Source organism: Pseudomonas entomophila L48, from assembly GCF_000026105.1.
GTDB classification, from domain to species: Bacteria; Pseudomonadota; Gammaproteobacteria; order Pseudomonadales; family Pseudomonadaceae; genus Aquipseudomonas; species Aquipseudomonas entomophila.
In genome coordinates, this window is sequence record NC_008027.1 from 1 (window position 1) to 55,198 (window position 55,198).

53 protein-coding genes (1 of these 53 cut by a window edge) are annotated in these 55,198 nt (G+C 63.6%); 29 read left to right on the plus strand and 24 right to left on the minus strand.

The genetic code is table 11. From position 1 onward, the window contains the following. Nucleotides 1-551 precede the first annotated feature (551 nt). Genes dnaA through gyrB form a run of 4 tightly spaced genes read left to right on the plus strand, consistent with a single transcriptional unit; the run spans nt 552 to nt 6,766 of the window. The gene (gene dnaA, locus PSEEN_RS00005; RefSeq protein WP_011531459.1) at nt 552-2,078 is read left to right on the plus strand and encodes a chromosomal replication initiator protein DnaA; all 1,527 of its coding nucleotides are present in this window, start codon (nt 552-554) and stop codon (nt 2,076-2,078) included. Between the two features lie 40 nt (nt 2,079-2,118). Continuing rightward, on the plus strand, nt 2,119-3,222 hold the full coding sequence (gene dnaN, locus PSEEN_RS00010) for a DNA polymerase III subunit beta (protein ID WP_011531460.1): 1,104 nt from the start codon (nt 2,119-2,121) through the stop codon (nt 3,220-3,222). Between the two features lie 15 nt (nt 3,223-3,237). Next, nucleotides 3,238-4,341 (plus strand): DNA replication/repair protein RecF, encoded by a 1,104-nt coding sequence (gene recF, locus PSEEN_RS00015; protein ID WP_011531461.1) that lies wholly within the window; start codon nt 3,238-3,240, stop codon nt 4,339-4,341. A gap of 4 nt (nt 4,342-4,345) precedes the next feature. Further along, nucleotides 4,346-6,766, plus strand: a complete 2,421-nt coding sequence (gene gyrB / locus PSEEN_RS00020) for a DNA topoisomerase (ATP-hydrolyzing) subunit B (RefSeq protein ID WP_011531462.1) — start codon at nt 4,346-4,348, stop codon at nt 6,764-6,766. Nucleotides 6,767-6,839: 73 nt separating this feature from the next. Here the strand turns inward: gyrB and PSEEN_RS00025 are convergent, their stop codons facing one another. Next, the gene (locus tag PSEEN_RS00025) at nt 6,840-8,141 is read right to left on the minus strand and encodes a sigma-54 interaction domain-containing protein (protein ID WP_011531463.1); all 1,302 of its coding nucleotides are present in this window, start codon (nt 8,139-8,141) and stop codon (nt 6,840-6,842) included. 246 nt (nt 8,142-8,387) lie between these two features. Between PSEEN_RS00025 and PSEEN_RS00030 the strand changes: the two genes are divergently transcribed. Genes PSEEN_RS00030 through PSEEN_RS00040 form a run of 3 tightly spaced genes read left to right on the plus strand, consistent with a single transcriptional unit; the run spans nt 8,388 to nt 11,409 of the window. After that, complete coding sequence (locus tag PSEEN_RS00030) at nt 8,388-9,272, plus strand: MBL fold metallo-hydrolase (protein WP_011531464.1); 885 nt, start codon at nt 8,388-8,390, stop codon at nt 9,270-9,272. A gap of 41 nt (nt 9,273-9,313) precedes the next feature. Continuing rightward, nucleotides 9,314-10,594 carry an NAD(P)/FAD-dependent oxidoreductase gene (locus PSEEN_RS00035; protein WP_011531465.1) on the plus strand — a complete coding sequence of 427 codons (1,281 nt, stop codon included), beginning with the start codon at nt 9,314-9,316 and terminating at the stop codon, nt 10,592-10,594. Beyond that, nucleotides 10,591-11,409 (plus strand): sulfite exporter TauE/SafE family protein, encoded by an 819-nt coding sequence (locus PSEEN_RS00040; protein WP_011531466.1) that lies wholly within the window; start codon nt 10,591-10,593, stop codon nt 11,407-11,409. Before PSEEN_RS00035 ends, PSEEN_RS00040 begins: the two co-directional genes overlap by 4 nt. Here the strand turns inward: PSEEN_RS00040 and PSEEN_RS00045 are convergent. After that, on the minus strand, nt 11,398-12,285 hold the full coding sequence (locus PSEEN_RS00045) for a LysR family transcriptional regulator (protein ID WP_011531467.1): 888 nt from the start codon (nt 12,283-12,285) through the stop codon (nt 11,398-11,400). The two genes, PSEEN_RS00040 and PSEEN_RS00045, sit on opposite strands and share 12 nt — an antisense overlap. Before the next feature lie 252 nt (nt 12,286-12,537). Here PSEEN_RS00045 and PSEEN_RS00050 point away from each other — a divergent pair, with 252 nt between their 5' ends. Both PSEEN_RS00050 and PSEEN_RS00055 read left to right on the plus strand, forming a co-directional pair. Further along, nucleotides 12,538-14,187, plus strand: coding sequence for a GMC family oxidoreductase (locus PSEEN_RS00050; protein WP_011531468.1), 1,650 nt, complete (start codon nt 12,538-12,540; stop codon nt 14,185-14,187). Nucleotides 14,188-14,284: 97 nt separating this feature from the next. Then, on the plus strand, nt 14,285-15,904 hold the full coding sequence (locus PSEEN_RS00055; protein ID WP_011531469.1) for an MFS transporter: 1,620 nt from the start codon (nt 14,285-14,287) through the stop codon (nt 15,902-15,904). 221 nt (nt 15,905-16,125) lie between these two features. On the opposite strand, the gene PSEEN_RS00060 is transcribed toward PSEEN_RS00055, so the two are convergent. From PSEEN_RS00060 to glyQ, 4 genes are all read right to left on the minus strand, one after another. Next, nucleotides 16,126-16,896: a lysophospholipid acyltransferase family protein gene (locus tag PSEEN_RS00060; protein WP_011531470.1), complete on the minus strand. Its 771-nt coding sequence runs from the start codon at nt 16,894-16,896 to the stop codon at nt 16,126-16,128. 65 nt (nt 16,897-16,961) lie between these two features. Further along, nucleotides 16,962-17,489: a D-glycero-beta-D-manno-heptose 1,7-bisphosphate 7-phosphatase gene (gene gmhB, locus PSEEN_RS00065; RefSeq protein ID WP_011531471.1), complete on the minus strand. Its 528-nt coding sequence runs from the start codon at nt 17,487-17,489 to the stop codon at nt 16,962-16,964. Between the two features lie 4 nt (nt 17,490-17,493). After that, nucleotides 17,494-19,548: a glycine--tRNA ligase subunit beta gene (glyS, locus tag PSEEN_RS00070; protein ID WP_011531472.1), complete on the minus strand. Its 2,055-nt coding sequence runs from the start codon at nt 19,546-19,548 to the stop codon at nt 17,494-17,496. After that, nucleotides 19,545-20,492, minus strand: coding sequence for a glycine--tRNA ligase subunit alpha (gene glyQ, locus PSEEN_RS00075; RefSeq protein ID WP_011531473.1), 948 nt, complete (start codon nt 20,490-20,492; stop codon nt 19,545-19,547). Before glyQ ends, glyS begins: the two co-directional genes overlap by 4 nt. 84 nt (nt 20,493-20,576) lie before the next feature. Between glyQ and PSEEN_RS00080 the strand changes: the two genes are divergently transcribed. Both PSEEN_RS00080 and PSEEN_RS00085 read left to right on the plus strand, forming a co-directional pair. After that, on the plus strand, nt 20,577-21,128 hold the full coding sequence (locus PSEEN_RS00080) for a DNA-3-methyladenine glycosylase I (RefSeq protein WP_011531474.1): 552 nt from the start codon (nt 20,577-20,579) through the stop codon (nt 21,126-21,128). A 41-nt stretch (nt 21,129-21,169) separates the two neighbouring features. Then, on the plus strand, nt 21,170-22,057 hold the full coding sequence (locus PSEEN_RS00085; RefSeq protein ID WP_011531475.1) for a lysophospholipid acyltransferase: 888 nt from the start codon (nt 21,170-21,172) through the stop codon (nt 22,055-22,057). A gap of 123 nt (nt 22,058-22,180) precedes the next feature. On the opposite strand, the gene PSEEN_RS00090 is transcribed toward PSEEN_RS00085, so the two are convergent. From PSEEN_RS00090 to def, 5 genes are all read right to left on the minus strand, one after another. Continuing rightward, nucleotides 22,181-22,489, minus strand: a complete 309-nt coding sequence (locus tag PSEEN_RS00090; RefSeq protein WP_011531476.1) for a tetratricopeptide repeat protein — start codon at nt 22,487-22,489, stop codon at nt 22,181-22,183. An 11-nt stretch (nt 22,490-22,500) separates the two neighbouring features. Then, nucleotides 22,501-23,874 carry a Trk system potassium transporter TrkA gene (gene trkA / locus PSEEN_RS00095; RefSeq protein WP_011531477.1) on the minus strand — a complete coding sequence of 458 codons (1,374 nt, stop codon included), beginning with the start codon at nt 23,872-23,874 and terminating at the stop codon, nt 22,501-22,503. Between the two features lie 25 nt (nt 23,875-23,899). Next, on the minus strand, nt 23,900-25,210 hold the full coding sequence (rsmB, locus tag PSEEN_RS00100; protein ID WP_011531478.1) for a 16S rRNA (cytosine(967)-C(5))-methyltransferase RsmB: 1,311 nt from the start codon (nt 25,208-25,210) through the stop codon (nt 23,900-23,902). After that, a complete protein-coding gene (gene fmt, locus PSEEN_RS00105) occupies nt 25,207-26,139 on the minus strand; it encodes a methionyl-tRNA formyltransferase (RefSeq protein WP_011531479.1) in 933 nt (310 codons plus the stop codon). The genes rsmB and fmt overlap by 4 nt, the downstream gene beginning before the upstream one ends. Nucleotides 26,140-26,202: 63 nt before the next feature. Beyond that, nucleotides 26,203-26,709: a peptide deformylase gene (gene def, locus PSEEN_RS00110; RefSeq protein ID WP_011531480.1), complete on the minus strand. Its 507-nt coding sequence runs from the start codon at nt 26,707-26,709 to the stop codon at nt 26,203-26,205. Between the two features lie 207 nt (nt 26,710-26,916). Between def and dprA the strand changes: the two genes are divergently transcribed. From dprA to PSEEN_RS00125, 3 genes are all read left to right on the plus strand, one after another. Then, nucleotides 26,917-28,014 carry a DNA-processing protein DprA gene (dprA, locus tag PSEEN_RS00115; RefSeq protein ID WP_011531481.1) on the plus strand — a complete coding sequence of 366 codons (1,098 nt, stop codon included), beginning with the start codon at nt 26,917-26,919 and terminating at the stop codon, nt 28,012-28,014. A 39-nt stretch (nt 28,015-28,053) separates the two neighbouring features. After that, complete coding sequence (gene tsaC / locus PSEEN_RS00120) at nt 28,054-28,611, plus strand: L-threonylcarbamoyladenylate synthase type 1 TsaC (RefSeq protein WP_011531482.1); 558 nt, start codon at nt 28,054-28,056, stop codon at nt 28,609-28,611. Between the two features lie 456 nt (nt 28,612-29,067). Next, nucleotides 29,068-29,379 carry a hypothetical protein gene (locus PSEEN_RS00125; protein ID WP_011531483.1) on the plus strand — a complete coding sequence of 104 codons (312 nt, stop codon included), beginning with the start codon at nt 29,068-29,070 and terminating at the stop codon, nt 29,377-29,379. Nucleotides 29,380-29,476: 97 nt separating this feature from the next. Here the strand turns inward: PSEEN_RS00125 and PSEEN_RS00130 are convergent, their stop codons facing one another. After that, a complete protein-coding gene (locus PSEEN_RS00130; protein ID WP_011531484.1) occupies nt 29,477-30,454 on the minus strand; it encodes an NADPH:quinone reductase in 978 nt (325 codons plus the stop codon). 132 nt (nt 30,455-30,586) lie between these two features. On the opposite strand from PSEEN_RS00130, the gene hemF reads away from it, so the two are divergent. Both hemF and aroE read left to right on the plus strand, forming a co-directional pair. Further along, nucleotides 30,587-31,498, plus strand: a complete 912-nt coding sequence (gene hemF / locus PSEEN_RS00135) for an oxygen-dependent coproporphyrinogen oxidase (protein WP_011531485.1) — start codon at nt 30,587-30,589, stop codon at nt 31,496-31,498. A 25-nt stretch (nt 31,499-31,523) separates the two neighbouring features. After that, the gene (gene aroE / locus PSEEN_RS00140) at nt 31,524-32,348 is read left to right on the plus strand and encodes a shikimate dehydrogenase (RefSeq protein ID WP_044487548.1); all 825 of its coding nucleotides are present in this window, start codon (nt 31,524-31,526) and stop codon (nt 32,346-32,348) included. A 318-nt stretch (nt 32,349-32,666) separates the two neighbouring features. On the opposite strand, the gene PSEEN_RS00145 is transcribed toward aroE, so the two are convergent. The 3 genes from PSEEN_RS00145 to betC form a co-directional block, all read right to left on the minus strand. After that, entirely contained in the window at nt 32,667-34,232 is a 1,566-nt protein-coding gene (locus PSEEN_RS00145; protein ID WP_011531487.1) for a SulP family inorganic anion transporter, read from the minus strand. 150 nt (nt 34,233-34,382) lie between these two features. Further along, on the minus strand, nt 34,383-35,306 hold the full coding sequence (choX, locus tag PSEEN_RS00150) for a choline ABC transporter substrate-binding protein (RefSeq protein ID WP_011531488.1): 924 nt from the start codon (nt 35,304-35,306) through the stop codon (nt 34,383-34,385). A 14-nt stretch (nt 35,307-35,320) separates the two neighbouring features. Then, complete coding sequence (gene betC / locus PSEEN_RS00155) at nt 35,321-36,838, minus strand: choline-sulfatase (protein WP_011531489.1); 1,518 nt, start codon at nt 36,836-36,838, stop codon at nt 35,321-35,323. A 109-nt stretch (nt 36,839-36,947) separates the two neighbouring features. Here betC and PSEEN_RS00160 point away from each other — a divergent pair, with 109 nt between their 5' ends. After that, complete coding sequence (locus PSEEN_RS00160; RefSeq protein ID WP_011531490.1) at nt 36,948-37,844, plus strand: choline sulfate utilization transcriptional regulator; 897 nt, start codon at nt 36,948-36,950, stop codon at nt 37,842-37,844. A gap of 130 nt (nt 37,845-37,974) precedes the next feature. Further along, the gene (locus tag PSEEN_RS00165) at nt 37,975-38,307 is read left to right on the plus strand and encodes a DOPA 4,5-dioxygenase family protein (protein ID WP_011531491.1); all 333 of its coding nucleotides are present in this window, start codon (nt 37,975-37,977) and stop codon (nt 38,305-38,307) included. 100 nt (nt 38,308-38,407) lie between these two features. Here PSEEN_RS00165 and trpA read toward each other — a convergent pair whose 3' ends face one another. Both trpA and trpB read right to left on the minus strand, forming a co-directional pair. Further along, nucleotides 38,408-39,217 (minus strand): tryptophan synthase subunit alpha, encoded by an 810-nt coding sequence (gene trpA, locus PSEEN_RS00170; protein WP_011531492.1) that lies wholly within the window; start codon nt 39,215-39,217, stop codon nt 38,408-38,410. Further along, the gene (trpB, locus tag PSEEN_RS00175) at nt 39,214-40,431 is read right to left on the minus strand and encodes a tryptophan synthase subunit beta (RefSeq protein WP_011531493.1); all 1,218 of its coding nucleotides are present in this window, start codon (nt 40,429-40,431) and stop codon (nt 39,214-39,216) included. Before trpB ends, trpA begins: the two co-directional genes overlap by 4 nt. Nucleotides 40,432-40,542: 111 nt before the next feature. Between trpB and PSEEN_RS00180 the strand changes: the two genes are divergently transcribed. Continuing rightward, nucleotides 40,543-41,439 carry a LysR family transcriptional regulator gene (locus PSEEN_RS00180; RefSeq protein ID WP_011531494.1) on the plus strand — a complete coding sequence of 299 codons (897 nt, stop codon included), beginning with the start codon at nt 40,543-40,545 and terminating at the stop codon, nt 41,437-41,439. Here the strand turns inward: PSEEN_RS00180 and PSEEN_RS00185 are convergent. After that, the gene (locus PSEEN_RS00185; protein WP_011531495.1) at nt 41,436-41,759 is read right to left on the minus strand and encodes an ElaB/YgaM/YqjD family protein; all 324 of its coding nucleotides are present in this window, start codon (nt 41,757-41,759) and stop codon (nt 41,436-41,438) included. The genes PSEEN_RS00180 and PSEEN_RS00185 overlap by 4 nt on opposite strands. Before the next feature lie 117 nt (nt 41,760-41,876). On the opposite strand from PSEEN_RS00185, the gene PSEEN_RS00190 reads away from it, so the two are divergent. Both PSEEN_RS00190 and PSEEN_RS00195 read left to right on the plus strand, forming a co-directional pair. Beyond that, on the plus strand, nt 41,877-42,092 hold the full coding sequence (locus tag PSEEN_RS00190; protein ID WP_011531496.1) for a dodecin: 216 nt from the start codon (nt 41,877-41,879) through the stop codon (nt 42,090-42,092). A 93-nt stretch (nt 42,093-42,185) separates the two neighbouring features. Continuing rightward, on the plus strand, nt 42,186-42,407 hold the full coding sequence (locus PSEEN_RS00195) for a DUF1161 domain-containing protein (protein ID WP_011531497.1): 222 nt from the start codon (nt 42,186-42,188) through the stop codon (nt 42,405-42,407). Nucleotides 42,408-42,528: 121 nt separating this feature from the next. Here PSEEN_RS00195 and PSEEN_RS00200 read toward each other — a convergent pair whose 3' ends face one another. Beyond that, complete coding sequence (locus tag PSEEN_RS00200) at nt 42,529-43,524, minus strand: LLM class flavin-dependent oxidoreductase (protein WP_011531498.1); 996 nt, start codon at nt 43,522-43,524, stop codon at nt 42,529-42,531. A 163-nt stretch (nt 43,525-43,687) separates the two neighbouring features. On the opposite strand from PSEEN_RS00200, the gene PSEEN_RS00205 reads away from it, so the two are divergent. Continuing rightward, the gene (locus PSEEN_RS00205; RefSeq protein ID WP_011531499.1) at nt 43,688-43,921 is read left to right on the plus strand and encodes a DUF1161 domain-containing protein; all 234 of its coding nucleotides are present in this window, start codon (nt 43,688-43,690) and stop codon (nt 43,919-43,921) included. A gap of 74 nt (nt 43,922-43,995) precedes the next feature. Here PSEEN_RS00205 and PSEEN_RS00210 read toward each other — a convergent pair whose 3' ends face one another. Next, nucleotides 43,996-44,409 carry a PA0061/PA0062 family lipoprotein gene (locus PSEEN_RS00210; RefSeq protein WP_011531500.1) on the minus strand — a complete coding sequence of 138 codons (414 nt, stop codon included), beginning with the start codon at nt 44,407-44,409 and terminating at the stop codon, nt 43,996-43,998. A gap of 55 nt (nt 44,410-44,464) precedes the next feature. Continuing rightward, nucleotides 44,465-44,878: a PA0061/PA0062 family lipoprotein gene (locus tag PSEEN_RS00215; protein ID WP_011531501.1), complete on the minus strand. Its 414-nt coding sequence runs from the start codon at nt 44,876-44,878 to the stop codon at nt 44,465-44,467. Between the two features lie 88 nt (nt 44,879-44,966). Between PSEEN_RS00215 and PSEEN_RS00220 the strand changes: the two genes are divergently transcribed. Next, nucleotides 44,967-46,085: an aminopeptidase gene (locus PSEEN_RS00220; protein ID WP_011531502.1), complete on the plus strand. Its 1,119-nt coding sequence runs from the start codon at nt 44,967-44,969 to the stop codon at nt 46,083-46,085. A gap of 6 nt (nt 46,086-46,091) precedes the next feature. Here the strand turns inward: PSEEN_RS00220 and PSEEN_RS00225 are convergent, their stop codons facing one another. Then, a complete protein-coding gene (locus tag PSEEN_RS00225; protein WP_011531503.1) occupies nt 46,092-46,742 on the minus strand; it encodes an HAD family hydrolase in 651 nt (216 codons plus the stop codon). Nucleotides 46,743-46,798: 56 nt separating this feature from the next. Further along, nucleotides 46,799-47,347 carry a gamma carbonic anhydrase family protein gene (locus PSEEN_RS00230; RefSeq protein ID WP_011531504.1) on the minus strand — a complete coding sequence of 183 codons (549 nt, stop codon included), beginning with the start codon at nt 47,345-47,347 and terminating at the stop codon, nt 46,799-46,801. Between the two features lie 66 nt (nt 47,348-47,413). Here PSEEN_RS00230 and prlC point away from each other — a divergent pair, with 66 nt between their 5' ends. The 5 genes from prlC to PSEEN_RS00255 all read left to right on the plus strand — a co-directional run bounded on the left by prlC (nt 47,414) and on the right by PSEEN_RS00255 (nt 53,866). Further along, entirely contained in the window at nt 47,414-49,501 is a 2,088-nt protein-coding gene (gene prlC, locus PSEEN_RS00235) for an oligopeptidase A (protein ID WP_083789141.1), read from the plus strand. Further along, nucleotides 49,498-49,776: a YheV family putative zinc ribbon protein gene (locus tag PSEEN_RS00240; protein WP_011531506.1), complete on the plus strand. Its 279-nt coding sequence runs from the start codon at nt 49,498-49,500 to the stop codon at nt 49,774-49,776. Before prlC ends, PSEEN_RS00240 begins: the two co-directional genes overlap by 4 nt. 201 nt (nt 49,777-49,977) lie before the next feature. Next, nucleotides 49,978-51,033: a PA0069 family radical SAM protein gene (locus tag PSEEN_RS00245; RefSeq protein ID WP_011531507.1), complete on the plus strand. Its 1,056-nt coding sequence runs from the start codon at nt 49,978-49,980 to the stop codon at nt 51,031-51,033. 388 nt (nt 51,034-51,421) lie between these two features. After that, nucleotides 51,422-52,141, plus strand: a complete 720-nt coding sequence (locus PSEEN_RS00250) for a carbonic anhydrase (protein ID WP_011531508.1) — start codon at nt 51,422-51,424, stop codon at nt 52,139-52,141. Between the two features lie 189 nt (nt 52,142-52,330). After that, complete coding sequence (locus PSEEN_RS00255; RefSeq protein WP_011531509.1) at nt 52,331-53,866, plus strand: SulP family inorganic anion transporter; 1,536 nt, start codon at nt 52,331-52,333, stop codon at nt 53,864-53,866. 75 nt (nt 53,867-53,941) lie between these two features. Here PSEEN_RS00255 and PSEEN_RS00260 read toward each other — a convergent pair whose 3' ends face one another. Next, nucleotides 53,942-54,583 (minus strand): hypothetical protein, encoded by a 642-nt coding sequence (locus tag PSEEN_RS00260; RefSeq protein WP_011531510.1) that lies wholly within the window; start codon nt 54,581-54,583, stop codon nt 53,942-53,944. Nucleotides 54,584-54,962: 379 nt separating this feature from the next. On the opposite strand from PSEEN_RS00260, the gene coxB reads away from it, so the two are divergent. Beyond that, nucleotides 54,963-55,198, plus strand: the start of a protein-coding gene (coxB, locus tag PSEEN_RS00265) for a cytochrome c oxidase subunit II (protein WP_011531511.1). Its footprint extends 892 nt past the window's final position; 236 of the gene's 1,128 nt are visible here — the first part of the coding sequence; the start codon lies at nt 54,963-54,965; its stop codon lies off the right edge, out of view.

Consider the following 55,198-nt stretch of genomic DNA (forward strand, 5'->3'; position numbering starts at 1 on the left):
CGGATGGGCCCCCTTTTTAAGAGATCGGCGATTCTAGAGAAAGCAAGCCGATAGGTCAATTTCCAACCAGCCTTTCCTTATGGAAGGTCATTGCGGATCTGTTGCCGGGTTTTGCTTGAAGGCACGGGCAAGAGACACCAACATGAAAAAAAGAAAGAGGCATATAAAAAGCTTTTCTGAAGAACTTATAGAGCTTATGTGGACAACCTTCTGTGGATAACCATCGCAAGGCCACAAATATCGCCATGTACAGAGATTCACAACCTTGTCGGTAACAGGTGCTCTGCTTGTGCCGGTCATGGGTAAAACCTGTGCAGCAAAAGCTAGTTTATCCACAGGCGAATTATCCACAGACCAGAACCCAGGGTTGTGCATAGACCTCAATGGCGTTTATCCACAGGGCTTATTCACAGTGCTGGGGTGCCATTTCTGTCTTTTTTTGGCGTGTCAGCCCCTGTGTCTAGTGCCGCCACGTGTGGATAACTGCTCGCCCGCCCGGTACAATGGCGGTTTGTTTTTGCCTCATCCGGCTTTCAACTCAGGGGATATCCGTGTCAGTGGAACTTTGGCAGCAGTGCGTGGAGCTTCTGCGCGATGAACTGCCTGCCCAGCAATTCAACACCTGGATCCGTCCGCTACAGGTCGAAGCCGAAGGCGACGAGTTGCGCGTCTATGCGCCCAACCGCTTCGTGCTCGACTGGGTTAATGAAAAGTACCTGGGTCGTCTGCTCGAGCTGCTGGGCGAACACGGCAATGGCCTTGCGCCCGCTCTGTCTCTATTAATAGGCAGCCGTCGCAGCTCGGCACCGCGCGCCGCCCCCAACGCGCCAGTCAGCGCAGCGGTCGCCGCGACCATGGCGCAGCAAACACAACAGGCTGCGCAGGTCGTGGTGCCGAGCGAACCCATCGTCGTGCCGGTGGCTGAGCCTGTGCTGAGTGAGGTAGAAGAGCCGTCCAGCCGGGACAGCTTCGACAGCATGAGCGATTCGGGTTCGGTGCCAGCGGCCAGCGGCCGTACCGAACAGCGCACCGTGCAGGTCGAAGGGGCGCTCAAGCACACCAGCTACCTGAACCGCACCTTCACCTTCGAAACCTTCGTGGAAGGCAAGTCGAACCAACTGGCGCGCGCCGCCGCCTGGCAGGTCGCCGACAACCCCAAGCACGGCTACAACCCGCTCTTCCTTTATGGCGGTGTCGGCTTGGGTAAGACGCACTTGATGCACGCTGTGGGTAACCACCTGCTCAAGAAGAACCCGAATGCCAAGGTGGTCTACCTGCATTCCGAGCGTTTCGTCGCCGACATGGTCAAGGCGCTGCAACTCAACGCCATCAACGAGTTCAAGCGCTTCTACCGTTCGGTCGACGCGCTGCTCATCGATGACATCCAGTTCTTCGCCCGCAAGGAGCGTTCGCAGGAGGAGTTTTTCCACACCTTCAACGCCCTGCTCGAAGGTGGCCAGCAGGTGATCCTCACCAGCGACCGCTACCCGAAGGAAATCGAAGGCCTGGAAGAGCGCCTGAAGTCGCGTTTCGGCTGGGGGCTGACGGTGGCCGTCGAGCCGCCGGAGCTGGAAACCCGCGTGGCGATCTTGATGAAGAAGGCCGACCAGGCCAAGGTCGAGCTGCCGCATGACGCCGCGTTCTTCATCGCCCAGCGCATCCGCTCCAACGTGCGTGAACTCGAAGGTGCCCTGAAGCGGGTAATTGCCCACTCGCACTTCATGGGCCGCGATATCACCATCGAGCTGATCCGTGAATCGCTCAAGGATCTGCTGGCGCTGCAGGACAAGCTGGTCAGTGTGGATAACATCCAGCGCACCGTGGCCGAGTACTACAAGATCAAGATCTCCGATCTGCTGTCCAAGCGCCGGTCGCGCTCCGTTGCGCGTCCACGCCAGGTGGCCATGGCGTTGTCGAAAGAGCTGACCAACCACAGTCTGCCGGAGATCGGCGACATGTTTGGCGGCCGCGACCACACCACCGTGCTGCACGCTTGCCGCAAGATCAACGAATTGAAGGAATCCGACGCGGACATCCGCGAGGACTACAAGAACCTGCTGCGCACGCTGACGACCTGATGGCCGTCTGCGCAGCTAATTGAAGGCAAGGGACTAGACCATGCATTTCACCATTCAACGCGAAGCCCTGTTGAAACCCCTGCAACTGGTCGCCGGCGTCGTCGAGCGCCGCCAGACCTTGCCGGTCCTGTCCAACGTCCTGCTGGTCGTGCAAGGCCAGCAGCTGTCGTTGACCGGTACCGACCTGGAAGTCGAACTGGTTGGCCGCGTTCAACTGGAAGAGCCTGCGGAGCCGGGCGAGATTACTGTCCCGGCGCGCAAGCTGATGGACATCTGCAAGAGCCTGCCCAGCGATGCGCTGATCGATATCAAGGTCGATGAGCAGAAGTTGCTGGTCAAGGCCGGTCGCAGCCGTTTCACCTTGTCCACCCTGCCGGCCAATGACTTCCCGACTGTCGAAGAAGGTCCTGGCTCGCTGACCTGCCAGCTGGAGCAGAGCAAACTGCGCCGCCTGATCGAGCGCACCAGCTTCGCCATGGCCCAGCAAGACGTGCGCTACTACCTCAACGGCATGTTGCTGGAAGTGTCCCCCGGCACCCTGCGTGCCGTGGCCACCGACGGTCACCGTTTGGCGTTGTGTGCCATGCAGGCACCGATCGACCAAGCTGATCGCCACCAGGTCATCGTGCCACGCAAAGGTATCCTCGAGCTGGCGCGCCTGCTCACCGATCCGGAAGGTACAGTCAGCATCGTCCTGGGCCAGCACCACATTCGCGCCACCACCGGTGAGTTCACCTTCACCTCCAAGCTGGTCGATGGCAAATTCCCGGACTACGAGCGCGTCCTGCCCAAGGGCGGTGACAAGCTGGTGATCGGCGATCGTCAGGCGCTTCGTGAAGCGTTTAGCCGTACCGCGATCCTGTCCAACGAGAAGTACCGCGGTATCCGCCTGCAACTGGCCGCCGGCCAGCTGAAAATCCAGGCCAACAACCCGGAGCAGGAAGAAGCGGAAGAAGAAATCAGCGTCGACTACAACGGCAGTTCGCTGGAGATTGGTTTCAACGTCAGCTACCTGCTGGACGTGCTGGGCGTCATGACCACTGAACAGGTTCGCCTGATTCTGTCGGATTCCAACAGCAGTGCCCTGCTGCAGGAAGCTGGCAATGACGACTCGTCCTACGTTGTCATGCCGATGCGTCTGTAACCCATAGCTGGCGACATGTCCCTTCGACGTCTTTCGGTCACCGCGGTGCGCAACTTGCACCCGGTGACCCTCTCACCCTCCCCCCGCATCAACATCCTTTACGGCGCCAATGGCAGCGGCAAGACCAGCGTGCTCGAAGCCGTGCACCTGCTGGGTCTTGCTCGATCGTTTCGTAGCACCCGCTTGAACCCGGTCATCCAGTACGAGCAGCAAACCTGCACGGTGTTTGGCCAGGTCGAGTTGGCTGAGGGTGGTACCAGCAATCTCGGGGTATCCCGGGAGCGTCAGGGGGAGTTCACTATCCGCATCGACGGGCAGAATGCGCGCAGCGCCGCGCAGCTGGCCGAAATGCTGCCTCTGCAGTTGATCAACCCGGACAGTTTCCGCCTGCTCGAGGGCGCCCCCAAAGTACGCCGGCAGTTCCTCGATTGGGGCGTGTTCCACGTGGAACCACGTTTCATGGCAACCTGGCAGCGCCTGCAGAAGGCCCTGCGGCAGCGGAACTCATGGCTGCGGCATGGTACACTTGACGCCGTTTCGCAAGCCGCCTGGGATCGGGAGTTATGCCTCGCCAGTGCGGAGATAGATGAATACCGTCGCAATTACATCAAGGCCTTGAAGCCTGTCTTCGAGCGAACCCTGAGCGAGCTGGTCGAACTGGACGGGCTGACCCTGAGCTACTACCGAGGCTGGGACAAGGACCGGGAACTTAACGAAGTCCTGGCGACCTCTCTCCTCCGTGACCAGCAGATGGGCCATACCCAAGCCGGGCCACAGCGTGCTGACCTGCGCCTTCGATTGGGTGCGAACAACGCGGCTGACATTCTCTCGCGGGGCCAGCAGAAGCTGGTGGTGTGCGCCCTGCGGATCGCCCAAGGGCACCTGGTCAGCCAGGTCCGCCGCGGTCAGTGTATTTATCTGGTGGATGACTTGCCGTCCGAGTTGGACGAACAGCATCGCCGCGCCCTGTGCCGCTTGCTTGAAGAATTGAACTGCCAGGTGTTCATCACCTGTGTAGACCACGAATTTCTGAGGGAAGGCTGGCAGACGGAAACGCCAGTCGCTTTGTTCCACGTGGAACAGGGCCGTATCACCCAGACCCACGACCATCGGGAGTGAAGGCATGAGCGAAAATCAAACGTACGACTCCTCCAGCATCAAGGTGCTGAAAGGGCTGGATGCCGTACGCAAGCGTCCCGGCATGTACATTGGCGACACCGATGACGGCAGCGGCCTGCACCACATGGTGTTCGAGGTGGTCGACAACTCGATCGACGAAGCCCTGGCCGGGCACTGCGATGACATCACCGTCATCATTCACACCGACGAATCCATCAGCGTCCGTGACAACGGTCGTGGCATTCCGGTCGACGTGCATAAAGAAGAAGGCGTATCCGCAGCCGAGGTCATCATGACCGTGCTGCACGCCGGCGGTAAGTTCGACGACAACTCCTACAAGGTTTCCGGCGGTCTGCACGGTGTAGGTGTTTCGGTGGTAAACGCTCTATCCGAAAAGCTGGTGCTCACCGTTCGCCGCAGCGGCAAGATCTGGGAACAGACGTATGTCCACGGTGTTCCACAGGCACCGATGGCCGTGGTGGGTGAAAGCGAAACCACCGGTACCCACATTCACTTCAAGCCTTCGGCTGAAACCTTCAAGAACATTCACTTCAGCTGGGATATCCTCGCCAAGCGTATCCGCGAGCTGTCGTTCCTGAACTCCGGTGTCGGTATCCTGCTGAAGGATGAGCGCAGCGGCAAGGAAGAGTTCTTCAAGTATGAAGGCGGCCTGCGTGCTTTCGTTGAATACCTGAACACCAACAAGACCCCGGTCAACTCCCAGGTCTTCCACTTCAACGTCCAGCGTGACGATGGCGTGGGTGTCGAAGTCGCCCTGCAATGGAACGACAGCTTCAACGAAAACCTGCTGTGCTTCACCAACAACATTCCCCAGCGCGACGGTGGTACTCACCTGGTCGGCTTCCGCTCTTCGCTCACCCGTAGCCTGAACAGCTACATCGAGCAGGAAGGCCTGGCGAAGAAGAACAAGGTTGCTACCACCGGTGACGACGCCCGTGAAGGCCTGACCGCGATCATTTCGGTCAAGGTGCCGGACCCCAAGTTCAGCTCGCAGACCAAGGACAAGCTGGTTTCCTCGGAGGTGAAGACCGCCGTGGAACAGGAGATGAACAAGTACTTCGCCGACTTCCTGTTGGAGAACCCCAACGAAGCCAAGGCCGTGGTCGGCAAGATGATCGACGCCGCCCGTGCCCGTGAAGCGGCACGTAAAGCGCGTGAGATGACCCGCCGTAAAGGTGCCCTGGACATCGCCGGCCTGCCGGGCAAACTGGCCGACTGCCAGGAGAAGGACCCTGCCCTTTCCGAACTGTACCTGGTGGAGGGTGACTCCGCAGGTGGTTCGGCCAAGCAAGGTCGCAACCGCCGCACTCAGGCAATCCTGCCGCTCAAGGGCAAGATCCTCAACGTCGAGAAGGCACGCTTTGACAAGATGATCTCTTCGCAGGAGGTCGGCACGCTGATCACCGCGCTGGGCTGTGGTATCGGCCGCGAAGAGTACAACATCGACAAGCTGCGTTATCACAACATCATCATCATGACCGATGCTGACGTCGACGGTTCGCACATCCGTACCCTGCTGCTGACGTTCTTCTTCCGCCAGTTGCCGGAGCTGGTCGAGCGTGGCTACATCTATATCGCCCAGCCGCCGCTGTACAAGGTGAAAAAGGGCAAGCAGGAGCAGTACATCAAGGACGACGAGGCCATGGAAGAATACATGACCCAGTCGGCCCTGGAAGATGCCAGCCTGCACCTGGACGAGTCGGCGCCAGCCGTTTCGGGCGTGCAGCTCGAGGCGTTGGTGAACGAATTCCGCACCGTGATGAAGACCCTGAAGCGTCTGTCGCGTCTGTACCCGGAAGAGCTCACCGAACACTTCATCTACCTGCCGGAAGTCACCCTGGAGCAACTGGCCAACCATGCCACCATGCAGGGCTGGCTGAGCAAGTTCCAGGAGCGCCTGAACAACAGCCAGAAGTCCGGCCTCAGCTATGTGGCCAGCCTGCGCGAAGACAAGGAGCGCAACATCTGGCTGCCTGAAGTGGAAATCACTTCCCACGGCCTGGCCAGCTACGTCACCTTCAACCGTGAGTTCTTCGGTAGCAACGACTACCGCTCGGTGGTCAACCTGGGCGCCAAGCTCGGTACGTTGCTCGGCGAGGGTGCCTACGTTCAGCGTGGCGAGCGCCGCAAAGCGGTCACCGAGTTCAAGGAAGGCCTGGATTGGCTGATGAACGAAAGCACCAAGCGCCACACCATCCAGCGATATAAAGGGCTGGGTGAGATGAACCCGGACCAGCTGTGGGAAACCACCATGGACCCGACCGTGCGCCGCATGCTCAAGGTGACTATCGAGGACGCAATCGCTGCCGACCAGCTGTTCAACACCCTGATGGGTGATGCAGTCGAGCCGCGCCGTGACTTCATTGAAAGCAACGCGTTGTCGGTGTCCAACCTGGACTTCTGATTAGCGGGCAGTACAAAAAAGCCAATCCTTAGGGATTGGCTTTTTTTTGCTTACGCAAATGTTCCACGTGGAACTATGAAATGCCCAGCGCCTTCAGCCGACGGTACAACGTGCGTTCGCTCATCCCCAGATGATCGGCCAACTCGCTACGGGAGCCATTGAAGGTTTCCAAGGCATGGGCCAGGTCGGCCATTTCATTCCTGCCCCGCCCTCGTGAACATGCCGGCTTTGCGGCCGGGTACATATCTTCTGGAAGATGCTCAGGGCGGATCAGACCGTCATCCGTGAACAGCCGGGCGCGTTCCAGAATATTCCTGAGTTCACGGATGTTGCCTGGGAAGGTGTGCAGGTTCAGCTGCTCGAGCGCCTCAGCCGTAACTTTTGGCGATTGCTTGCCGGCCATTCGTTGCAGCAGACTTTCACAGAGCAGTGGCAAGTCTTCGACCCGTTCGCGCAGTGATGGCAAGCGGATCGGGAATCCACTGATGCGGTAATAGAGGTCTTCGCGGAACGTCCCTTCAGTGGCCATCTCTTTCAGTGGTTTGTGCGTGGCCGAGACCAGGCGAAAATCTGAGTGGACCGTGCGTGTGCTGCCGACCGGGCGGAAGCTGCCGGACTCGATCAGGCGCAGCAGCTTTACCTGCATGGCCAGCGGTACCTCACCGATCTCATCGAGGAACAGGGTGCCACCGTGAGCGGCTTCGGCCAGGCCGATCTTGCGTTGAGTCGCGCCGGTGAAGGCGCCCTTCTCATAGCCGAACAATTCACTCTCGAACAACGACTCGGTCAACCCGGTGCAGTCCACCACCACCAGGGGGCCATTGGCGCGTGGGCTACCCAGGTGCAAGGCACGGGCGAACAGTTCCTTGCCAGTGCCGGACTCACCCTGAAGCAATACCGGAATCTGTGCAGGCGCCGCGCGCTGCAAACTGGCCACGGCGGCCTTGAACGCGGGTGCTCGGCCAACCAGCCCTTGCTGTTGAGGTTGAGCCGATGCCAGGGTGACGCTGGTCAGGCGCTCGACGAAGGCTACTACCCTACCCTCGTCATCGAGGATCGGGCGCAGTTCCACATCCACATGTTCAGGCCCGCGTGGGGTGTGATGGATGTGGAGAACGCGCTCGGGCACCTTGCTGTCCAGTGACTTGCGCAGCGGACAATGTTCCCCGGCCTGGTCGCAAGGGACGGCATAGTGGTGCGAGACTCGATGGCACTTTTCGCCGATGGGCGCGTGCTCCTCGGTGCCAAACTGGCGACGGTACGCCGCGTTGGCTGCCAGGATGTTGTAGTCAGTATCCAGCACGATGCTGGGCAGCACATCGTGTTCGAGGTAGGACACCAGCGCGAAGATCGCAGGATGGGAAGCGGCTAGCATGACAGCACCAGATGAAGGACCTGGCGAGGGTAGCAAGGACTGCCAAACACTGCCATCGGCTGACAGTCGACTGCCAGGAACTGTCACCTTTGGCTGTCAGTGTGGGGGCCGCTGCGCTGCCCATCGCGGCACAAGGCCGCTCCCACAGGGGGCCGCGGTCGTCGAAAAGGTATGGCATGCATCTTGATAAAGCACCCTTCACTGCCTATGCCTTCAAGGAGGCCTGGTGGATTACTGGAGAGTGTAATGATCATCGGCAACAACCTTCACGTTGAAGCGTTCTTCGACAAAGCGACCTGGACCATCAGCTACCTGGTCATGGATGGCGAGACCCGCCAATGCGCGCTGATCGACAGCGTGCTGGACTACGATCCAAAGTCCGGACGTACCTGCACCCATTCGGCGGACCAGATGATTGCCCGCGTCGAGGCGCTGGGTGCCAAGGTGCAATGGCTGCTCGATACCCATGTGCACGCCGACCATCTGTCTGCGGCGGCCTATCTCAAGCAGAAGCTTGGCGGCAGCATCGCCATTGGTGCGCAGATCACCCAGGTGCAGAAAGTCTTCGGGACTTTGTTCAATGCCGAGCCTGGCTTTGCCCGGGACGGCAGCCAGTTTGATGTCCTGTTCGTGGATGAAGAGGGTTTCCGCATCGGCAACCTGCATGCGCGCGCACTGCACACCCCTGGTCATACACCGGCTTGCATGAGCTACATGGTCGAGGACGCAGGCGAGATCGCCGTGTTCGTCGGCGACACCTTGTTCACGCCCGACTATGGCACCGCCCGTTGCGACTTCCCAGGCGCCAGCGCGAGAACCCTGTACCAGTCGATCCGTCGGCTGCTTGCCTTCCCTGACCAGACCCGCCTGTTCATGTGCCATGACTACCTTCCCGGTGGCCGTGAACTGCGCTACGTCACCACCGTGGCCGAGCAACGCGCCGACAACATTCATATCCATGAAGGTGTCAGTGAAGAGAGCTTCGTCGAGATGCGCGAAGCCCGCGACAAGACCCTCGACATGCCGGTGCTGATCCTGCCCTCGGTGCAGATCAACATGCGCAGCGGGCAGTTCCCCGAACCCGAAGCGAACGGTGTGAGCTACCTGAAGATCCCGCTGAACAAGCTGTAAGCCACGTTGCACCTATAACGAAGATTCAAAGGAACACCGCCATGCCTGCCTTGCTGTCCCCTGCCGATACCTCCCGTGCCGACCACCATAAGGTGGTGATCGTCGGCGCTGGTGCCGCCGGCATCGCCACCGCCTCCAGCCTGATCGCCCGTGATCCGTCGCTGGATATCGCCTTGATCGACCCCGCCGAAGTCCACTACTACCAGCCCGGCTGGACCATGGTCGGCGCGGGTGTGTTCAAGGCACCAAGCACCGCCCACACCATGGCCGCGACCCTGCCCCGTGGCGTGCGCTGGATCAAGGCGCGGGTCGAAGGTTTCGACCCCCAGGGGCAACTGGTGATGCTTGATGATGGCCGTGCCGTCAGCTATGAACAGCTGGTGGTCTGCCCAGGGCTCAAGCTTGATTGGAATGCCATCGAAGGCTTGAGCGAAACGCTGGGGCGTAACGGCGTCACCTCCAATTATCGCTACGACCTGGCGCCCTACACGTGGCAACTGGTGCAGAAGCTGAAGCACGGACGCGCCCTCTTCACCCAACCACCGATGCCGATCAAGTGCGCGGGAGCACCACAGAAAGCGCTGTACCTGTCCTGCGACTACTGGTTACGCAATGGCCACCTTGGCAATGTCAGGGCCAGCTTCTTCAATGCCGGTGCTGTGCTGTTCGGGGTCGTGGACTATGTCCCGGCCCTGATGAGCTACATCGACAAGTACGCGGTCGACCTCAATTACCAGCATCGCCTGGTGGCTGTGGACGGCCCGAACAAGCGCGCCACCTTCATGCGCACTCTTCCCGATGGCAGCACCGAGACCCGCGTCGAAGCGTTCGACATGCTGCATGTGGTACCGCCGCAAGTGGCGCCGGACTTCATCCGCCAGAGCCCACTGGCCGACGCCGGCGGCTGGGTGGACGTCGACCCGCACACCCTGCGCCATCGCCAGTTCGGCAATGTCCATGCCCTGGGTGACGTGGCCAACACCACCAACGCCAAGACTGCGGCCGCCGCACGCAAGCAGGCGCCGGTGGTGGCCAACAATGTGCTGGTGGCGCTCGGTCGCTTGTCGACCCTGGCGCAGTACGACGGCTACGGCTCATGCCCATTGACGGTGGAGCGCGGCAAGATCGTCCTCGCTGAGTTCACCTACGGGGGCAAGGTGGCGCCGAGCTTCCCGCGCTGGCTGCTCGACGGACGCAAGCCGACCCGCCTCGCCTGGCTGCTCAAGGCGCGGATCCTGCCACCGCTGTACTGGAAGGCGATGCTCAAGGGGCGTGAATGGCTGGCACGGCCGAAACCGCTGGTAGCCGAGGCGCAACAGTGATCGAGCATCAATTGCTGGGGGCTGGGCTCGGCGCGATCATTGGGGCGGTACTGGCCCTGACCGGTGCTGGCGGTGGCATCCTCGCGGTGCCGTTGCTGGTCTTCGGGCTTGGGCTGAGCATGGTCGAGGCGGCGCCGATCGGTCTGCTGGCCGTGGGGTTGGCGGCGGCGGTCGGTGGTGTGTTGGGTTTGCGCCAGGGCCTGGTGCGCTACCGGGCGGCCTTGTTCATTGCCGTGATCGGTATCGCTTGCGCACCGTTCGGCCTGATGCTCGCGCACCGTTTGCCCAACGCACCGCTGGCGCTGGTGTTCGCCGGGGTGCTGGTCTATGCCTGCCTGCGCATCTGGCGTAAAGCTACCCGCGAGTTGCGCGGTGAATCGCCCTGCGATGATCGGCAGATCATGCCCTGCGTGCTCAATCCGCTGCAGGGGCGGCTGCGCTGGACCCTGCCCTGCGCCCGGGCTTTGGCGTTCACCGGTATGTTGTCGGGGCTGCTGTCCGGCCTGTTGGGTGTCGGTGGCGGCTTCGTGATCATCCCGGCGTTGAACCGCTACACCAACCTGAACATGAAGAGCATCGTTGCCACCTCGCTGGCGGTGATCGCCCTGGTGTCCACCGGCAGTGTGGTCAGCGCCAGCGTGGCGGGCGTGATGCACTGGCGGGTCGGGGCACCGTTTGCCGTGGGGGCGGTACTGGGCTTGCTGCTGGCGAGGCCACTGGCGGGCAAGCTGGCCGGCCCGCGCCTGCAACAGCTGTTCGCCGTGGTGGGGTGTGGCGCCGCGGTGCTGCTGGCCGGCAAGGCGCTACTCGGCTAGCAATTCGTCCTGCTCGGCGGCGCACAGCGCCAGCAGATAGTCCCACACCACCCGCAGGCGTACCGACTTGTGCAGTTCGCGGCGGGTGCAGATCCAATAGCTGCGCTGGATGGTCTCGCTGGGCAGCACGCGCACCAGCTTCGGGTCGTGGCGGGCCATGTAGTTGGGCAGCACGGCGATACCCAGCCCGGCCTGGGCGGCGTGCTGCTGGGCGATCACGCTGGTGCTGCGGAACACCACGTTGGGTGTTCGGCAGAAGCTGTTGAGGAACAGCAGCTCTTGGCTGAACAGCAGGTCGTCGACGTAACCAATCCAGCTGTGCCGGGCCAGGTCCTCGCGGCTTTGCAGCGGTGGTGCGCGGTCCAGGTAGTCTTGGCTGGCGTAGAGTGCCAGGCGGTAGTCGGTGAGCTTGCGGGTGATCAGCAGGTCGGCGTTGGGGCGTTCCAGGTGGATGCTGATCTCGGCTTCGCGGTTGAGGATGCTGACGAAGCGCGGCACGGCCACCAATTCCACTTCGAGCCCCGGGTAGCGCTGGAACAAGGCGTTCATGCGCGGGGTGAAGAACATGATGCCGATACCCTCGGTCACCCCCAGGCGAATCTTGCCCAGCGGCGTGATGGCCTGGGTGATTTCTTCCTGCGCCAGCAGGGCAACGTTTTCCATCGCTTCGGCGTGCTTGAGCAGGGCCTGGCCGGAGGGGGTGAGTTCGTAGCCCTGGGCATGCTGGACGAACAGCGCGGTGCCCAGGTGCTTTTCGATGCTCTCGATATGCCGGGCCACGGTGCTGTGGGTGGTGTTGAGGCGCTTGGCGGCGGTGAGCAGACGGCCGCTGCGCTGCAACTCGAGGAAAAACCGCAGATCGTTCCAGTCGAACATGCTGATCCTTTTGCCGTTCATGGGGACCCTTTCGCTGTAGGAGCGGCTTTAGCCGCGATCATCCGCGAAGCGGATGCCAGACAACGCGGTGCCTGCATCGCGGCTGAAGCCGCTCCTACAGGATTCGCGTCGATCATGGGGACGGCGCTGTGCTAAAACGCACAACGGCTGCGCGAAATCTCGTGTTTCCTCGGCGAAATTAATCAATAAGATGGTGCGGGACAAGAATAATAATCAGGCGCGAGGTTGCACATGCCATCAGCCGATTCTGTCTACGACTACGTGGTCGTGGGTGCCGGGCCCGCCGGGTGCCTGCTGGCCAATCGTTTGTCCGCTGACCCTTCGTGTCGCGTATTGCTGCTCGAGGCGGGTGGTCGTGACAACTATCCCTGGATACACATCCCTGTCGGTTACCTCTACTGCATTGGCAATCCACGCACCGACTGGTGCTTCAAGACCGAGTCCCAACCTGGCCTTAACGGGCGCAGCCTTGGTTATCCACGGGGCAAGGTGCTGGGGGGCTGTTCATCGATCAACGGCATGATCTACATGCGTGGACAGGCCGCCGACTACGACCGCTGGGCCGAGCAAGGCAACGACGGCTGGGCGTGGAAAGATGTGCTGCCGTTGTTCAAGGCCAGCGAGAACCACTTCGCCGGCGCCAGTGACAGCCACGGCGCCGAGGGGGAATGGCGGGTCGAACAGCAGCGCTACAGCTGGCCGATTCTTGATGCCTTCCGCGATGCCGCCGAGCAGAGTGGCATCGCCAAGGTGGCCGACTTCAACACAGGCGACAACGCAGGCTGTGGATACTTTCAGGTGAACCAGCGCAGCGGTGTGCGCTGGAACTCAGCCAAGGCGTTTCTCAGGCCTGTCCTCAAGCGGCCGAACCTCACCGTCTTGACCGGTGTGCAGGTCGACCAGGTGCTGCTCGACAACACGCGCGCCCGAGCGGTGAAGGCCTTGTGGCAAGGCGCTTGGCATGAGTTCGCCGCCCGTCGCGAGATCATCCTTTGTGCGGGCTCCGTCGGCTCGCCCGGCATTCTCCAGCGCTCCGGCATCGGCCCGCGCAAACTGCTGGAGGATCTGGGTATCGGTGTGCGCCACGACATGCCGGGTGTCGGCGGCAACCTGCAGGACCATTTGCAATTGCGCCTGATCTACCAGATCAACAACACCCGAACCCTCAACCAGATGGCCAACAGCCTGTGGGGCAAGCTGGGGATGGGCCTTCGTTATGCCTATGACCGCAGCGGCCCATTGGCCATGGCGCCCAGCCAGTTGGGTGCCTTCGCGCGATCAGGCCCTGAGCAGGCAACGGCCAACCTGCAATATCACGTGCAGCCGTTGTCGCTGGACCGCTTCGGTGAACCGCTGCATCGGTTCCCGGCCTTCACCGCCTCGGTATGCAACCTGCGCCCGGCCAGCCGCGGGCGAATCGATATCCGATCGGCGGACATGAATACCGCGCCGCTGATCGATCCCAACTACCTTAGCGCCCCTGAGGACCTGCGCGTCGCCGCCGACGCCATCCGCCTCACCCGGAAGATTGTCCAGGCCCCTGCCCTCGCCGCTTTCGCACCTCGCGAATACCTGCCCGGCCCTGCCCTGCAGAACGAGGAGGACTTGCACCAGGCCGCCGGCCAGATCGGCACCACCATCTTCCACCCGGTCGGCACCTGCCGCATGGGCAGCGGGCCGCTGGACGTTGTGGATAACCAGCTGCGCGTTCACGGCATCCCTGGCCTGCGCGTGGCCGACGCCTCGATCATGCCGCAGATCGTCTCCGGCAATACCTGTTCACCCACGTTGATGATTGCCGAAAAGGCGGCACAACTGATCCTCAAGGGGGCCAATACCCAGACCAACCTCAGCGACGCCAGCGCGATACCGACGCCCTGACCTGGGTGTTTGCAACAGCGGCGGCTTGTAATCGGAAGTCGCCGGCAGTGGAACAACAAGAATAATCACTGTGGCCCGCGGGCCGAGGACAGCAACGATGTCGGATTACATCCAGGAACAGGGGGCGGCGGCGAGCAGCCCCAGCCGCCGTGAAGAGCGCAAGATCATTTTCGCGTCATCCCTCGGGACGGTGTTCGAGTGGTATGACTTTTTTCTCTATGGCGCGCTGGCCGCAGTCATCAGCAAGCAGTTCTTTGCCGGCGTCAACGACACCACTGCCTTCATCTTTGCCTTGATGGCCTTCGCGGCCGGTTTCCTGGTGCGCCCGTTCGGGGCGCTGGTGTTCGGCCGGCTGGGTGACATGATTGGACGCAAATACACCTTCCTGGTGACCATTGTGCTGATGGGCCTGTCCACCTTCGCGGTGGGCCTGCTACCGACCTATGCCAGCATCGGCATCGCTGCCCCGATCATTCTGGTTGTGCTGCGCATGCTCCAGGGCCTGGCGCTGGGCGGTGAGTACGGTGGTGCGGCTACCTATGTCGCCGAGCACGCGCCCCATGGCAAGCGTGGTTTCCACACCGGCTTCATCCAGTCCACCGCCACGCTGGGCCTGCTGTTGTCGCTGACCGTGGTCCTGGCCAGCCGCTATATCAGCGGTGACCAGTTTGAAACCTGGGGCTGGCGCCTGCCGTTCCTGCTGTCGATCGTACTGCTGGCGATCTCCACCTGGATCCGCATGAGCATGCATGAGTCGCCGGCCTTCGTGAAAATGAAGGCCCAGGGCAAGGTGAGCAAATCGCCGATTCGTGAGTCGTTCACCTCCTGGCCCAACCTCAAGGTGGTGCTCACCGCGCTGTTCAGTATCAACGCCGGGCAGGCGGTGACCTTCTACACCGCACAGTTCTACGTGCTGTTCTTCATGACCCAGATGCTCAAGATGGACCCCGCCCAGGCCAACACGCTGCTGATCATCAGCGTGGTGATCGGCGCGCCGTTCTTCGTATTCTTCGGCTGGCTGTCGGACCGTGTTGGGCGCAAGCCGATCCTGATGCTTGGCCTGTTGCTGGCGACGGTGCTGTACTTCCCGTTGTTCAAGGCCCTGAGCCACTACGCCAACCCGCAGATCGATGCCGCCAGCCGCCAGGCACCGATTGTCGTCACCGCCGACCCCAAAGGCTGCACCTTCCAGTTCGACCCGGTGGGCAAGGCGCGCTTCGACAGCCCGTGCGACAAGGTCAAGACGTTCCTGGTCAAACAGGGCCTGCCCTATAGCTCGGTGAATGTCGGCGGCAGCGAGGTGATCGTCAGCATCGGTGACAAGACCATCAATGGCTTCGACGAGACGGCCATGCGCAGTGCCATCGATGCGGCGGGTTATCCGGCCAAGGCAGACCCGGCGAACGTGAACCAGGTAATGGTGGTGGTGCTGATCGTCGCCATGATCCTGATCGCCACCATGACCTACGGGCCTCTGGCGGCGGTGATGGTCGAGCTGTTCCCCACGCGTATTCGCTATACCTCGATGTCCCTGCCCTATCACATCGGTAACGGTTGGTTCGGGGGCTTCCTGCCAACGGTGTCGTTCGCGTTGGTGGTGTATACCGGGGATATCTTCTATGGGTTGTGGTATCCGGTGCTAATCACCGGGGTGAGCCTGGTGGTGGGGATCTTCTGTTTGAAAGAGACCCGGGATGTGGATATCGACAAGGTGTGAGGCCTGATCGCCTGTAGGAGCCGGCCTTGCCGGTGAAGAAATCGCCACACATTCCAAGGCACAAAAAAACCGGCGTAAAAGCCGGTTTTTTTATAGCGCGAAAAAACTTATGCACGATTTTCAGAAAAACGTCATACAGAGAAATAAATAGCTAATTCAACAGGTTAGCTATGTTATGACACACGTAATCCCAAAATTGCTAACAACTTATCCACAGAACGTCAGGCGTGCTGCTGTTCCGGATTTTCCGCCACCGGCGGCAGCGAACCCATGGCCCGCTGGGCTGCCTCGTTCCACGCCTGGGCGCGGTCGTTGAGCTCGGCAATGGCCCGTGGCCCCGTCCCTTCCGGGTACATCGGCGCGCCAATTACCACCTCGATGGTGCCCGGGCGCTTGCCCCAGCCTTCACGGGGCCAGAACTTGCCGGCGTTGTGGGCGATCGGCAGCACCGGCAGGCCGGCATTCACTGCGAGCGCGGTGCCACCGCGGGAGAACTTGCCCATCTGGCCGTGGGGCACGCGGGTGCCTTCGGGGAAGATCAGCACCCAGGTGCCCTGTTTGAGCAACTCGTCACCCTGGCTGGCAACCTGGCGCAAGGCCTCTTTCGGGTTCTTCCGGTCGATGGCGATCGGTCGCAGCATGGCCATGGCCCAGCCGAAGAACGGCACGTACAGCAGCTCGCGCTTGAGTACCTGGCTCAGCGGCGAGAAGTACGCCGAAAGGAAGAACGTCTCCCAGGTGCTCTGGTGGTTCGACAGGATCACGCACGGCACATCAGGCACATGTTCGGCGCCGGTGATCTTGTAGTCGATCCCGAGGATCGTCTTCACCAGGAACAGCGCGCAGCGGCACCAGTACACGTTGATGAACTTGTAGCGCTTGGGGAACGGCAGGAAAGGCGCGACGAAGAAGCTCAGCGAGCACCACAGCAGCGAACTGGTGCCCAACAGCAGGTAAAAAAGAAAGATTCTGATCGCCTGCAGGATCGACATAGTGGCATGTACCGTTGCGGGGCGTGCCCGCCTAATGAAAAGTGCGCCGTTCCTGGCGCACTCATTTAAATAAGTTCTCTGGCGATGGCTGCCAGATCGTCGAAAATCAGTGTAGTTTCCGGGACGCCTTTTTCCAGGGTCCTTTCGCCCTTGCCGGTTTTTACCAACACGGGTTGTGCATCGACGGCCAGGGCCGCCTCCAGGTCACCTTTGCTGTCGCCGACGAACCATACGCCGGCCAGCGGTACCTGGTAGTGCTCGGCGATTGCCCGCAGCATGCCGGGCTTGGGCTTGCGGCAATCGCAGCCTTCATCCGGGCCGTGCGGGCAATGCACGATCAAGCCAACCTCGCCGCCCAGCTCGGCCACCAGCGCGCGCAGGCGCGCATGCATGGCCTCGAGGGTTTCCAGCGGGTAGTAGCCACGGGCAATGCCGGACTGGTTGGTGGCAACAGCCACCGTCCAGCCCGCCTTGCTCAACTGCGCGATGGCCTCGATCGAGCCGGGAATGGGAACCCACTCCTCCAGCGACTTGATGTAGGCGTCGGAGTCGTGGTTGATCACTCCGTCTCGATCAAGAATCAGCAGTTTCAACGACTTACCCCAGCAGCGAGATATCGGCCACGCCCAGGAACAGGCCGCGCAGGCGGCTGAGCAGGGCATAACGGTTGGCGCGTACCTTGGCGTCCTCGGCGTTGACCAGTACCGCTTCGAAGAAGGCGTCTACCGGGTCGCGCAGGGCGGCCAGGCGGGCCAGGGCTTCGTTGTACTGGCGCGCGGAGGCCATCGGCTGCACGGCCTGGTCGGCCTGCTGGATGGCCGAGTACAGCGAGAACTCGTTGGCGTTGTCGAAGTACTTGGGCTCGACCTGGTCGGCGATGGCGCCTTCGGCCTTGCCCAGCAGGTTCGACACGCGCTTGTTCGCCGCAGCCAGGGCATTGGCTTCCGGCAGCTTGCGGAAGGCCTGCACGGCCTGTACGCGCTGGTCGAAGTCCAGGGCCGAGCCCGGCTTCAGGGCACGCACCGACAGGTAGGTGGCAACGTCGATGCCTTCGTCTTCGTAACGCGCGCGCAGGCGGTCGAAGATGAACTCCAGCACCTGCTCGGACAAGCCGGCAGCCTTCACCTTGGTGCCGAACTGCTTGACCGCGAACTCGACCGCGGTGGTCAGGTCCAGGTCCAGCTGTTTCTCGATCAGGATGCGCAGCACGCCCAGGGCGGCACGGCGCAGGGCGTACGGATCCTTGCTGCCGGTGGGCAGCATGCCGATGCCGAAGATGCCGACCAGGGTGTCGAGCTTGTCGGCGATGGCCACGGCGGCACCGGTGAGGGTTTGCGGCAGCTCGGCGCCAGCGCCGCGCGGCATGTACTGCTCGTTCAGTGCCAGGGCGACGTCTTGCGGCTCACCGTCGTTGAGGGCGTAGTAGTAGCCGGCGATACCCTGCATTTCAGGGAATTCACCGACCATCTCCGAGGCCAGGTCGCACTTGGACAGCAGGCCGGCACGGCCAGCGTTGGCGGCGCTGCCGCCGATGTACGGGGCAATGAAGGCAGCCAGTTTCGACACGCGCTCGGCCTTGTCGAACACGGTGCCCAGCTGAGCCTGGAACACCACGTTCTTCAGGCGCTCGTTGAAGCTTTCCAGCGGTTGCTTCTTGTCTTGCTTGAAGAAGAACTCGGCGTCGGTCAGGCGTGGGCGCACGACCTTCTCGTTGCCTTCGACGATCTGCTTCGGATCGCGGCTCTCGACGTTGGCCACGGTGATGAAGCGCGGCAGCAGCTTGCCTTCACTGTCCAGCAGGCAGAAGTACTTCTGGTTGTCCTGCATGGTGGTGATCAGGGCTTCCTGCGGCACCTCGAGGAAACGCTCCTCGAACGAGCACACCAGCGGCACCGGCCACTCGACCAGGGCGGTCACTTCGTCCAGCAGCGCCGGCGGCACGATGGCCGAGCCTTCCTGCTGCATGGCCAGTTCCGCGGTGCGCTTGCTGATCAGCTCGCGACGCTCGGCGAAGTCGGCCAGCACGTAGGCTTTGCGCAGGTCTTCGACGTAGTTGGCCGGGGTGGTGATGACCACGTTCTCAGGGTGGTGGAAGCGGTGGCCACGGGATTCACGGCCGGCTTTCTGGGCGAGGATGGTGCAGTCGACGACCTGGTCGCCGAGCAGCATCACCAGCCATTGCGTCGGGCGCACGAACTCTTCACGGCTGGCGCCCCAGTGCATGCGCTTGGGGATCGGCAGGTCGTTGAGCGAATCCTCAACGATGGTGGGCAGCAGGCTGGCGGTGGCCTTGCCCGGAATGTGCTGCGAGAAGCGCAGCTTCGGGCCGCTCTGGTCGATGTCCGACAGCTCCACGCCGCACTTCTTGGCGAAGCCCAGGGCGGCTTGAGTCGGGTTGCCTTCGGCGTCGAAGGCCGCCTGGCGGGGCGGGCCGTCGATGTTGATGCTGCGATCCGGCTGTTGCACGTCCAGCTGGCGCAGCAGCACGGCCAGGCGGCGCGGCGCGGCGTAGACCTGCTTGCTGGTGTAGTTCAGGCCGGCGGCCTGCAAGCCTTTCTCGATGCCGGCGAGGAACGCATCGCCCAACGAGGCCAGGGCCTTCGGTGGCAGCTCTTCGGTGCCCAGTTCAACCAGGAAATCTTGAGCACTCATTGTGCAGCCTCCAGCTTAGCCAACACTTCGTCACGCAGTTCAGGAGAAGCCATCGGGAAGCCCAGGCGTGCGCGGGCTTGCAGGTAGCTTTGCGCCACGTCACGGGCGAGCGTGCGTACGCGCAGGATGTAGCGCTGGCGCTCGGTCACCGAGATGGCGCGGCGGGCGTCCAGCAGGTTGAAGGTGTGCGAGGCCTTCAGGACCATTTCGTAGGTGGGCAGCGGCAGGTCCAGCTTGATCAGGCGGTTCGCTTCGCTCTCATAGAAGTCGAACAGCTCGAACAGTTTCTCGACGTTGGCGTGCTCGAAGTTGTAGGTCGACTGCTCCACTTCGTTCTGGTGGAACACGTCGCCGTAGGTGACCTTGCCGAACGGGCCGTCGGCCCACACCAGGTCGTAGACCGAGTCCACGCCCTGCAGGTACATGGCCAGGCGCTCCAGGCCGTAGGTGATTTCACCGGTGACCGGGTAGCACTCGATGCCGCCGACCTGCTGGAAGTAGGTGAACTGGGTCACCTCCATGCCGTTCAGCCAGATTTCCCAGCCCAGGCCCCAGGCGCCCAGGGTTGGCGATTCCCAGTTGTCTTCGACGAAACGGATGTCGTGAACCAGCGGGTCCAGGCCGATGGCTTTCAGCGAGCCGAGGTACAGCTCCTGGAAGTTGGCCGGGTTCGGCTTGAGCACCACCTGGAACTGGTAGTAGTGCTGCAGGCGGTTGGGGTTTTCACCATACCGTCCGTCGGCGGGGCGACGGCTAGGCTGCACATAGGCGGCGTTCCACGTCTCCGGGCCCACGGCGCGCAGGAAGGTGGCGGTATGGAAAGTGCCGGCGCCTACTTCCATATCGTAGGGCTGAAGCACCACACAACCTTGCTCGGCCCAGTAGTTCTGCAGGGCGAGGATCAGGTCTTGGAAGGTACGCACGGCTGGCGTAGGCTGGCTCACGAAATTCACCTGTATCTGGGGATGCGGATGTAAAGAGCGGGAGTATAACCCGATTCGCCTCGCCCTCTACGTAATTGGAGCCTTATGCCACGCTGCTTTTGGTGTTCCGACGATCCTTTGTACGAGGCCTATCACGACCACGAGTGGGGAACGCCGCAGCGCGACCCGGCGTTGCTCTTCGAGATGCTTTTGCTCGAAGGGTTCCAGGCGGGGCTCTCGTGGATCACCGTATTGAAGAAACGTGAGCGTTATCGTGAAGTGCTGCACGGGTTCGACCCGGTGCAACTGGCGCGCTTGAGCGATGAACGCATCGAGGCGTTGATGCTCGACGCGGGCATCATCCGCAACCGCCTCAAGCTCAAGGCCGTGCGCCGCAACGCCGAGGCCTGGCTGGCTGTGGATAACCCCGCCGAGTGGCTGTGGTCGTTCGTCGGTGGGCAACCGAAGATCAACCATTTCGCCACCCGCAACGATGTGCCGGCGGTGACCGACGAAGCCAAGGCCATGAGCAAGGCCCTGCAGAAGGCCGGCTTCACGTTCGTTGGCCCGACCATCTGCTACGCCTTCATGCAGGCCACCGGCATGGTCATGGACCACACCACCGACTGTGATCGCTACGCCGCGCTGGCGCGCTGACGGGGTACAATGCGCGCCTTGCTGAAATAAGGAATTCGCCTGTGGAAAAGTTCAAGGGCGCCCTGATGGTCGGGGTGCTGCGCCTGTTTGCCAAGCTGCCCTGGGGCGCTGTGCAGCGCGTCGGCGCCGGTATCGGCTGGCTTATGTGGAAAGTCCCCAATGGCTCGCGCAATGTCGTGCGCATCAACCTGGCCAAGTGTTTCCCGGAGATGGACCCGGTTGAGCGCGAGCAACTGGTGGGTCGTGCGTTGAAGGATATCGGCAAGTCGTTCGTCGAGAGCGCCTGCGCCTGGATCTGGCCACCGCAGCGCTCGCTGGAACTGGTCAAGGAAGTGCACGGCCTGGAAGTGCTGGAGCAGGCCCTGGCCTCGGGCAAGGGCGTGGTGGGCATCACCAGCCACCTGGGCAACTGGGAAGTGCTCAACCACTTCTATTGCAACCAGTGCAAACCGATCATCTTCTATCGCCCGCCCAAGTTGAAGGCGGTGGATGACCTGCTGCGTGAGCAGCGCGTGCAGATGGGCAACCGCGTGGCGCCCTCGACCAAGGAAGGCATTCTCAGCGTGATCAAGGAAGTGCGCCGGGGTGGGCAGGTGGGGATTCCCGCGGATCCGGAGCCGGCCGAGTCGGCGGGTGTGTTCGTGCCGTTCCTCGGTACCCAGGCACTGACCAGCAAGTTCGTGCCGAACATGCTGGCCGGCGGCAAGGCGGTCGGGGTGTTCCTGCATGCCCTGCGGTTGCCGGATGGGTCAGGCTTCAAGGTGTTCCTCGAGGCGGCGCCGGAAGAGATGTACAGCGAGGATGTGACGGTAGCGGCGGCGGCCATGAGCAAGGTGGTCGAGCGTTATGTGCGCGAGTATCCGAGCCAGTACATGTGGAGCATGAAGCGCTTCAAGAAGCGCCCGGCGGGCGAGGCGCGCTGGTATTGAGAACCTGGGGGCGCTTTGCGCCCCTTTCGCGACGCAAGGCCGCTCCCACAGAGGCCCTGCATATGTCGATCAATGTGGGAGCGGCCTTGTGTCGCGATGGGCTGCATAGCAGCCCCGGCGATCTCAAGCCTTGTTGAGCTTCTTGAGGAAAACGGTCATCTCTTTCTCGGCCTGCTTGTCGCCATGGGCCTGCGCCGCGACGATCCCCTCTTCCCAGGCCGTGCGCGCGCCAGCCAGATCGCCGCTGAGCTGATACGCCTTCCCCAGCAGCTTCCACGCCGCCGAGTACTTCGGATCCTGCCGCACACAAGCCGCCAGGTGCACCGCCGCTTCAGCGCCATTGCCCTCGTCCAGCCAGGCCTTGCCCAGCCCGAACCGCAGCAGCGGGTTATCCACACCCTTGGCCAGCATTTTCTCCAGCGATTCACGCATCACGTCTCTCCCTAGAAGAAACTCAGGCCCACGTGGAACAGTTTCTCCACGTCTCGAATCTGCTTTTTATCCACAACGAACAGGATCACATGGTCGCCCGACGCGATCACCGTGTCATCGTGGGCGATCAGCACTTCCTCGTCGCGGATGATCGCGCCGATGGTGGTGCCTGGCGGCAACGAGATGTCCTCGATGGCCTTGCCCACCACCTTGCTCGACTTCGAATCGCCATGGGCCACCGCCTCGATGGCCTCGGCCGCGCCCCGGCGCAGCGAGTGCACGCTGACGATATCGCCGCGGCGCACGTGGGCCAGCAAGGTGCCGATGGTGGCCAGCTGCGGGCTGATGGCGATGTCGATCTCGCCGCCCTGCACCAGGTCGACGTAGGCCGGGTTGTTGATGATGGTCATCACCTTGCGCGCACCCAAGCGCTTGGCCAGCAGCGACGACATGATGTTGGCCTCGTCGTCGTTGGTCAGGGCCAGGAAGATGTCGGCGTCGGCGATGTTTTCTTCGAGCATCAGGTCCCGGTCGGACGCACTGCCTTGGAGCACCACGGTGCTCTCGAGGTTTTCCGAGAGGTGGCGGCAGCGTGCCGGGTTCATCTCGATGATCTTCACCTGGTAGCGGCTCTCGATGGCCTCGGCCAGGCGCTCGCCGATCTGCCCGCCACCGGCGATGACCACGCGCTTGTTGGTCTCGTCGATGCGACGCAGCTCACCCATCACTGCGCGGATGTCCTTCTTCGCGGCGATGAAGAACACTTCGTCGTCGGCCTCGATCACCGTGTCGCCCTGCGGGGTGATCGGCCGGTCGCGGCGGAAGATCGCCGCCACGCGGGTGTCGACATTGGGCATGTGGGCGCGGATCTGGCGCAGTTGCTGGCCCACCAGCGGGCCGCCGTAGTAGGCCCGGACCGCCACCAGCTGGGCCTTGCCCTCGGCGAAGTCGATCACCTGCAGCGAACCTGGGTGTTCGATCAGGCGCTTGATGTAGTTGGTCACCACCTGCTCGGGGCTGATCAGCACGTCCACCGGGATGTGGTCGTTGTCGAACAGCTCTTCACGGGTGAGGTAGGCCGACTCGCGTACCCGGGCGATCTTGGTCGGGGTGTGGAACAGCGAGTAGGCGACCTGGCAGGCGACCATGTTGGTCTCGTCACTGTTGGTTACCGCCACCAGCATGTCGGCGTCGTCGGCGCCGGCCTGGCGCAGTACCGTCGGCAGCGACGCGCGGCCCTGCACGGTGCGGATGTCCAGGCGGTCGCCCAGGTCGCGCAGGCGCTCGCTGTCGGTGTCGACCACGGTGATGTCGTTGGCTTCGCTGGCCAGGTGTTCCGCCAGCGTGCCGCCCACCTGCCCTGCGCCGAGGATGATGATCTTCATCCGCTACTCCCTACCCTTTTTGTTCTTACCCGCGCGAAGCGGCGATCTTGATCAGTTTGGCGTAATAGAACCCGTCATGGCCGCCTTCCTGGGCCAGCAGCTGGCGGCCGTGGGGCTGGCGCAGGCCGGCTTCGGTGGCCAGGTCCAGCTCGCGGGCACCGGGGGTGCGGGCGAGGAAGGCGTCGATCACTTCGGTGTTCTCGGTCGGCAGGCTCGAGCAGGTGGCGTAGAGCAACATGCCGCCCACTTCCAGGGTCGGCCACAGGGCATCGAGCAGCTCGCCTTGCAGCGTGGCCAGGGCCGGGATGTCCTCGGCCTGACGGGTCAGCTTGATGTCCGGGTGACGGCGGATCACACCGGTGGCCGAGCATGGCGCGTCGAGCAGGATGCGCTGGAATGGCTTGCCGTCCCACCAGCTGGCGGTGTCACGGGCGTCGCAGGCGATCAGCTCCGCGTCGAGCTTCAGGCGGTCGAGGTTCTCGCGCACGCGGGCCAGTCGCTTGGCTTCCAGGTCGATGGCGACCATGTGGGCCAGGCCGGGTTCGGCTTCCAGTAGGTGGCAGGTCTTGCCGCCCGGGGCGCAGCAGGCGTCGAGCACGCGCTGGCCGGGGGCCAGTTCCAGCAGGTCGGCGGACAGCTGCGCGGCTTCGTCCTGCACGCTCACCCAACCGTCGGCGAAGCCCGGCAGGCCACGCACGTCGCAGGCTTCGGCCAGGACGATGCCGTCACGGCTGAACTGGCAGGCGCTGGCCTGGATGCCGGCCTCGGCCAGCAACGACAGGTAGGCGTCACGGCTGTGGTGGCGGCGATTGACCCGCAGAATCATCGGCGGGTGGGCGTTGTTGGCGGCGCAGATGGCTTCCCACTGCTCCGGCCAGAAGGCTTTCAGCGACTTCTGCAGCCAGCGCGGGTGGGCGGTGCGCACCACCGGGTCGCGTTCCATGCTGGCGAGCAGTTCCTCGCCTTCACGCTGGGCGCGGCGCAGCACGGCGTTGAGCAGGCCCTTGGCCCATGGCTTCTTGAGCTTGTCGGCGCAGCCGACGGTCTCGCCGAGGGCGGCGTGTGCCGGGATGCGCGTGTAGAACAGCTGGTACAGGCCGACCAGCAGCAGCGCCTGCACATCGGCATCGGCGGCCTTGAACGGCTTCTGCAGCAGTTGCGCGGCCAGCAGGTCCAGGCGTGGCTGCCAGCGGGCGGTGCCGAAGGCTAGGTCCTGGGTCAGGCCACGGTCGCGCTCGTCGACCTTGTCCAGTTGCGCCGGCAGCGAGCTGTTCAGCGAGGCCTTGCCGCTGAGCACGGCGGCAAGGGCACGGGCGGCGGCCAGGCGTGGGTTCATTGGCCGAGCACCTTGCCACCGGCGAACTTCTCGCGGCGGCTGTTGAACAGGTCGCTGAAGGCCAGGGCCTTGCCGCCGGGCAGTTGCAGGCGGGTCAGGCTCAGGGCGCCATCACCGCAGGCGACGACCAGGCCGTCCTTGCTGGCGGAGAGGATCTCACCAGGAGTGCCCTTGCCTGTGGACAAGTTGGCGGCCAGCACCTTCACGCTTTCGCCGTCGAGGGTGCTGTGGCACACCGGCCACGGGTTGAAGGCACGGATCAGGCGTTCCAGTTCGACGGCTGGGCGGTTCCAGTCGATGCGCGCCTCGTCCTTGTTCAGCTTGTGTGCATAAGTGGCCAGGGTATCGTCCTGTACTTCACCTTGCAGCGAACCGTCGGCCAGGCCGGCGATGGCCTGCACCACGGCGCCCGGGCCCATGGCGGCGAGGCGGTCGTGCAGGGTGCCGCCAGTGTCCTCGGCGCTGATCGGGGTAACCACCTTGAGCAACATCGGGCCGGTATCCAGGCCCGCTTCCATACGCATCACGGTCACGCCGCTCTCGGCGTCGCCGGCTTCCACGGCACGCTGGATCGGCGCCGCCCCGCGCCAGCGCGGCAGCAGGGAGGCATGGCTGTTGATGCAACCCAGGCGCGGAATATCCAGCACCACTTGCGGCAGGATCAGGCCATAGGCGACCACCACCATCAGGTCCGGCTTGAGCGCGGCGAGCTCGGCTTGCGCCTCGGGGTTGCGCAGGGTCTGCGGCTGGTACACCGGGATGTCGTGGGCAACGGCCAGTGCCTTCACTGCGCTCGGCATGAGCTTCTGGCCACGGCCAGCCGGGCGGTCGGGCTGGGTGTAGACGGCCACGATCTCGTACGGGCTGTCGAGCAGGGCCTTGAGGTGTTCGGCGGCAAACTCTGGAGTGCCTGCGAAGACGATGCGCATGGAGTTCTCGCTTCCTTGAAAAAGAAAAAGGCTTGCCGGAGCAAGCCTTCTGGAAGGTGGGGATCAGGCTTGCTGGCGGTGCTGCTTTTCCAGCTTCTTCTTGATCCGGTCGCGTTTGAGCTGGGACAGGTAGTCGACGAACAGCTTGCCGTTGAGGTGGTCGAACTCGTGCTGCACGCATACGGCCAGCAGGCCTTCGGCTTCGAGTTCATAGGGCTTGCCGTCGCGGTCCTGGGCCTTGACCCGCACACGCAGCGGGCGGTCTACGTTTTCGTAGAAGCCGGGCACCGACAGGCAGCCTTCCTGGTACTGGCCCATGTCGTGGGTCAGCTCCTCGACCGTGGGGTTGATGAAGACGCGCGGTTCGCTGCGGTCTTCGCTCAGGTCCATCACCACGACCTGCTTGTGCACGTTGACCTGGGTGGCCGCCAGGCCGATGCCAGGGGCTTCGTACATGGTCTCGAACATGTCGTCGATCAACTGGCGCAGGGCGTCGTCGAACTCCGTTACCGGTTTGGCAATGGTGCGCAGGCGCGGATCGGGGAATTCGAGAATGTTCAAGATGGCCATAGGGGGCAGGCAGTCACTGTGCGGTCGGTTGAAAACTGAGCACACATAATAAAGGGAAATGGGGCGTTCGGCACCTGCGAAGCTTGGCTAGGGTGTGAATGGGCGCTGGAAAGCCCATTCCATGGACAGCTTGTCAAAGTATTATCAACAAAGTTATCCACAGGTTGTGCCACGCCGTTGGCCCCTGTCGATCAAGGATGATCCCCTATGACCGAACCCCGTTCGTCGCCTTGTTCGCCTGCCGAACTCGAGGCGCGGTTGCGTCTGCATCGGCTTCCCGATGCCGGGCTGCGTCGTTTTCACACCCTCATCGAAGCTTTCGGCAGCGCCTCGTCGGCGCTCACTGCGCCAGCAAGTGCCTGGCGTGCCCTGGGGCTGCCGGCAGCCAGTATCGACGCCCGGCGCAGCCCTGAAGTGCGCGATGGGGCATTGGCCGCAATGGCCTGGTTAGAGCGGCCGGGCCAGCATTTACTGATGTGGGACGAGCCTGGCTACCCGGCGTTGCTGGCCGAGATAGACGATCCGCCGCCCTTGCTGTTCGTCGCTGGAAACCCTGCTTTGCTCGAGCGACCGCAGCTTGCGATTGTGGGCAGCAGGCGTGCTTCACCCCCGGCGCTGGATACGGCGGGCGCGTTTTCCCGTTGCCTTTCCCAGGCCGGGTTCACCATCACCAGCGGGCTGGCGCTGGGCGTGGACGGTGCCGCTCATCGGGCCGCGTTGAAGGCCGGTGGGTACACGATCGGGGTGCTGGGCACGGGGTTGCAAAAATGTTATCCACAGCGCCATCGTGACTTGGCACGGATGATGATCGACAGCGGTAGCGCGCTGGTTTCCGAGTACCCGCTGGACGCCGGGCCGCTGGCGGGTAACTTCCCACGGCGCAATCGGATCATCAGTGGCTTGTCGCTGGGTGTACTGGTGGTCGAGGCCAGCCTGGCCAGCGGCTCGTTGATCACCGCGAGGCTTGCTGCCGAACAGGGGCGGGAGGTGTATGCGATTCCAGGCTCCATCCACCACCCTGGCGTCAAAGGCTGCCACCAGTTGATCCGCGATGGCGCCCTGCTGGTGGAAAGCGTGGAGCAGATCCTCGACAGCCTGGGCGGCTGGCAGAACCTGCCGCCCGCTGTTGTGGATAAACCCGCTCACCCCCTCCTCGCCCTGCTTCATGCCGCGCCCCAGACCAGCGAGGGCCTGGCCCACAGCAGCGGCCTGCCGCTGGCCCAGGTACTGGCCAGCCTGACCGAGCTGGAGCTCGAAGGCCGGGTCAGCAATGAAGCCGGGCGTTGGTTTGCCCGTGCCGGCTAAGTACACTGCGCGCACGGCGTTTATGCGGAGAGACGGAAAATGGTGAGCAGTTGGCGTGTGCAGCAAGCCGCGCGCGAGGTGAAGGCGGGTGCGGTGATCGCCTATCCGACGGAAGCGGTCTGGGGCCTGGGCTGCGACCCGTGGAACGAGGACGCGGTGTATCGCCTGCTGGCGCTCAAGTCGCGGCCTGTGGATAAAGGGCTGATCCTGATCGCCGACAACATCCGCCAGTTCGACTTTCTGTTCGAGGATTTCCCGCAGGATTGGATTGATCGCATGAGCGCTACTTGGCCGGGGCCGAACACCTGGCTGGTGCCGCACCAGGACCTGTTGCCCGAGTGGGTGACCGGGCAGCACGACACCGTGGCGCTGCGGGTCAGCGATCACCCACAGGTGCGCGAGCTGTGCGCGTTGGTCGGGCCGTTGATCTCTACCTCCTGCAACCCGGCCGGGCGGCCGGCGGCCAAGAGTAGGTTGCGGGTGGAGCAGTACTTCCACAACGAGCTGGACATGGTGCTGGGTGGGGCGTTGGGTGGGCGGAAGAACCCGAGCCTGATTCGCGACCTGGCGACCGGCGAGGTTGTGCGCCCGGGCTGATACCGCTGGCGAGGGCTTCGCCCTCGTATCGCGACACAAGGCCGCTCCCACAGATACAGCGCAGCTCTCAGGCTTGGCGCTGGCATCTGTGGGAGCGGCCTTGTGTCGCGAAAGGGCCGCAAAGCGGCCCCAGAATTCCCCGCCGATTTTTCTGATTTCCACCCAGATGGCTGCCCATTCTGAATTCAGAGAAATATCCTACGCAGTCTGTCGACCGCCATTACCTTCTCAGTGGGAACTCCTGCCTCTAGGCTCCAGACCGTCGCCGAATAACTTGGCGATCGGGTGTGGTAACCCGGTAACAGGAAGGTATCAGAGTCGTCTATGGCGGCTGTGCGCGGGAGGCTTTCGAGCCTGCCGGGTCTGGTACCTCCCCGGTTTACCACCCCGTGTACAGCTGCCACCCATTCGTGTGGTAACGGACGAGGTGTCAGCCCTACTCTGGTAGAGGTTGCCATGACCAAAAAGATTGTCCCCGATCCACCACTTCCTAACACCACAACTCACCCCTTCGGCCGCTGCGACGCCGGCCACCCTCCACTCTTCACCGTAAACCCCAACATCGAAGCCCACGACGCCCTGGTACACGTAGCGCTCTACCTGCGCTGTGCCTACGACACCGGCATCAAGGCACTCGACCACCTGCGCGACGAGGGGCGTGGCATGTACTGGTCGAGCCTGCATTCGCTGGAAATGGCGGAGGGGTTGGTGGAGGCGATGCTCGATGGCATCGAGTCCGCGCCGGCAGCCGATAGGCCTGTTGGCTGAGCTGCCGTGTTCGCCGGCAAGCCGGCTCCTACGGGGGCGGCGTAATCCCTGTAGGAGCCGGCTTGCCGGCGAAGGGCCGCAAAGCGGCCCCAGGATCTCAAGGCAGCAAAACAGTCGAGCCGACCGTCCGCCGCGCCGACAACTCCGCCTGCGCCTTGGCCGCCTCGCTCAACGGATACCGCTGCTGGATATCCACAACCAGCTTGCCACTGGCGATCATCGCGAACAGGTCATCGGCCATGGCCTGGGTGTTCTCGGCATTGTTGGCGTAGCTCCCCAGTGTCGGCCGGGTGACATACAACGACCCCTTTTGCGACAGGATCCCCAAGTTGACCCCGCTCACCGCGCCGGAGGCATTGCCGAAGCTCACCATCAACCCTCGCGGCCTCAGGCAATCCAGCGAGGTCAGCCAGGTATCCGCCCCCACGCCGTCATACACCACCGAGCACTTTTGACCGTCGGTCAGTTCCAGCACACGCTTGGCCACGTCTTCTTGGCTGTAGTCGATGGTCGCCCAGGCCCCGAGCGCCTTGGCCCGTTCGGCTTTCTCAGGAGAACTCACGGTGCCGATCAGCTTCGCGCCCAGCGCCTTGGCCCACTGGCACGCCAGCGAGCCCACACCGCCAGCGGCGGCATGGAACAGCACGAAGTCCCCCGGCTGCACGGCATAGGTCTGCTTGAGCAGGTATTGCGTGGTCAGCCCCTTGAGCATCACCGCCGCCGCCTGTTCGAAGCTGATCGCTTCGGGCAGCTTCACCAGATTGGCCTCTGGCAACGTATGCACCTCGCTGTAGGCCCCAAGCGGCCCACCGGCGTACGCCACGCGGTCGCCGACCTTGATCCGGCTGACACCCTCGCCCACCGCCTCGACCACGCCGGCCGCTTCAGTGCCCAGCCCGGAAGGTAGAGCTGGCGGCGCATACAGCCCGCTGCGGAAATAGGTGTCGATGAAGTTCAAACCGATCGCATGGTTACGCACCCGCACCTGCTGCGGGCCGGGCGGTGCCGGGTCGAACTCCACCAGTTGCAGGACTTCCGGGCCGCCATGCTGGCTGAACTGGATACGCTTGGCCATCACACACTCCTGTCGTCGAGGGTCGCAAAGGCCTTCTATCGGACGCCTTTGCTTGACCGCCGTCAACTGCGACGCGGCGTCGGCCGGTGGTATGCTACGCGGCGAATTTTCCCGCTCCTTCCAGGTGACCCGATGACCAGCCGCACCGAGGCCGTAAAAGCCTACCTGCTCGACCTGCAAGACCGCATCTGCTCTGCCCTCGAAACCGAAGACGGCGGCGCCCGCTTCGTCGAGGATGCCTGGGTGCGCGATGCCGGTGGCGGCGGTCGCACGCGGGTGATCGGCGAGGGCAAGGTGATCGAGAAAGGCGGGGTGAACTTCTCCCACGTGTTCGGCGCCGGCCTGCCACCGTCGGCCAGTGCCCACCGCCCGGAGCTGGCGGGCCGTGGCTTCGAGGCCCTGGGCGTGTCGCTGGTGATCCACCCGCACAACCCGCACGTACCGACTTCCCACGCCAACGTGCGCTTCTTCATCGCCGAAAAAGAAGGCGAAGAGGCCGTGTGGTGGTTCGGCGGCGGCTTCGACCTGACCCCGTACTACGGCAACGAGGAAGATTGCGTCCACTGGCACCGCGTTGCCGAACAGGCCTGCGCGCCGTTCGGCGCCGATGTCTATCCACGCTACAAGGCCTGGTGCGACCGCTACTTCCACCTCAAGCACCGTGGCGAGCCGCGCGGCATTGGCGGCCTGTTCTTCGATGACCTGAACGAGTGGGACTTCGACACCTGCTTCGCCTTCATGCGCGCCATCGGCGACGCCTACGTCGACGCCTACCTGCCGATCATCCAGCGCCGCAAGGACACGCCGTATACCGCCAAGCAGCGTGAATTCCAGGAATACCGCCGTGGCCGCTACGTTGAGTTCAACCTGGTCTACGACCGTGGCACGCTGTTCGGTTTGCAGTCCGGTGGCCGCACCGAGTCGATCCTGATGTCGCTGCCGCCGCAGGTACGTTGGGGATACGATTGGAAAGCCGAGCCTGGCAGCGAGGAAGCGCGCCTGACCGACTATTTCCTGCAGGACCGCGACTGGCTCGCCCAGTAAGCCTGTGGATAACCGAGGAGCCCCCATGGACCAGTACGTCGTATTCGGCAACCCCATCGGCCACAGCAAGTCGCCGCTGATCCACCGCCTGTTCGCCGACCAGACCGGCCAGGACCTGGAGTACGCCACCCTGCTCGCGCCGCTGGACGAGTTCAGTGACTGCGCCACAGGCTTCTTCAAGCAAGGCAGCGGCGCCAACGTCACCGTACCGTTCAAGGAAGAGGCCTATCGCTTGTGTGACAGCCTTACCCCAAGGGCACAGCGTGCAGGCGCGGTGAATACCCTGACCAAGCTGGCCGACGGCACCCTGCAGGGTGACAACACCGACGGCGCGGGGCTGGTGCGGGACCTGACGGTAAACGCCGGGGTGACCTTGGCGGGCAAGCGCATCCTTATCCTTGGCGCCGGTGGCGCGGTACGCGGTGTGCTGGAGCCGATCCTGGCGCACAACCCGCAATCGCTGGTGATCGCCAACCGTACCGTTGAGAAAGCCGAGCAGCTGGCGCGGGAGTTCGATGAACTTGGGCCGGTGGTGGCCAGTGGTTTCAGCTGGTTGCAGGAGCCGGTGGACGTGATCATCAATGCCACCTCGGCGAGCCTGGCCGGCGAGTTGCCGCCGATTGCCGACAGCCTGGTCGAGGCGGGGCGCACGGTCTGCTACGACATGATGTATGGCAAGGAGCCGACGCCTTTCTGCCAGTGGGCGAGCAAGCTGGGGGCGGCCAAGGTGCTTGATGGGCTGGGGATGCTGGCCGAGCAGGCAGCCGAGGCGTTCTTTATCTGGCGGGGGGTGCGTCCGGACACGGCGCCTGTGCTGGATGAACTGCGTCGGCAATTGGCGCGCAGTTGACGTCGGAGCGTTGTCGGATGAATTGGTGCTCCAGTTCGACCTGCTGACGGTAGTGAGCGAGTTTTGCTGCGGATTGCGTCATGCCGGTGTAGGGTTCGCGTGCGGTCATATTGCTTTCCAGGCGGGCAATACGTGCCTGTGCATCGGCAACGCTCCAGCAGTTTTCCGCAGCACCGCTGTTAGGCGCGGCCAGTAATGGCACCAGTGCCAGTGCGAAATAAACGCAACTACTCATGGCGTGCTCCGCAGTGAATGAGCGTTATTCACTCTTTCACTGCCTGCACGTTGCACGCAACTGACAGAAATGCCAGTTGACCGTCAGCCCTCGAAGCGTATTGGGCAGCTCGCCAGGCCTTCCAGCTTCTGCAGTTCCTCTATCACCTGCGGCCGCGCTCGCCGCAATGTCAGGCTCCCGCCATTGCGCAGCAACCGCCGCGCCTCGCGGTGCAACATATCCACACCCGAGTAATCGATGAAGTTCACCTGCCGCGCATCGATCACCACATGCGGCCCCTGGCAGCGCTGCAAGCGCACCTGCAGGTAATGCGCCGCGCCGAAGAAGATCGACCCGCCCACCCGCAACACATCCGCCTCCCCTTCCCGGCTCTGCTGCACCCGTGGCCGCGAAGTGCGCTTGAGGTAGAAGAACAGCGATGCCAGCACCCCGGCGTAGATCGCCGTTTGCAGCTCCAGCAGCAGCGTCGCGGCGGCGGTCAGCGCCATTACCAGGAACTCCGAACGGCTGACCCGGAACAGCGCGCGGATGCCGCGATGGTCCACCAGCCCCCAGCAGATCAGTAGGATGCTGCCCGCCATCGCCGGGATCGGCAGATGAGCGATCAGCCCGGCACCAGCGACCGCGAACAGCGTCACCCACAGCGCCGAGAACACTCCGGCCAATGGCGAGCGGGCGCCTGCGTCGTAGCTGAGCCCGGAGCGGGTAAAGGAGCCGGAGGACAGATAGCCGGAGAACAATGCCCCGACGATGTTCGACAGGCCCTGGGCGCGGATCTCCTGGTTGGCGTCGATCAGTTGCTCGGAACGGGCGGACAGGGAACGGGCGATGGACAGGCTGGTGACCAGCCCGAGCATGCCGACAGCCACGGCACTGGGCAGCAGGCGCAGGATAAGTTCCACATCGAGTAACGGCAGCGGGCTGAGCGGTGGCAACTGGCCGACGAAAGCGGGCACGCGTGGTACATGGCCGAACACGCCGGGCAACAGCCAGGCCGCCAGGCTGACCAGCAGCAAACTTATCAACAGGCTCGGCCAGCGCGGGCGCCATAGCTTCAACACCACGCCAATCACCAGGGTGCTCAGTCCCAGAATCAGCGATGGCATGTCCACCTCACCAACATGGCCGGTCAGTTCCTGCACGGTCTTCAGAGCCGTGGCCTGGCTTGGCAGGTCCAGGCCCAGCAGATTGGGCAGTTGCCCCAGCGCGATGACGATGGCAGCACCGAGGGTGAAGCCCAGCACCACCGAATGGGAGACGAAGTTGACCAGCGCGCCGAAGCGCAGCAGCCCCAGCATGAGCTGGAAGACGCCGCCGAGGAAGGTCAGCAGCAGCACCAGGGTCACGTAGTCGGCGCTGCCGGCCACGGCCAGTGGGCTGATGCTGGCATAGAGGACGATGGAAATGGCGGCGGTGGGGCCGCAGATCAGGTGCCAGGACGAGCCCCACAGGCAGGCGACCAGCACCGGCACGATGGCGGCGTACAGGCCGTATTCGGCGGGCAGGCCGGCGATCAGGGCGTAGGCGATCGATTGCGGCAGGGCGAGGATGGCGCCGCTCAGGCCTACCAGCAGGTCCTGGCGCAGGCTGCGACCCGATTGGCGGGGGAGCCAGGCGAGGAAGGGCAGCAGGTGGTGTGGACGGGGCATGGGGTGGTCCTGATTTGAGATCGCAGGCGAGGGCTTTGCCCTCGTTTCGCGGCACAAGGCCGCTCCTACAGGGATTCGCGCTCGCCTGTAGGAGCGGCCTTGTGCCGCGAAAGGGCCGCAAAGCGGCCCCAGCAGCCTAACAGACGAAACTCAGAGCTTGGCCTTGAGCACTTCTGATGCATCTCCACCGTCCTTGGAGGTCACTCCGGCCAGCCAACCGTCCAGCAATTCCGGATGAGCCTTCACCCACCTCCTGGCCGCTTCATCAAAGCTCACCTTCTTATCCACAACCTCGGCCATGATGCTGTTCTCCATCTCCAGCGTGAACGTCAGGTTGCTCAGCAACTTCGCTGCATTCGGGCAAGCCTGTGGATAGCCCTTGCGGGTCAGCGTGTACACATCGCCTTTGCTGCCAAACCATTGTTCGCCACCCGTGAGGTAATGCATCTTCAACTTCACGTTCATCGGATGCGGGGTCCAGCCCAGGAAGGTGATGAACTGCTGCTTTTTCACCGCCCGGTCCACCTGGGCCAGCATCGCCTGCTCGCTGGATTCGACCAGCTTCCACTGCCCAAGCGCGAAGTCGTTCTTGTCGATGATCTCCTTCAGCGACAGGTTGGCCGGCGCGCCGGAGCCGATGCCGTAGAGCTTCTTGTCGAACTTGTCAGCGTACTTGTGCAGGTCGGCGAAGTCCTTCACGCCGGCTTCCCACACATAATCGGGCACCGCCAGGGTGAACTCGGTGCCCTCCAGGTTGCGCGCCAGCTGCTGCACGTCGCCATTGGCGATGAATTTGTCATGAAAGCCCTGCTGCGCCGGCATCCAGTTGCCGAGAAAGGCGTCCACCCGGCCGTCCTTCAGGCCGCCGTAGATTATCGGCACGGCCAGGCTGTCGATCTTCACCTGGTAGCCCAGGTTTTCCAGGAGCAGGCGAGCGACGGCGTTGGTACTGGCGATATCGCTCCAGCCAGGGTCGGCCAGTTTCACGGTGCTGCATTGCACGTTGCCGTCGGCGGCGTGGGCCGTGCCCAGGCTCAGGGCCAGGGCGAGCACGGCGGTGGAGAACTTCTGCATGGCGGCCTCTCTTCTCAATCCAGGGGTGCGGGCTGTGGATAACGTGCCTTGCGCTCGAGGTCGTCGAGATCGATGTGGTTGCGCATGTACTGTTGGCTGGCGTCCACCAAGGGTTGGTGGTCCCAGCTTTTCAGCGTGCCGATGGCCAGCGCCTCGGCCACCAGGCGGCGGCGGCGCTGGCTGGCCAGCACCTGCTGGCGCAGGCTGGGGATATCCCAGCGTTGCTTCGCTTCATCGACAAATGCCTGCAGCAGCACCTGGTGGTCCGGGCTGCCGGTGAGGTTCTCCCGCTCGTGCGGGTCGCGGCTCAGGTCGTAGAGTAAACAGGGGTCGTCTTCGCTGTACACGAACTTGTAGGCGCCGCGGCGGATCATCATCAGCGGGCCGACGGTACCCTCGGCCATGTATTCGCCGATCACCTCGTCATGCCCGCCCTGCCCTTGCAGGTGCCCGAGCAGTGAGCGGCCGTCCAGGTGCAGGTCTTTATCCACAGCGCCGCCGGCCAGTTCGACCAGGGTCGGCAGCAGGTCGCAGGTGGATACGCTGGCGCTGATCCGCGCGGGTGCGAAGCGCTTGGGCGCGTGGATCAGCAGCGGCACCCGCGCCGACATCTCGAACCAGTGCATCTTGTACCAGAGCCCTCGCTCGCCAAGCATGTCGCCGTGGTCGCCGGAGAAGACGATCAGGGTGTCGTCGGCCAGGCCGCAGTCTTCCAGCGTCTGCACAAGCAGGCCGATATTGTCGTCGATGTAGCTGCAGGCGCCGAAGTAGGCGCGGCGGGCATCGCGGATCTTGTCCACGGGCAGCGGCTTGTCCCACAGGTCGTAGACCTTGAGCAGGCGTTGCGAATGCGGGTCTTGCTGGCTTTGGGCGATCACGTCGCGGGGCAGCGGGATATCCACAGCCTCGTAGAGATCCCAGTAGCGTTTGGGGATGGTGTACGGGTCGTGGGGGTGGGTCATCGACACGGTCAGGCAGAAAGGCCGGCCATGGTCTTCGCGCACATGGTCGTAGAGATACTGGCGTGCCTTGAACACCACTTCCTCATCGAAATCCAGCTGGTTGGTGCGTACGCACGGCCCGGCCTGCAGCACCGAGGACATGTTGTGGTACCAGCTCGGGCGTTGGTCTGGCGCGTCCCAGTTCACCGCCCAGCCGTAGTCGGCCGGGTAGATGTCGCTGGTCAGGCGCTCCTCGTAGCCGTGCAGCTGGTCCGGGCCGCAGAAGTGCATCTTGCCCGAGAGCGCGGTGCGGTAGCCGAGGCGGCGCAGGTAGTGGGCGTAAGTCGGAATGTCGGCAGGAAAGTCGGCGGCGTTGTCGTAGGCGCCGATGCGGCTGGGCAACTGGCCGCTGACCAGGGTGAAGCGCGAGGGCGCGCACAGCGGGCTGTTGCAGTAGGCGGAGTCGAACACCACGGCCTGCTCGGCGAGGCGCGCCAGGTTGGGCATCTTGATCGGCGATGGGGTGTAGATCGGCAGCAGCGGCGCGGCCATCTGGTCGGCCATGATGAACAGGATGTTGGGTTGTTTCATGGTGCCCTTCCATCGTCGAGGATTATGGTGAACGCTTGCAATCCAGCATGGTGCTGTGGATAACGTGGGTAAAGCCCATGCCGGGCAATGACTGGGGTTAGCCAAGCTTATGTTTGAGCACCTTGCCGACCTGTCCCTCGATGCCTTGCGCGTGTTCGAGGCCGCCGCACGTCTGCGCGGCTTTACCGCTGCCGCCGTGGAGCTGGGCACCACGCAGCCGGCGGTGAGCCAGCAGGTAAAGCGCCTGGAGGCGCAGTTGGGAACGCGGTTGTTCGACCGTATCTACCGGGGCATCGAGCTGACCGAAGCGGGCCAGCTGCTGTTCGAACAGGTACATCAGGGGTTGCAGGCCATGGATGATGGTGTTGCCCAGGCCAGTGGTCGTGGGCAGCGCGAGGTGTTGCAGGTGGCCACCGACTTCGCCTTTGCCGCGTTCTGGCTAATGCCGCGCTTGCAGCGTTTTCACGAGGCCAATCCACAGGTGGACGTGAGCCTGGTGACCGGCGAGCGCAGCCAGGGGATGTTGCGCCCGGACATCGATGTGGCGGTGCTGTTTGGCGATGGGCGTTTCCATCAGGGCGAGAGCCGCTGGTTGTTTGACGAGGAGGTCTTCCCGGTCTGCAGCCCACGGCTGATTCATGGCAAACCCTTGTCAGCCGTGGCTTTGCAACGATTGCCGTTGCTGCATCTGAAGGGTGAGCAGGCCAGTCGCTGGTTCGATTGGGCGGGGGTGTTTCGGGGGCTTGGCGTGGACAGCCCTCCTCCGTCCGGGCAACTGCGGTTCGATAACTACACGCTGCTGATTCAGGCGGCGATTGCCGGGCAAGGCGTGGCGATTGGCTGGGCACACCTGGTCGATGGGCTGGTCGAGCAAGGGTTGTTGTGTCGGCCTATGGAAGGCAGTTTGCGGTCGGCGCGGGGGTACTACGTGGTGCTGCCGCAGCGCAAACGGCGTGGGGCGCTGATCCATCGGTTCGTGGATTGGCTGGAGCATGAGCGCCTGTAGGAGCGGCTTCAGCCGCGATGCAGGCAACGCGGTGTCTGGCACCCACTGCGTGGGTGATCGCGGCTGAAGCCGCTCCTACAGGGATGGCGTAGACTTCGAGATGTTCGCATGACCGCTATCAGGAGCCACCGTGCAAAGGATCAAGGGCTATCACGCCCACGTGTACTACGACGCATCGACCATGGAACAGGCCCGTGAGCTGTGCGAGGAGGCGACGCGGCTGTTCCCCGTGACCATGGGGCGCATGCACCAGAAGCCGGTCGGGCCGCACCCGGACTGGAGCTGTCAGCTGGCCTTCGGGCCGGAGGTGGTGGGTGTGGTGTTGCCGTGGCTGGCGCTGTATCGCAAGGGGCTGGTGGTGTTCCTGCACCCGGAAACCGGGGATGAGCTGGCGGATCACCGCGATCATGCGATCTGGATGGGAGCGATCAGGCCGTTGGATCTTTCGATCTTCGAAGGTTAGGTTGCGCCGGCTGACGCTGTTCGCCGGCAAGGCCGGCTCCTACAGATGATCGTCGTATACCTGTAGGAGCCGGCCTTGCCGGCGAACAAGACGACGCGAATCAGACGCGAGCGGCGCGTACGCCGTCGGCCAGCGCCGAGCACAGGCTCAACACATCCTTCACCGCCTGGCCGGCATCCTTGGCCTGGGCGATCTTGTCGACCAGCGCCGAACCGACCACCACGCCATCAGCCAGGCGGGCAATGGCAGCAGCCTGCTCCGGTGTGCGGATGCCGAAACCGACGCTGATCGGCAGGTCGGTATGCCGGCGCAGGCGCGCAATGGCTTCGGTCACATGTTCGGTGGTCGCCGAGCCCGCACCGGTCACCCCGGCCACCGACACGTAGTAGACGAACCCGGAGCTGCGCTCCAGCACGCGCGGCAGGCGCGCATCGTCGGTAGTCGGGGTGGTCAGGCGGATGAAGTCGATGCCTGCGGCCTGGGCTGGGGTGGCCAGTTCGGCGTCGTGCTCCGGAGGCAGGTCGACGATGATCAGGCCGTCTACGCCCGCCTCTTTCGCCTCGGCGACGAACTGCTCAACGCCGAAACGGTGGATCGGGTTGTAGTAACCCATCAGCACGATGGGCGTGGTCTGGTTGCCGACACGGAATTCGCGAACCATCTGCAGGGTCTTGGCCAGTGTCTGACCGGCTTCCAGGGCACGCAGGGTGGCGAGCTGGATAGCGACGCCGTCGGCCATCGGGTCGGTGAACGGCATGCCCAGTTCGATCACATCGGCGCCAGCGGCCGGCAGGCCCTTGAGGATCTCCAGCGAGGCGTCGTAGCCCGGGTCGCCGGCGGTGACGAAGGTGACCAGGGCGGAGCGGCCTTCGGCCTTCAATTCGGCGAAGCGTTGTTCGAGACGGCTCATGCCTGTTTCTCCTGGGCGGCCATGTGGTTCATCACGGTTTGCATGTCCTTGTCGCCGCGACCGGACAGGCAGATCACCATCAGGTGGTCCTTGGGCAGCTTCGGCGCGCGCTTGATCGCCTCGGCCAGGGCGTGGGAGCTTTCCAGCGCCGGGATGATGCCTTCCAGGCGGCAGGTGGCGTGGAAGGCGTCGAGTGCTTCGTCGTCGGTGATGCTGACGTACTCCACACGCTTCACTTCATGCAGGTAGGCGTGCTCCGGGCCGATGCCAGGGTAGTCCAGGCCTGCCGAGATCGAGTGGGCGTCGGTGATCTGGCCGTCGTCGTCCTGCAGCAGGTAGGTGCGGTTGCCGTGCAGTACGCCCGGCACGCCGCCGTTGAGGCTGGCCGCGTGCTTGTCGGTGTGCACGCCGTGACCGCCGGCTTCGACGCCGATGATCTGCACACTGGCATCATCGAGGAAGTCGTGGAACAGGCCCATGGCATTGGAGCCGCCGCCGACGCAGGCGATCAGGCTGTCGGGCAGGCGCCCTTCCTTCTCCTGCAGCTGGGCGCGGGTTTCCTTGCCGATGATCGACTGGAAGTCGCGGACCATCGCCGGGTACGGGTGCGGGCCGGCCACGGTGCCGATCAGGTAGAAGGTGTCCTCGACGTTGGTGACCCAGTCGCGCAGGGCCTCGTTCATGGCGTCCTTGAGGGTGCCGGTGCCGGCGGTGACCGGGACGATCTCGGCGCCCAGCAGCTTCATGCGGAACACGTTGGCCTGCTGGCGCTCAATGTCGGTGGCACCCATGTAGATCACGCAAGGCAGGCCGAAGCGCGCGGCGACGGTGGCGGTGGCCACACCGTGCATGCCGGCGCCGGTCTCGGCGATCAGGCGTTTCTTGCCCATGCGCTTGGCCAGCAGCACCTGGCCGATGCAGTTGTTCACCTTGTGCGCGCCGGTGTGGTTGAGCTCTTCACGCTTGAAGAAGATCTTCGCGCCGCCGCAGTGCTCGGTCAGGCGCTCGGCGAAGTACAGCGGGTTGGGGCGGCCGATGTAGTCGCGCTGGAAGTAGGCGAGTTCTTCGAGGAACTTGGGGTCGGCCTTGGCGGCTTCGTATTCGCGGGCCAGGTCCAGCACCAGGGGCATCAGGGTTTCGGCCACGTAGCGGCCGCCGAACGAGCCGAACAGGCCGTTGGCATCGGGGCCGGCGCGGTATTGGGTCTGGGTCATGGGGCGCTCCAGGGCGTAATGGGATGAGTGATGGGCTTTACTCTAACCACGACGCGGCTAGCTGAAAACCGATAAGATTGCGCAAACCTGTCAGGAAAACTCACAAGTAAAATGGCCCAGGACCTTCCTCCTCTCAACGCCCTGCGGGCCTTCGAGGCAACCGCCCGGCTCAATAGCGTCAGCCAGGCGGCCGAAGCGCTTCATGTTACCCACGGTGCCGTCAGCCGGCAGATCAAGGTGCTCGAGGAGCATCTGGGCGTGGCGCTGTTCGTCAAGGATGGTCGTGGCGTCAAACTCACAGATGCCGGCATGCGCCTACGCGATGTGAGTGCCGAGGCCTTCGACCGGTTGCGAAGTGTCTGCGCCGAGCTTTCCCGCGATGCCGACGAAGCACCCTTCGTGCTCGGCTGCTCCGGCAGCTTGCTGGCCCGCTGGTTCATCCCGCGCCTGGGGCGCTTGAAAGCCGACCTGCCGGAATTGCGCCTGCACTTGTCAGCGGGCGAAGGTGATCTAGATCCTCGCCGCCCGGGGTTGGACGCCCTGCTGGTGTACGCCGAGCCGCCTTGGCCGGCGGACATGCAGGTGCACGTGCTTGCTGAAGAGCGGATCGGCCCGGTGATGAGTCCGCACTTTGAAGGCTTCGATCGGTTGAAGGCCGCGCCAGCCGTGGCTTTGCAACGAGAAGCAGTACTTCACACGACCTCTCGGCCCCAGGCTTGGCCGACCTGGGCACAGCAACATGGCATCGAGCCTGGCGCGCTGAGTTACGGCCAGGCATTCGAGCATCTGTACTACCTGTTGGAGGCTGCGGTGGCTGGGCTTGGCGTGGCCATTGCGCCACAACCGCTGGTTGCGGACGACCTGAAAGCCGGACGGCTGGCCGCACCGTGGGGATTTTCCCCCACCCGTGCGGCGTTGGCCTTGTGGGTACCCCGGCGCGCCGCCGACGGGCGCGCCGAGCAGCTGGCGCAGTGGCTGCGCCGCGAGTTGCAGCAGCAGGCGGGCTAGTCGCGGCGGCACATCAGGTAGGCGGCCAGCAGGCCCAGGGCGCCGATGGCCACGCCGGCAGTGGTCCAGGGGTGCTGCTGGGCATAGTCGCGGGTGGCGACACCTGTCTGACGGGTGCGGGTCTTCACCTCCGAATAGGCATCGCTGAGCAGGCTGCGCGAGTGCTTGAGGGCGTTCTCGGCATTGCCGCGCAGCGCCTTCATGGTCTTGTGGGACTCTTCCGAGGCATCGTGCTTGAGGTGCTCCAGCGTCTTGAGCAGGCTCTCGATCTCCGCTTCCATGCTTTCCAGCGAGGCGTTGCGCAGCGAGTTGTGGGCCATGGTGACTCTCCTTCGCGGTGGTGGGCTGTAAGAGTTGCGACTGCGCAGGCCGGCGAAAGTGCGATCGGATTTTGCGCTGCTAGGCTCAGTTGACACTTCACTGTTAGGAGAACACTGATGTCCGATCATCACACCTACAAGAAGATCGAGCTGGTCGGGTCCTCGCCCACCAGCATCGAAGAGGCGATCAACAATGCCCTGGCCGAGGCCGGCAAGAGCATCAAGCACCTGGAGTGGTTCGAGGTGGTTGATACTCGCGGGCATATCCGCGACAACAAGGCCGCGCACTTCCAGGTGACGCTTAAGGTTGGGTTCCGCATCGCCAACAGCTGAAATCAGGCTTGCCCGGGCTGATCGGGCAGATGATGTTCCAGGGCGCGAGCTTCGCGCCCTTCCCGTCTTTGATCTGTACAAGGAAAGCGATCGATGAAGAAGTTGATGCTGGCTGTAGGGCTGATGGTGTTGGCCGGTGGCGCGATGGCGGCGGGCAAGCCGTGCGAGGAGCTCAAGGCGGAGATTGCAGCGAAGCTGGATGCCAAGGGTGTGAAGGGTTACACGCTGGAGATCGTCAAGAAGGGCGACCCGGCGGGCAAGGTGGTGGGGACCTGTGAGGGCGGGGCCAAGGAGATTGTCTACCGGCGTGGTTGATGCGCCGCGGGTAAACCCGCCCCCACAACGACACTGCCGTCTGTAGGAGCGGCTTTAGCCGCGATGCAAGCAACGCGGTGATTGGCACCGGCTACGCCGGTGTTCGCGGCTGAAGCCGCTCCTACAGGGCCTGCGCCATCAGCTCGTAAGACCTGATCCGGTCGGCATGCTCATACAGGTCGCTGGTGAAGATCAGCTCATCCGCACCGGTCTGCTCCAGTAGCACCTCCACCTTGGCCCGCACTTTCTGCGGGCTGCCAATCATCGCCAACCCCAGGAAGCTGCTCACCGCATCGCGCTCATGGGGCAGCCACAGGCCATTCATGCTCTCTACAGGCGGGCGCTGCATCAGGCTCTGGCCACGGATCAGCGCGAGGATGCGCTGGTACACCGAGGTCGCCAGGTACTCGGCTTTCTCGTCGGTCTCGGCCACCACCATCGGGATGCCCAGCATCACGTAGGGCTTGTCCAGCGTCGTCGAGGGCTTGAAGTGGTCGCGGTAGATGCGGATCGCCTCGTGCATGTAGCGCGGCGCGAAGTGCGAGGCGAAGGCATAGGGCATGCCGCGCATGCCGGCCAGCTGGGCGCTGAACAGGCTGGAGCCGAGCAGCCACATCGGCACTTCGGTGTCGTGGCCGGGCACGGCGATGACCTTCTGGTCGTCGGTGCGCGGGCCCAGGTAGCGCGACAGCTCCTCGACATCGTCCGGGAAGTCGTCGGCACTGCCAGAACGCTCGCGGCGCAGGGCGCGGGCGGTCATCTGGTCGGAGCCGGGGGCACGGCCCAGGCCCAGGTCGATGCGGCCAGGGTACAGGCTGGCCAGGGTGCCGAACTGTTCGGCGATCACCAGCGGTGCGTGGTTGGGCAGCATCACGCCGCCGGAGCCGATGCGAATCGTCGAGGTGCCGCCCGCCAGGTAGCCCATCAGCACGGCGGTGGCGGAGCTGGCGATGCCATCCATGTTGTGGTGTTCGGCCACCCAGAAACGGTTGTAACCGAAACGCTCGACATGCTGTGCCAGGTCCAGCGAGTTGCGCAGCGACTGCGCCGGGCCGCCGTCGGCGCGCACGGGCACGAGGTCGAGGGTGGAAATCTTCAGGTCACGCAGGTGCGTCATCGGAGCCTCCGCAGTAGGTGGTTGGCCAGTGGCCTTTGGGACTCTGTATGGGCACATTCGAAGGATTCAATGCCTGCGTGCATTTGCCCCGAGGCGCAACGGCGGCGGTTTCCTGTAGTCTAACCAGCGTTGGCAGCGTGTCTGCCCTGTCAGGAGCCGTTCCATGATCCGCGTAGCAATCGCCGTGCTGGCATCCCTGCTGGCCACGGCCGCACTGGCCGCCCCCAAGCCGTGCGAAGAACTGAAGGCCGAGATCGAAGCGAAGATCCAGGCGCGCGGGGTAACCTCCTACACGCTGGAGATCGTGCCCAACAGCGAGGTCAGCGACCCGAACATGGTCGTGGGCAGCTGCGATGGCGGGACGAAGAAGATCATCTACCAGAAGAATGACCGGTAGTTCGGTTCGCCGGCAAGCCGGCTCCTACAAGGGTTGCGCCTTGTCTGTAGGAGCCGGCTTGCCGGCGAATGACTTCAAGGAATGCAGAACACCTCGCTGGGTTCATCCACCACCACCTTGCGACTGGCGTCGTACAGCAGCACCTGCGGCTGCATCACCGGCGCCCGGGCTTCCAGCCGGTAACGTTCGCCAGCCTTGAAGTCGTTGAAACGCACGGTGAGGTAGCAGGTTCTTTCAGTGGGGTCGGTGGTGAAACCGCCGGAATAAACCTCGAAGTCGAAACGCACCACCAGTTCATGCTTGCCGGGCGTCAACTGGAAGTAGCGGCCATCATCCAGACGCTTACCGTCCAGGCGGTCGGCCATGATGGTGCGACCGGGGGTGATGGTATAAAGGTCGACCCAGGCCTTGGACGGGTCGACGGGGGGCAAGGGGCTGGCGCAGGCCCCGAGTGCGCTGATGGCGAACAGCATCATGGGCTGGCGCATGGCGAAACTCCCGCTCGCGGTTCACAGCAAACAAGCATAGCGCCATTTGCGGGGTTCAGCTGCGTTGGCAACCTGCCGGCTCACCTTGGCCGAGCAGTTTCTGCTGCTGGTCGTAGAGCTTGATCCAGGGGCGGAAGCCAATGCTGCCCGCCTGCATCTGATAGCGCTGGCCGGCGGCGAAGTCCTTGAACGTCAGGTTGAGCTGGCAGTCGCGCCACAGCGGTTCGTCCACCGCGCCGATGTTGCTGGGCGTCACCGGGAATTGGTAGCGCACGGTCAGCTCGTGGTTGCCGGGCTGCACTTCGAAATAACGGGTGTCGGCCCAGTCGCGTTCGTCCACTTGCAGCGCGTGCAGCGAGTCGTTGTTGCCTGGGGCCAGGTCGATCCAGGCCTGTTTCGGGTCTGGGTCTGGCAATGTGGAACAGCCTGAAAGCAGCACGAGCGTGCTGGCGGCAAACAGAGTACGCATGGCGAAGCTTCCCCTTGGCGAGATAGTCTTGGTCGCATTCGGCCGACGAGCGAGATAGACAGCCTCGATGTTTGGACTTTTTCTTTTCATGCGCTGCAGCCGTCGGGCTCTCGACCGCGTTTTCATCCGGTTTGTTCCCGTGGCGGTCGCGCTCCTGCTGAACGGTTGCTCCAGCATGGGTTACTACGGGCAGTTGGCCGAGGGCCAATGGCAGTTGTTGCGGGCGCGCCAGCCGGTGGCGCAGGTGATCGCCGACCCTGCCACCCAGCCGGTGTTGCGTCAGCGTCTGCATTTCGCCGAGCAAGCCCGGGTATTTGCCAGCGAGCACCTGAAGCTGCCGGACAACGGCAGCTACCGCGTCTATGCCGACCTGGGGCGGCCTTACGTGGTGTGGAATGTATTCGCCACCCCGGAGCTTTCCTTGCAGCCGGTGACCCATTGCTTCCCCATCGCCGGTTGCGTGGCTTATCGCGGCTATTACCAGCAAGGTGATGCCCGTGGCGCGGCGGCGCTGATGCGCCAGGAAGGGCTGGATGTCTACGTGGGCGGCGTGGAGGCCTACTCGACACTGGGCTGGTTCGATGACCCTATCCTTTCGAGCATGGTGGGTTGGGGGAATGAGCGGCTGGCCACGGTGATCTTCCATGAGCTGGCGCACCAGCGTTTCTATGTGCAGGACGACACCGAGTTCAACGAGTCGTTTGCCTCCTTCGTCGAGCAGGAAGGATCGCGGCAATGGCGCATGGCGCGTGGGCTGGCAGCGGTCGAGGATGGCAGCGTGAAACAGCGCGAGGGGTTCACCCGGCTGATATTGGCCAGCCGTGAGCGGTTGCAGGCGATCTATGCCGGGCCGCTGGACGAGGCGGGCAAGCGGGCGGCCAAGCAGGCGGAGTTTGAACGGTTGCGCAGGGAGTACCGCGAGGTGCGGGACCGGGAGTGGGCTGGGGATCGAAGGTTTGATGCCTGGATCTATGCGCCGATGAACAATGCCAAGTTGCTGCCGTTTGGGCTGTATGACCAGTGGGTGCCTGTGTTTTCGCGGCTGTTCCAGGATGTTGGCGGAGACTGGTCACGGTTCTATGAGCGGGTCGAGGCGTTGGGGCGGCTTTCGATCGAAGAACGCAAGGCGGCGTTGACGCGATTGCAGCAACCTGGGGCCGCGTTGCGGCCCATCGCCGGCAAGCCGGCTCCTACAGGTGCTGACTAGACACGCTCAACCGTGCATGAACGCCTGGTGCAACTCGGCCAGTGTCTCGAAGTGGAACGCTGGCGCCTCGGCCACCAACTCCTCCCGACTGCCGAACCCGTACCCCACCGCTACCGCCTGAAGCCCATTGCTGCGGGCGCCGATCAGGTCGTGCTTGCGGTCACCGATCATCAGGGTCTGCGCCGGGTCCAGCCCTTCTTCATCCAGCAGATGGCGAATCAGCTCGACCTTGTTGGTGCGGGTACCGTCCAGTTCGCTGCCGTAGATCACCTTGAAGTGCTGGGCGAAGGCGAAGTGCCGGGCGATTTCACGGGCATATTCCCACGGCTTGGAGGTGGCGATGTACAGGGTGCGGCCTTGGGCATTGAGGGCTTGCAGCAGCTCAGGCACACCGTCGAATACCAGGTTTTCGTACAGCCCGGTCACCTTGAAGCGCTCACGGTAGAAGTTCACCGCCTGCCACGCCTTGGCCTCGTCGAAACCGTAGAACTGCATGAAGGCTTGCAACAGGGGTGGACCGATGAAGTGCTCGAGGCGGGCCAGGTCGGGCTCGTCGATGCCCAGCTTGGCCAGGGCGTACTGGATCGAACGGGTGATGCCTGAGCGCGGGTCGGTCAGGGTGCCGTCGAGGTCGAAGAGGATGTTCTGCTGATGCATGTCGGGGTCCACTTGAATCTATCGTCGACTGCTTCGCGGGCTTGCCCGCGAATGGGTCATTCCGGTTGGTCGTAGCCTTCGGCCAGGTGTTGGTCCTTGAGCTTCACGTAGTTGCCGGCGCTGTAGGGGAAGAACGCGTGTTCCTGCTCGCTCAGCAGGCGCACCTGCTTCACCGGGCTGCCCATGTACAGGTAGCCGCTGACCAGGCGCTTTCCTGGTGGAACCAGGCTGCCGGCGCCGATGATCACCTCATCCTCGACGATGGCGCCGTCCATGATCGTGCTGCCCATGCCTACCAGGATGCGGTTGCCCAGGGTGCAACCATGCAGCATGACTTTATGACCGATGGTCACCTCGTCGCCGATGATCAGCGGGAAACCGTCAGGGTTGAACGGCCCGGCGTGGGTGATGTGCAGCACACTGCCGTCCTGCACGCTGGTGCGCGCGCCGATGCGGATGCGGTGCATGTCGCCGCGTACTACGGTCAGCGGCCAGATCGAGCTGTCCGCGCCGATCTCGACGTCGCCGATGACCACCGCCGAACGGTCGACGAAGGCCCGTGCTCCCACTTTCGGCGTGTGTTGCTGGAAGGTCCGGAGGGCCATGATAGTGTTCCTCTGCAATGCCGATAGGCAGGCTGCCTGCTGCGGTCGGCGTCGATTGTAATTAAGATGGTCCCGTGTTTCTCCTGCCAAGGTACCCGAACCGTGAGTGCGAACAACCCGCTGCTGCAGTCCCATGATCTGCCGCCCTTCTCGGCAATCCGCGCCGAGCATGTGCTGCCGGCGATCGAGCAGATCCTCGCCGACAACCGCAAGGCCATCGCCGACCTCCTCGAACAGCAGGGCAAGAACCCGACCTGGGCCGGCCTGGTGCTGGCGATGGACGAGCTCAACGACCGCCTGGGCGCCGCCTGGAGCCCGGTCAGCCACCTCAACGCGGTGTGCAACAGCAAGGAGCTGCGCGAGGCCTACGAGTCGTGCCTGCCGGCCCTGAGCGCCTATTCCACCGAGCTGGGCCAGAACCGCGCCCTGTTCGAAGCGTATGAAGCCCTGGCCGCCAGCCCAGAGGCCGCTGGCTTCGACGTGGCGCAGAAGACCATCATCGACCACGCCCTGCGCGACTTCCGCCTGTCGGGCATCGACCTGCCGGCCGACAAGCAGCAGCGCTACGCCGAAGTGCAGAGCAAGCTCAGCGAGCTGGGCAGCCGCTTCTCCAACCAACTGCTCGACGCCACCCAGGCCTGGACCAAGCACGTCACCGACGAGGCCGCCCTCGCCGGCCTGACCGACTCGGCCAAGGCGCAGATGGCCGCCGCCGCCCAGGCCAAGGGCCTCGACGGCTGGCTGATCACCCTGGAATTCCCCAGCTACTACGCGGTGATGACCTACGCCAGCGACCGCGCCCTGCGCGAAGAGCTGTACGCCGCCTACTGCACCCGCGCCTCCGACCAGGGCCCGAACGCCGGCCAGTTCGACAACGGCCCGGTGATGGAAGAGATCCTCGACCTGCGCCAGGAACTGGCCGGGCTGCTGGGCTACCAGAACTTTGCCGAACTGAGCCTGGCCACCAAGATGGCCGAGTCCAGCGACCAGGTGCTGACGTTCCTGCGTGACCTGGCCAAGCGCAGCAAGCCGTTCGCCGCCCAGGACCTGGAGCAGCTCAAGGCCTATGCCGCCGAGCAGGGTACCCCTGAGCTGGCCAGCTGGGACGCCGGTTACTTCGGCGAGAAGCTGCGCGAGCAGCGCTACAGCGTGTCGCAGGAAGCCCTGCGCGCCTACTTCCCGATCGACAAGGTGCTGACCGGCCTGTTCGCCATCGTCCAGCGCCTGTATGGCATCGAAATCAACGAACTCAAGGGCTTCGACAGCTGGCACCCGGACGTGCGCCTGTTCGAGATCAAGGAGAACGGCCAGCACGTCGGCCGCTTCTTCTTCGACCTCTACGCCCGCGCCAACAAGCGTGGCGGTGCCTGGATGGACGGTGCCCGCGACCATCGCCGTACCGCCGCCGGCGCGCTGCAGAGCCCGGTGGCCAACCTGGTGTGCAACTTCACCCCGGCCACGCCCGGCAAGCCAGCGCTGCTGACCCACGACGAAGTCACCACCCTGTTCCACGAATTTGGCCACGGCCTGCACCATCTGCTGACCCGCATCGAGCATGCCGGTGTATCCGGCATCAACGGTGTGGCCTGGGACGCGGTGGAGCTGCCGAGCCAGTTCATGGAAAACTGGTGCTGGGAGCCGGAAGGCCTGGCGTTGATCTCCGGCCACTACGAAACCGGCGAAGCGCTGCCCCAGGACCTGCTGGACAAGATGCTGGCGGCGAAGAACTTCCAGTCCGGCATGATGATGGTGCGCCAGCTGGAGTTCTCGCTGTTCGACTTCGAGCTGCACGCCACCCATGGCGACGGCCGCGGTGTGCTGCAGGTGCTCGAAGGCGTGCGCGACGAGGTCTCGGTGATGCGTCCGCCGGCCTACAACCGTTTCCCCAACAGTTTCGCCCACATCTTCGCCGGTGGTTACGCGGCGGGTTACTACAGTTACAAGTGGGCCGAAGTGCTGTCGGCCGACGCCTTCTCGCGCTTCGAAGAGGAAGGTGTGCTGAACGCCGAGACGGGCCGCGCCTTCCGCGAAGCCATCCTCGCTCGCGGTGGTTCCCGCGAGCCGATGGTGCTGTTCGTCGACTTCCGTGGCCGTGAACCTTCCATCGATGCATTGCTGCGCCACAGTGGTCTCACCGAGGACGCGGCGGCATGAGCGAGGTAGCCGTGAGCAAGAGCAAACGACGCTTCATCGCCGGTGCCGTATGCCCGGCGTGCAGCGAGATGGACAAGCTGATGATGTGGAACGAGGACGGCGTGCCGCACCGCGAGTGCGTGGCCTGCGGGTTCACCGACACCCTGAACGAACAGGGCCTGTCGGTACCCAAGGAGCTGGGCACCCGGGTCAACCACCTGGAACCGAAGGCAGCGCCGGCCAAGGTGCAGACCGTGCAGTTCTTCCCCAATCCGAAGCTGAAGAAGCCAGAGTAACCTGGGGCCCGCCTTGCGGGCCATCGCCGGCAAGCCGGCTCCTGCCCCGACCGCGTTGGTCCATCGAACGGCGCTGTACCTGTAGGAGCCGGCTTGCCGGCGAAGAGGCCGGTACCGGCAACGTTCATCTGCCTGACGGTCCTGGCCTTTGGAAAGAACCCGATATACTGTATTCATATACAGTATATCGGGACTTCCACCATGACCCCTGCCCCCCTCCGTGGTCGCGGCACCGCCGCCAACCCCCACAACCGCTTCGCTCCAAGCCGCTCGGTGGCCGAGGACGACGGCTGGCACCAGGAAGTCCCGCCCACCCAAGGCACCGAAGTGCGGATCGAGACGGCCAAGACCATCATCGCCCGCAACACTTCCCCCGACCTGCCCTTCGACCGTTCCATCAACCCCTATCGCGGCTGTGAGCACGGCTGCATTTACTGTTACGCCCGCCCCAGCCACGCCTACTGGGACCTCTCCCCCGGCCTGGACTTCGAAACCAAGCTGATCGCCAAGACCAACGCCGCCGAAGTGCTCGAGCAGCAACTGAGCAAACCCGGCTACGTCTGTGCGCCGATCAACCTCGGCTCCAACACCGATCCCTACCAGCCCATCGAGCGCGAGCAGCAACTCACCCGGCGCTTGCTCGAAGTGCTGCTGCGCTACCGCCATCCGGTCACCATCGTCACCAAAGGCTCGCTGATACTGCGCGACCTCGACCTGATCAGCGAACTGGCCAGCCAGCGCCTGGCGCGGGTGATGATCAGCCTCACTACCCTCGACGACGAACTCAAGCGCACGCTGGAGCCGCGGGCGGCGGCGCCCAAGGCGCGACTTCGCGCGATCCGGGTATTGCGCGAGGCGGGAGTGCCAGTGGGCGTGCTGTGCTCGCCGATGATTCCGATGATCAACGACAGCGAACTGGAGCGCTTGCTGGAAGCGGCGAAGGAGGCCGGCGCGCAGAGCGCGGCGTACATGATGCTGCGCCTGCCGCTGGAAGTGGCGCCGTTGTTCGAGCAGTGGCTGCAGGATCACTACCCACAGCGCGCCGCTCATGTGTTGAGCCTGATCCGCCAGAGCCGTGGTGGTGAGCTGTATGACAGCCGGTTCGGTGCGCGGATGCGCGGTGAAGGGGTGTTCGCCGAATTGCTGGCGCAGCGCTTTCGCAAGGCGGCCAGACGGTTGGGGTTTGAAGGGCGGGAAGACTTGGCGCTGGACTGCACGGCCTTTTGTCCGCCGGGCTCGCAGATGGCGTTGTTCTGAGTGCACGCGATCTCTGTAGGAGCGGCTTCAGCCGCGATGCAGGCAGCACGGTGCATGGCACCCGCTTCGCGGGTGATCGCGGCTGAAGCCGCTCCTACAGCGGTATGCGCCGCTACTCATAGCGTCGCTAATGCTAGGTATTAAAATCAGGCGTGGGTATTGGCACCTGATGTAATTTTGCTATTATCGAAAGCCCGCCAAAACCTTCTGGAACGCCCGTTCTAGAGCCTCCGGAATTAAGTTTCAGTTAAGTTTTCTCCGCTAGCGTAGGAATCCAGTCCTCAGCGACTGTGATCATTTGCCTGTGCGTGTCATCTAAATCCCCGCATAGCCAGAATCTTTCCCCGGTAAACTGGAACTTACCTTCAAACCGTCAAGAGGATGAATCATGCCCATCAAGGACCCATCCAAGGTTGTCCCGGCCGCACCCGCCGAAAGCGCCGATGCCGCCCTGAAGCATATCGTCGACGGCTTCCTGCGGTTCCACACCGAAGTCTTCCCCGAGCAGCAGGAGCTGTTCAAGAAGCTGGCCACCGCGCAAAAGCCGCGGGCCATGTTCATCACCTGCGCCGACTCGCGCATCGTCCCCGAGCTGATCACCCAGAGCTCGCCGGGCGACCTGTTCGTCACCCGTAACGTCGGTAACGTCGTGCCGCCGTATGGCCAGATGAACGGCGGTGTTTCCAGCGCCATCGAATACGCGGTGCTGGCGCTGGGCGTGCACCACATCATCGTCTGCGGCCACTCCGACTGCGGCGCGATGCGCGCGGTGCTCAACCCGCACTCGCTGGACAAGATGCCGACCGTTTCCGCCTGGCTGCGCCATGCCGAAGTGGCACGCACCGTGATCGAGGACAACTGCTCCTGCGGCAGCGAGCACGAAAGCATGCAGTTGCTGACCAAAGAGAACGTCATCGCCCAGCTGCACCACCTGCGCACCCACCCGTCGGTCGCCTCGCGCCTGGCAGCCGGCCAACTGCACATCCATGGCTGGATCTACGACATCGAAACCAGCCAGATCGAAGCCTACAATGCCGCCAGTGATCGCTTCCTGCCACTGACCGCAGGCGAGCCGATCCCCTCCGCTACTCCGAGAGGCCGCTACTAAGCGACCCGAACACGCTGAAACGACCTTGATAGCCGGCTGCACCCGATGGGTGCGGCGCGGTCTTCGCCTGCCTTGAATTTCTCTGGACGCCTTGCCGGCAAGCCCGCTGGCGGCCCGCGCCTGCGCGCGATCCAGGGATCCCCGTGCCTGCGGCCAGAGGAATGGCCGTGAACTTGAGAAAGGAGCGTCATGGTGAACAAGACACAGATCAAAGCGGCAGTGCCGCGTGAGTTGCTGGCCTCGGTGGTGGTGTTCCTGGTGGCCCTGCCGTTGTGCATGGGCATTGCCATCGCCTCCGGCATGCCCCCGGCCAAAGGCCTGATCACCGGCATCATCGGCGGAATCGTGGTGGGCTTCCTGGCGGGCTCGCCGCTGCAGGTGAGCGGCCCGGCGGCGGGCCTGGCGGTGCTGGTGTTCGAGCTGGTGCGCCAGCATGGCATGGCGATGCTCGGGCCGATCCTGTTGCTGGCGGGGTTGCTGCAACTGCTGGCCGGACGCTTGCGCTTGGGGTGCTGGTTCCGGGTAACGGCGCCAGCGGTGGTGTACGGCATGCTCGCCGGCATCGGTGTGCTGATCGTGCTGTCCCAGGTGCACGTGATGTTCGACACGGCGCCGCAGCCGTCGGGTGTGGATAACCTGCTGGGCTTCCCGGCGACGCTGGCTTCGGCCCTGCCGCTGGAGCGCGCGGGCAATGGCTGGCAGGCCGGCGCATTGGGCCTGGGCACCATTGCCATCATGTGGGGCTGGGAGCGCTTTCGCCCGCAACGTTTGCGCTTCATCCCTGGTGCGCTGCTCGGGGTCGCAGCGATGACCGCCGTCAGCCTGTGGCTGGCGCTGCCGGTCAATCGCGTGCAGGTACCAGCCGACCTGTCCGAAGCCATCGACTGGCTACGCCCGGACGATCTGCTCAAGCTGGCCGACCCCACGCTGCTGGTGGCAGCTTTCGCCCTCGCATTCATCGCCAGCGCCGAGACCTTGCTGTCCGCAGCCGCGGTGGACCGCATGCACAGCGGCCAGCGTTCGGACTTCGACCGTGAACTGTCGGCGCAGGGCATCGGCAACATGCTCTGCGGTGTGCTCGGCGCGCTGCCTATGACCGGGGTGATCGTGCGCAGCTCGGCCAACGTGCAGGCCGGCGCGCAGACCCGGGCTTCGGCGATCTTGCATGGTGTGTGGTTGCTGGCCTTCGTGGTCGTGTTGAGCAGCGTGCTGCAGCAGATCCCGGTGGCGAGCCTGGCGGGCGTGCTGGTGTACACCGGCGTGAAGCTGGTGGACTTCAAGGCATTCCGCGGCCTGGGCCGTTATGGGCGGATGCCGATGTTCACCTATGCCGCCACGGCACTGGCGATTGTCTTCACCGATTTGCTGACCGGGGTGCTGCTGGGCTTTGCCCTCACCCTGCTGAAGTTGGCGTTCAAGGCGGCGCGATTGAAGATCAACCTGGTGGCGCTGGATGCGCCGGGGCACATGGAGCTGCGCCTGAGCGGGGCGGCGACGTTCCTCAAGGTGCCGGCGCTGACCCAGGTGCTGGAGACCGTGCCGGAAGGGACGACGCTACATGTACCCTTAGGCAACCTGAGCTATATCGACCATTCCTGCCTGGAGTTGCTGGAGGACTGGGGGCGCAGTGGCGCGGTCAAGGGGGCGCGGTTGGTGCTGGAAGAGCGGCGGCTGAAGCGGCGGGTCGAGGGGCGGCTGCGGACTACGGCAGGGCTTGGGGCTTGAGTGAGGCGGTTCGCCGGCAAGCCGGCTCCTACAGGTAGGAGCCGGCTTGCCGGCGAATGGCTGCAAACGGTCAGCTCAAGCCGATTGGCCCAGCTCGACCCCAAGTTGGCGCGACAGGCACGGCCAGCGTTTCCACGCCGCGCCGGTTTCCGGGCTCGACAGCTTGTCGCGATAAGCCTCCACAGATTCAGCGGCGAAGCTTTCGTCATCGAGCATTTCATCCACCGAATGGTGCACCACCTCGTCCAGCTGGTTGGCAAAAGTCTCGCCGATCAACTGGTGGGCGATCAGGTTGGCCACCGTGGTATCCACCGGAATCAGCGGCTGCTGGAAGTGGCGGATGTACAGGTCGTTGACCTCCTCGACCAGGCGGTGCGCCAGGTAGGCCTCGTCCAGCAGGCAGTCGAGACCGACATGCCCGGCCATCACGCTGGGCGGCTGCAGGAAGTAGGCTTCGGCGATCTTCAGCACCGGTTTGATCTGCGACTCGATACCGGCTTCGAGTGCCACGTTGTGCGCGGCCTCGAGCAGTTCCGGAACCTCGTTGATGTAGGCGCCGACGAAGCGCGCCAAGGTACCCTGGGCATCCTGCTGGGGTAGTTGAATCGATGGATGCAGGTGCGGCAATTGCAGTTCGAGGCGGGCTTTCAGTTGGCCTGTGCGGCTCTCATGTTGATGGGCGGTTTCGATCTGCTCGCGTACAGCAGCGATGTTCATGACAACTCCAGGGACAAGGCGTTACAAACGGAAGACACTAAGTTAGCTTGCTTACGAGAATGCCTAAGACGCATTTGTTATATCTCTGAGACACGTGTAGGAAATTGGCTATATCAATGTGCCATCATTGTGCCCCGCCCCAGCATTCATGCGGCTTTCAGCGCAAACGTTTGGATGGATGAAGATCATTTAAAACCCTTCATTGCGCACCATTGGTCGGTGTCTATACTCCGCTTGAAACGTGATTCGTTGATGAGGCCCGACTGCCGTTTGCAGGGGGCTCGGTCGTCGAAGCCAGGCAGTCTTGGCCACCGTTCCCCCCCATGTCGTAAGGTCGTCCGCGCCTCCGGGACTACAAGAACGATAAGGGGAACCCGCAATGATGCGACATCCACATGTCTGGATGGGCCTGTTGCTGTGGTCAATGTTTGGTCAGGCACAGGCGGCATGGACCGTGAACATGGCTCCCGGGGCGACGGACGTCTCCCACGCCGTGTTCGACCTGCACATGACCATCTTCTGGATCTGCGTGATCATCGGCATCGTGGTGTTCGGCGCGATGTTCTGGTCGATGGTCATCCATCGCCGCTCCACTGGCCAGCAGCCCGCGCATTT

What these genes read in the sequence shown, in the direction of transcription:
- dnaN (WP_011531460.1), top strand. Translation starts at nt 2,119, where the DNA reads ATGCATTTCACCATTCAACGCGAAGCCCTGTTGAAACCCCTGCAACTG.
- recF (WP_011531461.1), top strand. Translation starts at nt 3,238, where the DNA reads ATGTCCCTTCGACGTCTTTCGGTCACCGCGGTGCGCAACTTGCACCCG.
- gyrB (WP_011531462.1), top strand. Translation starts at nt 4,346, where the DNA reads ATGAGCGAAAATCAAACGTACGACTCCTCCAGCATCAAGGTGCTGAAA.
- PSEEN_RS00025 (WP_011531463.1), bottom strand. Translation starts at nt 8,141, where the DNA reads ATGCTAGCCGCTTCCCATCCTGCGATCTTCGCGCTGGTGTCCTACCTC.
- PSEEN_RS00030 (WP_011531464.1), top strand. Translation starts at nt 8,388, where the DNA reads ATGATCATCGGCAACAACCTTCACGTTGAAGCGTTCTTCGACAAAGCG.
- PSEEN_RS00035 (WP_011531465.1), top strand. Translation starts at nt 9,314, where the DNA reads ATGCCTGCCTTGCTGTCCCCTGCCGATACCTCCCGTGCCGACCACCAT.
- PSEEN_RS00045 (WP_011531467.1), bottom strand. Translation starts at nt 12,285, where the DNA reads ATGTTCGACTGGAACGATCTGCGGTTTTTCCTCGAGTTGCAGCGCAGC.
- PSEEN_RS00050 (WP_011531468.1), top strand. Translation starts at nt 12,538, where the DNA reads ATGCCATCAGCCGATTCTGTCTACGACTACGTGGTCGTGGGTGCCGGG.
- PSEEN_RS00055 (WP_011531469.1), top strand. Translation starts at nt 14,285, where the DNA reads ATGTCGGATTACATCCAGGAACAGGGGGCGGCGGCGAGCAGCCCCAGC.
- PSEEN_RS00060 (WP_011531470.1), bottom strand. Translation starts at nt 16,896, where the DNA reads ATGTCGATCCTGCAGGCGATCAGAATCTTTCTTTTTTACCTGCTGTTG.
- glyS (WP_011531472.1), bottom strand. Translation starts at nt 19,548, where the DNA reads ATGAGTGCTCAAGATTTCCTGGTTGAACTGGGCACCGAAGAGCTGCCA.
- PSEEN_RS00080 (WP_011531474.1), top strand. Translation starts at nt 20,577, where the DNA reads ATGCCACGCTGCTTTTGGTGTTCCGACGATCCTTTGTACGAGGCCTAT.
- PSEEN_RS00090 (WP_011531476.1), bottom strand. Translation starts at nt 22,489, where the DNA reads ATGCGTGAATCGCTGGAGAAAATGCTGGCCAAGGGTGTGGATAACCCG.
- trkA (WP_011531477.1), bottom strand. Translation starts at nt 23,874, where the DNA reads ATGAAGATCATCATCCTCGGCGCAGGGCAGGTGGGCGGCACGCTGGCG.
- rsmB (WP_011531478.1), bottom strand. Translation starts at nt 25,210, where the DNA reads ATGAACCCACGCCTGGCCGCCGCCCGTGCCCTTGCCGCCGTGCTCAGC.
- fmt (WP_011531479.1), bottom strand. Translation starts at nt 26,139, where the DNA reads ATGCGCATCGTCTTCGCAGGCACTCCAGAGTTTGCCGCCGAACACCTC.
- def (WP_011531480.1), bottom strand. Translation starts at nt 26,709, where the DNA reads ATGGCCATCTTGAACATTCTCGAATTCCCCGATCCGCGCCTGCGCACC.
- dprA (WP_011531481.1), top strand. Translation starts at nt 26,917, where the DNA reads ATGACCGAACCCCGTTCGTCGCCTTGTTCGCCTGCCGAACTCGAGGCG.
- tsaC (WP_011531482.1), top strand. Translation starts at nt 28,054, where the DNA reads ATGGTGAGCAGTTGGCGTGTGCAGCAAGCCGCGCGCGAGGTGAAGGCG.
- PSEEN_RS00125 (WP_011531483.1), top strand. Translation starts at nt 29,068, where the DNA reads ATGACCAAAAAGATTGTCCCCGATCCACCACTTCCTAACACCACAACT.
- PSEEN_RS00130 (WP_011531484.1), bottom strand. Translation starts at nt 30,454, where the DNA reads ATGGCCAAGCGTATCCAGTTCAGCCAGCATGGCGGCCCGGAAGTCCTG.
- hemF (WP_011531485.1), top strand. Translation starts at nt 30,587, where the DNA reads ATGACCAGCCGCACCGAGGCCGTAAAAGCCTACCTGCTCGACCTGCAA.
- aroE (WP_044487548.1), top strand. Translation starts at nt 31,524, where the DNA reads ATGGACCAGTACGTCGTATTCGGCAACCCCATCGGCCACAGCAAGTCG.
- PSEEN_RS00145 (WP_011531487.1), bottom strand. Translation starts at nt 34,232, where the DNA reads ATGCCCCGTCCACACCACCTGCTGCCCTTCCTCGCCTGGCTCCCCCGC.
- choX (WP_011531488.1), bottom strand. Translation starts at nt 35,306, where the DNA reads ATGCAGAAGTTCTCCACCGCCGTGCTCGCCCTGGCCCTGAGCCTGGGC.
- betC (WP_011531489.1), bottom strand. Translation starts at nt 36,838, where the DNA reads ATGAAACAACCCAACATCCTGTTCATCATGGCCGACCAGATGGCCGCG.
- PSEEN_RS00160 (WP_011531490.1), top strand. Translation starts at nt 36,948, where the DNA reads ATGTTTGAGCACCTTGCCGACCTGTCCCTCGATGCCTTGCGCGTGTTC.
- trpA (WP_011531492.1), bottom strand. Translation starts at nt 39,217, where the DNA reads ATGAGCCGTCTCGAACAACGCTTCGCCGAATTGAAGGCCGAAGGCCGC.
- trpB (WP_011531493.1), bottom strand. Translation starts at nt 40,431, where the DNA reads ATGACCCAGACCCAATACCGCGCCGGCCCCGATGCCAACGGCCTGTTC.
- PSEEN_RS00180 (WP_011531494.1), top strand. Translation starts at nt 40,543, where the DNA reads ATGGCCCAGGACCTTCCTCCTCTCAACGCCCTGCGGGCCTTCGAGGCA.
- PSEEN_RS00185 (WP_011531495.1), bottom strand. Translation starts at nt 41,759, where the DNA reads ATGGCCCACAACTCGCTGCGCAACGCCTCGCTGGAAAGCATGGAAGCG.
- PSEEN_RS00190 (WP_011531496.1), top strand. Translation starts at nt 41,877, where the DNA reads ATGTCCGATCATCACACCTACAAGAAGATCGAGCTGGTCGGGTCCTCG.
- PSEEN_RS00195 (WP_011531497.1), top strand. Translation starts at nt 42,186, where the DNA reads ATGAAGAAGTTGATGCTGGCTGTAGGGCTGATGGTGTTGGCCGGTGGC.
- PSEEN_RS00200 (WP_011531498.1), bottom strand. Translation starts at nt 43,524, where the DNA reads ATGACGCACCTGCGTGACCTGAAGATTTCCACCCTCGACCTCGTGCCC.
- PSEEN_RS00205 (WP_011531499.1), top strand. Translation starts at nt 43,688, where the DNA reads ATGATCCGCGTAGCAATCGCCGTGCTGGCATCCCTGCTGGCCACGGCC.
- PSEEN_RS00210 (WP_011531500.1), bottom strand. Translation starts at nt 44,409, where the DNA reads ATGCGCCAGCCCATGATGCTGTTCGCCATCAGCGCACTCGGGGCCTGC.
- PSEEN_RS00215 (WP_011531501.1), bottom strand. Translation starts at nt 44,878, where the DNA reads ATGCGTACTCTGTTTGCCGCCAGCACGCTCGTGCTGCTTTCAGGCTGT.
- PSEEN_RS00220 (WP_011531502.1), top strand. Translation starts at nt 44,967, where the DNA reads ATGCGCTGCAGCCGTCGGGCTCTCGACCGCGTTTTCATCCGGTTTGTT.
- PSEEN_RS00225 (WP_011531503.1), bottom strand. Translation starts at nt 46,742, where the DNA reads ATGCATCAGCAGAACATCCTCTTCGACCTCGACGGCACCCTGACCGAC.
- PSEEN_RS00230 (WP_011531504.1), bottom strand. Translation starts at nt 47,347, where the DNA reads ATGGCCCTCCGGACCTTCCAGCAACACACGCCGAAAGTGGGAGCACGG.
- prlC (WP_083789141.1), top strand. Translation starts at nt 47,414, where the DNA reads ATGGTCCCGTGTTTCTCCTGCCAAGGTACCCGAACCGTGAGTGCGAAC.
- PSEEN_RS00240 (WP_011531506.1), top strand. Translation starts at nt 49,498, where the DNA reads ATGAGCGAGGTAGCCGTGAGCAAGAGCAAACGACGCTTCATCGCCGGT.
- PSEEN_RS00245 (WP_011531507.1), top strand. Translation starts at nt 49,978, where the DNA reads ATGACCCCTGCCCCCCTCCGTGGTCGCGGCACCGCCGCCAACCCCCAC.
- PSEEN_RS00250 (WP_011531508.1), top strand. Translation starts at nt 51,422, where the DNA reads ATGCCCATCAAGGACCCATCCAAGGTTGTCCCGGCCGCACCCGCCGAA.
- PSEEN_RS00255 (WP_011531509.1), top strand. Translation starts at nt 52,331, where the DNA reads ATGGTGAACAAGACACAGATCAAAGCGGCAGTGCCGCGTGAGTTGCTG.
- PSEEN_RS00260 (WP_011531510.1), bottom strand. Translation starts at nt 54,583, where the DNA reads ATGAACATCGCTGCTGTACGCGAGCAGATCGAAACCGCCCATCAACAT.